The sequence below is a fragment of the Collinsella aerofaciens genome (genome assembly GCF_028206995.1).
Lineage (GTDB): Bacteria > Actinomycetota > Coriobacteriia > Coriobacteriales > Coriobacteriaceae > Collinsella > Collinsella aerofaciens_AQ.
Genome location: NZ_JAQLFL010000002.1, coordinates 173,015 through 230,024 on the forward strand (window position 1 = coordinate 173,015; position 57,010 = coordinate 230,024).

Below are 57,010 nucleotides of genomic sequence, written 5' to 3' on the forward strand. Positions count from 1 at the left end.
AGCTCTACGCCGCGGGCGAGACGGCCTGCAACGGCGTTCACGGCAAGAATCGCCTAGCTTCTAACAGCCTGCTCGAGTCTCTGGTCTGGGGCCGCCGCGCCGCGTGGTATATGCGTACCGGCGAGTCGCTGGCCGTGGAGCAGGCCGGTGAGCCCGCGCTTGACGGGCGTCACCGCGCCCTGAGCGCCGACCCCCTTGCAATCGATGATTTGGCCCGTGCCGCCGGCACGCAGGCCGTGGAGGAGTAAACCATGAATCCCATTACCATGAAGCTCGTCGTCGATGATCTGATTCTGCAGGCTCTGCGCGAGGACATCACGTTTGAGGACGTGAGCACGGCGAGCGTGTGCCCCACGGCGCGCCCCGCTACCGTTGAGCTCATCGCCAAGGCCGACGGCATTATCGCCGGCCTGGACGTATTCGCCCGCACCTTTGAGCTGCTGGATCCGCAGAGCTCCGTGTTGTTCGATGTCGCGGACGGCGACGAGGTGCACGCTGGCGACCATGTGGGCCAGGTGCGCGGCGACGCGCGCGTGCTGCTTTCGGGCGAGCGCGTGGCGCTCAACTATCTGCAGCGCATGAGCGGCATCGCCACTTACACGCATCGGATGGCGGCTGCGCTCGAGGGCACCAAGACCGTGCTTGTCGACACGCGCAAGACCACGCCGGGAATGCGCGTCTTCGAGAAGGCCGCAGTCGAGATCGGCGGCGGCAGCAACCACCGCTATAACCTGTCGACGGCTGTCATGCTCAAGGACAACCACATCGACGCCGCCGGTGGCGTGGCACGCGCGATTGAGATGGCGCGCGCCCATGCATCGTTTACCACGACGGTCGAGATTGAGTGCGAGAACCTGGACATGGTGCGCGAGGCCGTGGAGGCCGGCGCCGATATCATCATGTTCGACAACATGACCCACGACGACATGGCTGCCGCGATCGAGCTTATCGCCGGCCGCGCCAAGACCGAGTGCTCGGGCAACGTGGACGCCAGCAATGTCCGAGCGCTCGCCGACCTGGGCGTTGACTTTATTAGCTCGGGGGCGTTGACGCACTCTGCGCCGATCCTCGACCTTTCGCTTAAGCACCTGCGTCTGCTGGACGGTAAATAATGGATGCCCGCGAGCGTCGCCGCGCCATCATGGGCGTACTCGAGGGGGCCACGGAGCCCGTTTCGGGCAGCGCGCTTGCCCGCGAGGTGGGTGTGAGCCGCCAGGTCGTGGTGCAGGACATTGCCCTGCTGCGCGCCGACGGACACGATATCGTGGCGACCAACCGTGGTTATGTGCTGCAGGAGGCCCCCAGCAGCCCCGCTGTGCCCACGCGCTTGGTCAAGGTTCGCCACAGCGTGGAGCAGGCAGGCGATGAGCTCACGAGTGTCGTCGACGCCGGAGGCGCCGTGCTCAACGTGATCGTCAATCACCGCGTGTACGGTAAGATCACGGCCGACTTGGATATCCGCAATCGTCGCGATGTTGAGCGCTACCTGCACGATATCGAGAGCGGCAAGAGCTTTCCGCTGCTGACGGTAACCAGCGGCTATCACTTCCATCGCATTGCGGCAGAAGACGAGCAAACTCTCGACGAGATCGAGGCCATGCTCAAGGAGAAGGGCTATCTGGCAGACCTAATGCCCTACGAAGATGACCTGTCCTAGTAACGACGAATGCAAAAGGAGGCCTCCGCGGCGATGCGGAGGCCTCCTTTTTTGTGCACGGTGTACTTGTGAGTGTGCAAGTGGGGGAGTTGTTACTCCTCGACGATCTCGGTGATCGCGCCGGCGGGGCAAGCGTCCTGGCAAGCGCCACAGGCGACGCAGGAATCCTCGTCAGCGACGGTAGCGACGTCCTGGAGCTCCAGAACGCCAGCGGGGCAGGAGTCGACGCAAACGCCACAAGCGATGCACTCGTCGGCATCAATTACGGGATGAGCCATGGTAGTTTCCTCTCTGTTGACCGACGCTACAGGCGATGCGCGTCGGTTTGATTCGGGCAAAAACATACCACGGGAGCGACCGTTTGCAATACCCTCTGACCGGCATCTTCATACCGTTCGCCGAGTATGCTACGGCTTACTAAAAAACATGCAGGTGAGGCCGTTGAGCTGCGCAAATGTTAGCTATAGGTGACTTGAAATATAGGGCGATTGAGCGCGCCTGCGGAAAGGGCATCCCGTTATTTGGCCGAAAACCGGGTCGCAGTTTCCGGTTGGGCCCGCTAGAGGAAACTGCGACCCGGAATCCACGCTCAAACCGGGATGAACTTTCCGCAAGACGGCCCCCAGGCACCCCCGGACGCAAACCTCAGCCATCTCTACATAGATTTCAATAGATCTGCCGAGAACTCAAACAGTGTATCTACCTGCGCATTTGAGAACCTAAACTCTCAGAGATAAGAAATCTTATATGAATTGACTTAGATTTTGTATATTCCGGCCCATAAGGGGATACACTACATCCTGAAAGACAAGCCGAAGCGCCGCGCGACAGACCGTCGAGGCGGCGCGAACGCAAAAGAGAGAGGGAATTTCTAATGAGTAAGATTCTTGGTATCGACCTTGGTACTACTAACTCCGCTATGGCCGTCCTCGAGGGCGGTTCTCCGACCATTATCGTGAACGCCGAAGGCGACCGCACCACCCCGTCCGTTGTTGGCTTCCGTGCTGACGGCGACCGCGTCGTGGGTAAGGCCGCTAAGAACCAGGCTGTCACCAACCCCAAGAACACCGTGTTCTCCATCAAGCGCTTCATGGGCCGCAAGTACTCCGAGTGCACCTCCGAGATCAAGACCGTGCCGTACGAGGTCAAGGAGGGCCAGGGTGGCCGTGCCGTCGTCGACATCGAGGGCAAGGATTACACCGCCGAGCAGGTGAGCGCCATGACGCTCGCCAAGATGAAGGCCGATGCCGAGAAGTATCTGGGCGAGACCGTCACCGACGCCGTCATCACCGTCCCGGCCTACTTCAACGACGCCCAGCGTCAGGCCACCAAGGATGCCGGTAAGATCGCCGGCCTCAACGTCAAGCGTATCGTCAACGAGCCGACCGCTGCCGCTCTTGCCTATGGCCTGGACAAGCAGGGCACCGACCAGCGCATCCTGGTCTTCGACCTGGGTGGCGGCACCTTCGACGTCTCCATCCTCGACCTCGCCGACGGCGTGTTTGAGGTTCTGTCCACTTCGGGCGACAACCACCTGGGCGGCGACGACTGGGATCAGCGCGTCATCGACTGGATGGCCGACAAGTTCCAGCAGGAGAACGGCGTCGATCTGCGTCAGGACCCCATGGCCCTGCAGCGTCTGAAGGAGGCTGCAGAGAACGCCAAGAAGGAGCTCTCCGCGGCGCAGCAGTCCACCATTAACCTGCCGTTCATTACCATGAACCAGTCCGGCCCGCTGCACCTCAACTACACGCTGACCCGCGCCGAGTTCGAGAAGATCACCCGCGACCTGCTCGAGCGTTGCAAGCAGCCTGTCACCAACGCCCTGCGCGACGCCAAGCTCAAGCTCTCCGATCTGACCGAGGTCATCCTCGTCGGCGGCTCCACCCGTATGCCCGCTGTCCAGGATCTGGTCAAGACCATGACCGGCAAGCAGCCCAACATGTCCGTGAACCCCGATGAGGTCGTTGCCGACGGCGCTGCCGTCCAGGGCGGCGTGCTCACCGGTGACGTCGAGGGCATCCTGCTGCTCGACGTAACCCCGCTGTCGCTGGGCGTTGAGACCATGGGCGGCATCATGACCAAGATGATCGACCGCAACACCACGATCCCGACCTCCAAGACCGAGGTCTACTCCACCGCAGCCGACAACCAGACCAGCGTCGAGATCAACGTGCTCCAGGGCGAGCGCGAGCTTGCCCGCGACAACAAGTCGCTCGGTAAGTTCCAGCTGACCGGTATCCCGGCTGCCCGCCGCGGCGTGCCGCAGATCGAGGTCACCTTCGACATCGACGCCAACGGCATCGTCAAGGTCTCCGCTAAGGACAAGGGCACCGGCAAGGAGCAGCAGATCACTATCTCCGGCTCCACCGCTCTGTCTGACGACGAGGTCGATCGTATGGTCAAGGACGCCGAGGCTCATGCCGAGGAGGACAAGAAGCAGAAGGAAGAGGTCGAGGTCCGCAACCAGACCGATAGCCTGTGCTACTCCACCGAGCAGACCCTCAACGAGCTGGGCGACAAGGTTTCCGCCGACGTGAAGTCCAAGGCCGAGGCCGCTATCGCCGACGCCAAGAAGGCGCTCGAGGGCTCTGACGTCGAGGCCATCAAGGCCGCTGGCGAGTCCCTGCAGTCCGTGGCCTACGAGCTGGCCCAGGTTGTCTACGCCGACGCTCAGCAGCAGACCGACGGCGCCGCCGGTGCCCAGCCTGCCGACGATGACGTTGTCGACGCCGACTACGAGGTTGTGGACGACGAGGACAAGTAATCATGTCCGCCCGTAAAGCTCGCACGGAGGCGGCTGCCGCTGGCGCCGCCCCCGTTGACTCTGAGGAGAAGGACGTGAAGATTCCCGTAGAGGCCGTCGACGATACCGAGGCCAACGAGGCCGAGGCCGCCGAGGCTGCCGAGAACCAGGTAGAGGATTCCAACAAGGAGGCGACGATGACCGAGGACGAGATGGTGGAAGCCGCTATCCGCGCCGGTGAGGAAGCCGCCGACAACGACTTTAAGCTCAAGTTCGAGCAGGCCCAAAAGGAGCTTGCCGACGTGCGCAGCGAGCTCGATGCTGCGGCAGAGGCTCAGAAGGCCGCCGAGGACAAGGCAAAGGACGCCACCGAGCGCACCGCCCGTCTACAGGCCGACTGGGAGAACTTCCGTCGCCGCACCGCTAACGAGCGCATCGCCGAGCGCGAGCGCGCGACCGAGAAGCTCGTCACTGCGCTGCTGCCGGTGGTTGACGATATCGAGCGTGCAATCGACCATGCCCGTAGCCAGGAGCTTTCCGACGATTTTAAGCAGTTCGTCGATGGCGTTGACGCGGTGCATGCCAAGCTGCTCGATGTGTTTGCGCACGAGGGCGTTGAGCCCATCGACCCCAAGGGCGAGGCGTTCGATCCGCTCGAGCACCAGGCCGTGGGGCGTGTCGAGGACGCATCGCAGTACGACGAGACCGTCAACGACGTGTACCAGAAGGGCTACCGCATGGCGGATCGCATCCTGCGTTCCGCGATGGTGACGGTGACCTACGGTGGCGAGAAGCGCCCCGCACCGGAGCCCGAAGCGGCGCCCGAGGATGCCACGGCCGATACGGCCGAGGGCACCGAGGAGTAATTGAGAAGGGCCCCGGGGCAACACCCGGGGCCCTTTCTGGCCAAGTGCCACATGACAGCATGAGCCGCCGTCCGCGGGGGCGGCGGATATAACAGGAGAGGAGCTACGATGGCTGCAGGCAAAACCTTCTATGACATCCTGGGCGTATCCAAGAGCGCCTCCGACAAAGAGATCAAGAGCGCGTTTCGCAAGCTCGCGCAAAAATATCACCCCGATGCCGGCGGCGACGAGGCCAAGTTTAAGGAGATTAGCGAGGCCTACGAGACGCTTTCGGACGAGAAGAAGCGCAAAGAGTACGACCAGATGCTCATGTTCGGCGGCATGCCGGGCGCGGGCGGCGCGTATAGCGGTGGCTACGGCGCCGGTGCCGGCGCGAGCGGTTGGGGCGATATCTTCGACAGCATCTTCAGCGGCAACGGCGCCTGGGGCAGCGACTGGGGCTCGGGCTTTGCCGGGGCCGCGGGCGCTGCCGGTGCGGGCGCGGGCCGCAACCGCGCGCGCAAGGGCGGCGACCTGTCTCTGACCGTCGACGTAACGGCCGAGGACGCGTTCCGCGGCGTGACGCACAAGGTCACCTACCGCATTCCCTCGACGGGCGAGCAGCAGACCATCACGGTCTCGGTGCCCGCGGGCGCGGTCGACGGCGGCAAATTGCGTTACAAGCGCCGTGGCGAGTACGGCGTTGCCGGAGGCGAGCGCGGCGACCTGGTCGTGACCACGCATGTGGAGGAGCATCCGCTGTTTAAGCGCAAGGGTGCCGATGTGACCATGGAGGTGCCGGTCTCGGTCTACGAGGCGGCGCTCGGCTGCACGGTGGACGTGCCCACGCCCGGCGGTGCGACGGTTCGTCTGAAGGTGCCCGCTGGCACCCAGACGGGCAAGAAGTTCCGCTTTAAGGAGATGGGTGCGCCCGACGTTAAGCATCGCGGCCGCACGGGCGCGCTGCTCGTCGAGATCAAGGTGCAGGTTCCCACGAACCTGTCCGACGATGAGCGCGATGCCATGACCAGGCTGCGCGAGGCCGACACGCGCGATTATCGCGAGAAGGTCAACCGTTACAAGGCAACGTACTAGTTTGGTTGCGTGGCCCACGGGCTGGCCGCAGGCTTATGATGGAGATGTGCGAGACGGAAAGGGGTCAGGTAGCATGGCCGAGGACAATAGGAACAAACCGCTGTACATGATCAGCGTGGCGGCCGAGCTGACCGGCATGCATCCGCAGACTCTGCGCGTCTACGAGTCCAAGGGCCTGGTGAACCCCCAGCGCTCGGGCGGTAACACGCGCCTGTATTCCCGTGCCGATATCGAGCGTCTGGAACTCATCAACCAACTGACCGACGAGGGCATCAACCTTGCCGGCGTGGTGCGCATCCTCGATATGAAGGAGCGTGCCGAGGAGCGTGAGCGCGAGAACGAAAAGCTCCGTGCTCGCGTGCGCCAGCTCGAGGACGAGCTGCATGAGTACAAGATGCAGAAGAAGATCACCGCCCTGGCCCCGCGCGACGGCTCGGTCAACCCCGAGCAAGTCATGCGCAAGCTTTTGGGCGCCGGCGGAGATTTGTAGTTACGCGGGTTTACCAACCCGCGTAACCAGTTGACGCTGCAAGCCCGTCAGAGCGGCAATCTGCCTTTCAACTTCGGCGGCATGATCAAAAGATCAATGCTGCCTTGTTTCAAGGCACCTTGCTCGCTCTGGCGGGCTTTCGCTGTCTGCGCCAAAACATCGGCGTTGCCGGAGTAGGGTAGTTTGGCACTTGGGGACGTTCCTTTTGTGCCGGCACTTTGGGACACTCCTTGCGCCAAGTCTGCCGGCCCACACCGGACTCGTCCCATGCTTTACCGAGATAAAGTGAACGTGCAGATTCGTAACCCACTTGCAACCGTTCTATGGCACGATATTGAACGAATGTATGCTATGAGCCCAAATCTTTTGGGCAGAGTGGGAGACAGTATGGTCAAGCTGTACGAGGACGGCATCTACCTGCGCGGCGGCAGCGAGGTTGTGCCTGCGGCCGAGGCTGCCGAGCGCGGTATTACGCAGACGCCCGAGGACGCCAAGCGTGGCACCATCGCGTATTCGATCCTTCAGGCACACAACACGTCCGGCGACCCCGAGGCGCTCAAGATTCGTTTCGATGCCATGGCGAGCCACGACATCACCTTTGTCGGCATCATCCAGACGGCGCGCGCCTCGGGCATGGAGCAGTTCCCACTGCCCTACGTGCTCACCAACTGCCACAACTCGCTGTGCGCCGTGGGCGGCACTATCAACGAGGACGACCACGTCTTCGGTCTCTCGGCTGCCAAAAAGTACGGCGGCATCTTCGTTCCGCCCCATATCGCGGTCATCCATTCCTTTATGCGCGAGAACTTCGCCGGCTGCGGCAAGATGATTTTGGGCTCCGACTCGCACACCCGCTACGGCGCCCTGGGCACCATGGCCGTGGGCGAGGGCGGCGGCGAGCTGGCAAAGCAGCTGCTGCGTGACACCTACGACGTCGCCTATCCCGGCGTCGTCGCCATCTACCTCACGGGCGCCCCGCGTCCCGGCGTCGGCCCGCACGATGTGGCGCTCGCCATCATCCGAGCCGTCTTTGCCAAGGGCTACGTTAAGAACAAGGTCATGGAGTTTGTGGGCCCCGGCATCGCGAGCATGACGACCGACTACCGCAATGGCGTTGATGTCATGACCACCGAGACCACCTGCCTGTCGAGCATCTGGGCCACCGACGAGGACACGCACGCGTTTTTGACCATGCACGGCCGCGGCGACGACTACCGCGAGCTCAAGCCCGCCGATGTTGCCTACTACGACGGCTGCGTCGAGGTCGATCTGTCGAGCATCAAGCCCATGATTGCGCTGCCATTCCATCCTTCCAACGGCTTTGAGATCGACGAGCTCAACGAGAACCTCGAGGACATCCTGCGCGAGGTGGAGCTCGAGGCCGCCAAGATCGGCGAGGGCAAGACGCACTTTAGCCTGCTCGACAAGATCATCGACGGCAAGCTGCACGTGCAGCAGGGCGTTATCGCCGGCTGCTCGGGCGGCAACTACGACTCCGTGGTCCAGGCTGCCCGCGTGCTCAAGGGCGCCAACACCGGCTGCGGCGAGTTCTCGCTGTCGGTCTATCCCACGAGCCAGCCCGTGGCACTCGAGCTTACACGCCGCGGCTACATCTACGACCTTATGGAGGCCGGCGCGATTGTGCGCACGGCGTTCTGCGGCCCGTGCTTCGGCGCCGGCGACACGCCCGCCAACAATGGCCTTTCGATCCGCCACACCACGCGCAACTTCCCCAACCGCGAGGGTTCCAAGCCGGGTAATGGCCAGCTGAGCGCCGTGGCCCTGATGGACGCCCGTTCCATTGCGGCGACGGCTGCCAACGGCGGCGTCCTGACGCCGGCGACCGACCTGCCCGAGGAGACTTGGGACGAGGCCTGCGAGTACACCTTTGACGACGCGCCGTACAAAAAGCGCGTGTACTGGGGCTTTGGCAAGGCGGAGCCTGCCGACGAGCTGGTCGAGGGCCCCAACATCAAGCCGTGGCCCGCGATGGAGCCTCTCGGCGACGACATCCTGCTCAAGGTGTGCTCCAAGATCATGGACCCGGTCACCACGACCGACGAGCTCATTCCCTCGGGCGAGACGAGCTCCTTCCGCTCCAACCCGCTGGGCCTGGCCGAGTTTACGCTCAGCCGCCGCGACCCGGCCTACGTGGGCCGCTCCAAGGAGGTCGACGCCGTGGAGAAGCGCCGCGTTGCCGGCGAGGCCGCGGGCGACCTGGCGGCACTCGATGCTGAGCTTGCCAGCGTGTTTGAGGCACTGGCCGGCGCGGGTGTCACGGCCGATGCCAAGGCGACCGAGTACGGCTCTATGCTCTATGCCAAGAAGCCCGGCGACGGTTCCGCCCGCGAGCAGGCCGCGAGCTGCCAGCGCGTGATTGGCGGCCTGGCCAACATCGTCCACGAGTACGCCACCAAGCGCTATCGCTCCAACGTGATGAACTGGGGCATGGTGCCCTTCCAGATGGAGGCGGAGCCCAACTTTGAGGTGGGCGACTACGTCTTTGTGCCGGGTATCCGTGCCGCGCTCGATGGCGACCTGAAGAACATCGCTGCCTACGTGGTGCGTGCCGACGGTGCGGTTGAGCAGATTGAGCTCTACATTGCCGATATGACGGCAGAGGAGCGTGCCATCGTCAAGGCCGGCTGCCTGATCAACTACAACAAGTTCAAGGCCGCTGCCGAGTAACTCTGCTGTACGCCCCTGCCACACCTTTCCCTCGTGCTCACGCGCTTCGCGAGGGTCGCCCGAGGGAAAGGTGCGTCCGGGGCTATCGCGACGTTCTCGTTGGATCTTGAGGGACGCTAATAAATAGACTTGCTTGATGCCGCCTCTGTTATCGGGGCGGCTTCTTTTTGTCGAAAACCGCCACAAAGGGGACGGGCACCTTTGTGGCGGTGGGGAACGAGCTCGATGTTGTTGTGATTGTTGAGCGGTATGTTAATGAGCGTCTCTACAGGATTTCATCTGGGCTGGCGGGCTTGGTTGTTTTGGGGATGCCGAGTTTGGATGACGCGAAATCGTCAACATTGTCCTTAATTCCGTCTTTGGTGTAGACAGTGACCATATAGGTGCTGTGTCCGAATTCGCCCTTGTCGCGTGTTGCCCAGGCATCCCAGTAGGCGGCCCCGTTTCGCCCTTTGATTTTTCCGACACGGCGGAGTTCTGTTCGCTTTAATTTCCGGTTGCTATAGATGGTTCGACCGGCTTCCGCGGTGAGCCCGCACTGTCCAAGCAGCTTGTCGAGGACTTGGTTCATGTGGCGCTCATCGGTGTTTGGTGCGTAGTCGTAGGCGAGGGTGATGGAGTCGAGTGGCTGGTCGTCGATCAGATAGTTTAGCGCCTGAGGTTCAAGGCAGAAATAGGGGGAGCATCCGTCGACCTTGCCGAGCAACGGTAACTTGGACTGCCAACTTCCGGTGGGAATTGCATATTCGTAGAACACGCCACGGCAGACAAAGGAGAGCGAGGTGGCAAGCGAGCCGGCGTCGATCATCCCGCAAAGATCGAAGGGCGAGGCGATACCAAAAGAAAAGGGCGTGATGACGATAAGGAAGAGCATCACGATGGGTATGGCGAAAATGGTAATGACGTTGCGACCGGTGGAATGAGACGGCTTCATATGCGCTCCTCGAGACAAAGATCTGTTGAGGATAGGCAGAAATGGATATGTTCAGAGAACAATTCAAGTTTAATCTCATGGCGCGAGATGGTCGACCGTTAGCGTCGAAAACCACCACAAAGGTGCCTGTCCCCTTTGTGGTGGTGAGGAGCGCGTGGCTCCTTTTGGTAATAGTGCTGGCTGGCGGTATCATTAGTGCAGGTGGCGAAGGTTTGCATTGTGGGGTGTTTTGCCGTGAGCCGTTCTGCCCGTATTGGATTGATTGTCTTGGCGCTTGCGATCGCTGTGGTTGGCGCGGGCGCTGTCGGTATGGCATTTCTACCTGCTGCGGTGACGGAGCCGGTGGTCAAGCCTGTGACTCAATCTGTCGAACTTCTGACCGGCGACGACAAGCCCGAGACCATTACCGTTGATTTTGATGAGCAGCCGGCTGTGCTGGGTATTAGCAATTATCCGCGTATTCAGCTTGGGGCCATGCGCTATACCACGGATACAAGCCTGATCGATAGGGCGTCCGAGCTACTCAAGGGCAAAACATTTAAGCGTTGGTACGGATATGCGTCCTATCGGGCAAAAGCGAACGACATGGTTGGCGGATGTCACTCTTCCATCGAGCTGGACACTGCAAACGGCGCAAAGTTATGTGATGTCTCGTACGATCCGGGTTACGAGGGCAATGAGGGTCCGGGTATTTACATCATGGCCGGCGATGCAGCCTATGTCATGGAGGGCGACCAGGCCGAGCTCAACGATTCTATGGGTCAGTGTATCCAAGATGCCTATGAACAGACCTGCTTGCCCGACCCGCAGACTGCACGCGATAGTGGGTCTGCCCGTATATGGCTCTTCGAGGATGAGATGCCCTGGACCGTCGAATCGGGAAGTACGGGTTCGGCGAAGGAGTAGAGACCGCGACCACCACAAAGGTACCTGTCCTCTTTGTGATGGTTTTCGGTCTGTCTCGATCTGTAACATCTTGGCCGCTAAAAGTGGGCCTGGTGTTACAGATTTAGATTTTTGATCCGGGTGTTTTCTGTTCGTCTCAATCTATAACATCTGGAGCCATAAACAGTCGCTAGATGTTACAGATTGAGATAGTAAGGGGACGAGGCCGTAGCGGGTGAGCGCACCTGCTCCCTATCTTTCAATCACTCAGAAAATCTTATATATAGAGACTTAGATTTATGTATAAGATCGCGCAAAGCTGGCAACAATACTTCTCGAACAACGTGAAGCCGCCCCGTAGGGCGGCCACCCCAAGAGAGGTGATTCCATGAGAATCGATAAGCTAGCAATGACGTCGCGCGAGGCGCTGCAGACCGCCATGAGCACGGCTGCTGACGCGCAGGCCGGCGCGGTGGAGCCGATTCACCTGCTGTCCGCCCTGCTCGGTGCCGGCGAGCGCAATATCTCCGTGATCATCGAGCGCATCGGCGCTGAACCGGCCCAGCTCGCACGCTCCACGCAGGATGCCATCGACCACGCGCCCAAGGTTTCGGGCGAGGGCCAGCAGATGGGTCTTTCCAATGAGCTCGTCCGCGTCATCGAGAAGGCCGAGAAGAAGGCCACCAAGATAGGCGACAGCTTTGTGGTGACCGAGCATCTGCTGATGGCACTTGCCGAGGACAAGGGCGAGGCCGGCCGCGTTCTGCGCGACGCAGGCGTGACCAAGGAGCGCATCGAACAGGTCTACGAGGAGCTGCGTGGCGATGACCGCGTGACGTCTGCCGAGGATAAGACTCAGTTTGAGGCGCTGGAGCAGTACGGCCGCAACATCTGCGACCTGGCCCGCGCCGGCAAACTCGATCCGGTCATCGGCCGTACCGACGAGATCCGTCGTACCATCCAGGTCCTGTCCCGCCGCACCAAGAACAACCCCGTGCTCATCGGCGAGCCGGGCGTCGGCAAGACCGCCATCGTCGAGGGCATCGCCCAGCGTATCGTGGCCGGCGACGTGCCGAGCACCCTGCGCGACCGCGACCTCATCGAGCTCGACATGAGCGCGCTGGTCGCCGGTGCCAAGTACCGCGGCGAGTTCGAGGACCGCTTGAAGGCCGTGCTCAAGGAGGTTCAAAAATCCGAAGGCAAGGTCATCCTGTTCATCGATGAGCTTCACACCATCGTGGGCGCGGGTGCCACCGAGGGCTCCATGGACGCCGGCAACATCCTCAAGCCGGCGCTCGCCCGTGGCGACCTACATGCAATCGGCGCGACCACGCTCGACGAGTATCGCAAGTACATCGAGAAGGACGCGGCGCTCGCCCGCCGTTTCCAGACTGTGATGGTCTCCGAGCCTACCGTCGAGGACACCATCTCGATCCTGCGTGGCCTCAAGGAGAAGTACGAGATCTTCCACGGCGTGCATATCACCGATGGCGCGCTCGTGGCGGCTGCCGACCTCTCCGATCGCTATATCGCCGACCGTTTCCTGCCCGACAAGGCCATCGACCTGGTCGATGAGGCCGCAAGCCGCCTGCGCATGGAGCTCGACAGCATGCCGGTCGAGATCGACGCCACCACGCGTCAGCTCACCCAGCTGCAGATCGAGGAGCAGGCACTCATGAAGGAGACCGACGACGCCTCCAAGGAGCGTCTGGAGGCCCTGCGTCAGGAGATTGCCGAGGTCCAGGAAAAGCTCAATGTGCAAAAGGCTGGCTGGCTCAACCAAAAGAACGCCATCGACCACGTGCAGGAGCTTAAGGGCCAGCTTGACGAGGCCAAGAGCGAAGAGGAGCGTGCAACGCGCAACGGCGATTTGGGTCGTGCGTCCGAGCTGCGCTTCTCCGTGATTCCGGGCCTGCAGCAGCAGATTCAGGATTCCGAGGCTGCGCTCGAGGCACAAAAGCAGCAGGACGGCGAGGGCCTCAACGAGCAGGTGACCTCCGACGAGATCGCCGAGGTCGTGAGTGCCTGGACCGGCGTGCCCGTGTCCAAGATGATGCAGGGCGAGCTCGACAAGCTGAAGGGCCTGGAGGGCGAGCTGCATAAGCGCGTCATCGGTCAGGACGAGGCCGTCTCCGCCGTCGCCGCGGCTGTGCGTCGCAGCCGTGCGGGCCTCTCCGATCCGGACAAGCCCATCGGCAGCTTCTTCTTCCTGGGCCCCACTGGCGTGGGCAAGACCGAGCTCGCCAAGGCGCTTGCCGAGTGCCTGTTCGACGACGAGCGCGCGCTCGTGCGTATCGACATGTCCGAGTACATGGAGAAGTTCAGCGTCCAGCGTCTGATCGGTGCGCCCCCGGGATACGTGGGTTACGACGAGGGCGGCCAGCTCACCGAGGCCGTGCGCCGTCGTCCCTACTCCGTGATCTTGCTCGACGAGATGGAGAAGGCCCATCCGGATGTCTTTAACGTGCTGTTGCAGGTGCTCGACGACGGCCGTCTGACCGATGGCCAGGGTCGCCAGGTGTCCTTCAAGAACACGATTATCATCATGACGTCCAACGTGGGCTCCAAGGCCATCGCCGATCTGTCCGGTAAGGACGAGGAGGAGATGCGCCATCAGGTCGACGCTGCCATGGCTCAGACCTTCCGCCCCGAGTTCCTCAACCGTATCGACGATATCGTGGTGTTCCATCCGCTCGGTATGGCGCAGATCGAGAAGATCGTCGACATCCAGCTCGCCGACGTCCGCGCGCGTCTGGCCAAGGAGCGCATGACGCTTGCCATCACCCCGGCGGCCAAGCAGATGCTCGCCGTGGGCGGCCTGGACCCGGTCTTTGGCGCCCGTCCGCTCAAGCGTCTGGTTCAGCGCGAGGTCGTGGATGCCATCGCCGCCGCTATCATCGACGGCACGGTGCGCGAGGGCGATCAGGTGACGGTCGATGCCGACAAGGACGGCGGCTTTACCGTCGTGTGCGACAACACGCCGGCGGCCACCTACGAGGTCCCCGACGCCGAATAGATTTATGGGACATGCCTTAAAATCTGCCAGCCGTCTCTAAACGCCAAAGGCGGCGGATCCAATTGGGTCCGCCGCCCTTTTTCGTGCGACAATCGATAATGTTGAACGGATGCGATGCAAGGAGCTATGCAGATGAAAGACGAGATCAAGACAAGTGCGCCGGCGCCCAAGCCCACGTCCAAGCCGGCACCCAAGCCGCGCGATCCCTACATCCGTGCCGAGAACGAGGACGATGACGGTTACGATCCCTACAGCGACCGACGCCTCGAGCGCGAGCCAATGTTCGAAGCCGACCCGTGGCGCTGAGTGCCACCCAAAAGGCCACCAATTAAGTTGCGGTGAAATAGGGACTGTTTTTGCAGTTTGACCAGCAAAAACAGTCCCTATTTCACCGCAACTGCGTTAGGGATTTTTCTACAGGGGGAGGGTAGTCAAAAAAGCCCCGTCCCAAATTGACTGCTCGGGGAGTCGCATTCGAGCTCGGTTGTCCTCTTAGCCACTCGATATCCTTCGGAGCAATAACAGTGAAAAAACTTGCTTAAGTGTTAATCAAGCTACACACAATCTTGCTCTCTAATTAATCAAGAATCAGTATAATTTTGATTAGCTAGAGAGCAAGATTGGAGAATCATGGCATTCAACGACTTGATCGCCCAGAAAATAAAGGACTTTGAACAGCAGAGGGTTCCGCAGGTCTTTGAGCGAGACCTTGATCTGGGAAACCCACAGGAGCCAAAGCGCGACAACATCGTAAATGTGGTTGTGGGGGCCCGCCGTTGTGGAAAGACGTATCGCCTGTATCAGGAGATGCAGCGGCTTCAGGGCCGGGGCGTCGAGCTTGACCGGATGCTTTACTTTAATTTTGAGGACGAACGCTTGCGCCCGTATGAGTCATCGCTGCTGGCGGACGTGCTCGACACGTTCTATGCGCTGTATCCTGCTGCTCGAACCGAGGGCGCTTACATTTTCTTTGACGAGATCCAGGAAATTCCCGAATGGGGTGCGTTTCTGCGGCGTGTAGTCGATACGGAGAAAGCGACCGTCTATGTGACGGGATCTTCTTCCAAGATGCTGTCCTCAGAGCTTAAGAGCGAGTTCAGGGGTCGTTCTCTTATACGGGAGCTTTTTCCGTTGAGTTTTTCGGAATACGTTCGGTATAAGACGGGGAGCGTTTTCGAGCCAGATGCGACCTTTTCCCCAAGCGATGCAGCGCTGCTTCGACATCATCTGATCGGATATCTTGAACGAGGGGGATTCATCGCGACGCTTGAGCAGACGCCCGCAGACGCGATTCAGCTGCTACAGGAATATGCTTCGCGAACGGTCGCTATGGACGTCATTGAGCGTTACGACGTCAAGAACCCTCGCCTGGCATCGCTGTTCTTGACGCGGTGTATGGCATCTTCGGGACGAGAGCTGTCAGTGAACAAAGTGTACAACGAGTTCAAGAGCAGACAGATACCCGTCAGTCGTAATTCGCTCAGCGATTTACTTGAGTATTATGAGGATGCCTACCTGTTATTTTCTGTGCCGGAGTTCACGCGTTCATTGGCAAATAACATGCGGTCTGCGTCTAAGGTCTACGCTGTCGACCCTGCGATGTTTGGAGCATTCTCTCCCGCATCGGCATTGGACCAGGGCCAGAGGCTCGAGACCGCAGTGTTCAATGCGCTAAGAAGAAGGACTCCCGCGGTGAGGACCGGCTCGGTCTGCCGCCTGCTGATCAAAGAGAAGAGCAAAAGCCATGAGGTGGACTTTGTGGCTGGGGACGCACTTCTCATGCGGGCTTATAGCCTGATTCAGGTGAGTGTGGATATGGCAAGTGAGAAAACGCGCGAGCGCGAAATTGCCGCGCTTGATGCCTCGATGGCCCAGTTCGATCTTGGCGAGTCGGCAATCGTTACCATGGATGAGCAGGCCGATATTCCATGCGAGCACGGTGCGGTACACGTTGTGCCCGCATGGAAGTGGCTCCTTGCCTAATCATCTACGGATCTGTGGGGCCAGGACCTCCTGGCCCCTTCATTACGGTTGGGGAGCACCGTGATGCGCCCGGCTAGTCCTGGGCCTTGATGCTCGGCATCAGAATCTGGGCGAGGTAGTCGGTCTCGAGTTTGGTCGCGGAGTCTGCGTTGCCGTCTTTGCCGACCAGCACGTTCTTGATCTGGCTATAGGTATAGCGGTTGCCGGTCGTTAGCTCGACAAGCTCAACTGCAGTGTCCATGGGGTAGGTCGACACGGGGTCTTGCGTGCGTCCGTTGATGGTCTGGGGCACCACATACGGATAAACGGGGCCGCTGGCGTAGACGGTGTAGCCGTTGCCGAGGTTTGCCGCACCCAAAACTGCGTCGCCCTCATCGGGCGTAAAGCTCTCGCCGTCGCGCACCGTGACAAGCGTCACAAGCGGCGTGTTCGTGTCGCCGGCAAGATAGATGCACAGCGTGCTGCCGTTTTGCCAAGTCGCGACTTTGCCGTACCACTCAACGGGAATATCGAGCTGATACAGGTCCGTTGCCTTATGTCGAGCATCGGCGTCGCGGGCGGACTGTGCCTCGCTTGCGCTTACGGCGTTGGCGGCGGCATCGCGGCGCGTAATTGCCGCCTGCTGGAGTATCTTTGCCGCGGCGGCAGAACTCGCGCCGCCTTCCTCGGCATACTTGGCGGCGGCATCGATCTGGTCGTCAGTCACCGTGTCGGCCGAAGGCACCTTGAGCTTAAAGGTGGCCTGGGAACTCAAATCCTGCCCATCGCTCTTGACCGTAACTTGGGCCTTGGTGGTCGGGACGGTGTAGATGGTGCCGTCCGCCGCGATGGGGGAGGCGGCGATGGAGAACGTGTAATCGCCGGGCAGCAGCTTGATGCCGCGACCGTGCTCGTCAACGTAGAGCGTTTCGCTCACAGAAGAGTCGTCGGAGTCCTGGCCACTCACCTGCACGGGAATCTTGGAGCCAGTTGAGCAGTCGAGGCCCGCGGCATGCACGCCAATTTGCACCGACATCATGGTATGGGCGTTTGCGGCAACTACGGCGGCCTGCTCTTGCTGGTATCCGTTCCAAGCCGCATAGCCCGCGCCGCCGGCGACGAGCGCGACGGCTATGGCGCCGGCGACCATCAGGTTGCGTCGCTTGGGCGACATCTTGCGGTGACGGGCCTCGGCCTCATGTGCCGAGGGAACGGACGGCAGGGGAATATCGCCCATGGCGATGGTCTCGTCCACGGCAGGCGCGGAGCCCAGGCCGGGAAGCTTGCGGGTCAGCGAATCTTCGGCCGGTAAGCTGTCGAGCAAGATGGTTTCCTCGCTCGTGTCGGATTCGGGCTGGTCGTCGGCCTCGCATTCGGATTCCTCGCGCACCGCCTCGTCTTCGGTGGGCGCGGCGCCATCGGCTTTTGCATCCCGATCATCGGGCTGCGCCTCGATTTCCGGCTCATCCTGCACATCAACGCTCGAATCGTCAAACGCAATCTCGGCCAGCGCGATCTGGTCTAGGCTCTCCAGGGCCTCGGCACACGCTTCTGCATCCTGGGCCGCGTCCTCTTGGCCCATCGTCTCATCTTTCATATATCCCCCAAGCTCAATATCGGGACAACAATGTACCCAAAATTGGGGTCACATAGAGCTGTCGGGCGGTTGGAAATCTGATTTTATCTGTGAGAGAGGTTTTGCATATGTGCGTGAATGCGCGCAACAACAAAATGCCCCGGAAAGCGGGCGAATCGCTTTCCGGGGCTGCGCATGACGCGCGATTGCGGCGTCGGCTAAGTTTGCCTACATCCAAATGTGGACGGAATAAACGCGTTACTCGGCGTGTGCGTAATCAACCTTGGCGCGGCGAGCGGTGGCCTTCTCCCAATCGCTGGTGCCCTCAAAGACATCCTGCTTGTAGGGGTTGCGGCCGAGCTTCTTGGCGCGGTAGGCGATGTAGATGATCGCGGCGATGTTGGCGACCAGCGCGGCGATCGAGACCGCGGTAGCGGCGCCGGGGTCGAGCGTGGAGTGGGTCACAAAGATGGACTCCTCCTGGAAGTACGGGAACACCTGGGCAAACATGCACCAAATGGCCAGCGTAAAGGCGCGGTTCTGAATCCAGCCGCCCTTGTTCCAGATAAAGGCGGCGACGGTGGGCGCCAGCAGCAGCGCAAAGCCGCAGAACCAGGAGTGGGTGGGCAGGCAGTTGTAGGTGTAGCAGAAGTTCCAGATATCGTAGGCGATGATGTAGACCCAGGTCATATCGGGCCACAGCATGTCGGTCTGATCCTCGGAGGCGTAGACGCTCCACCAACCGGTCATACAGAAGATGTTGATGATACCGGCGATGCCGTTGAACACGTTGTTCCAGCCGGCCAGCTGCGTGGCACCTTCGGAGGTGACCCAGGTGGACTGGCCCAGGACAAAGAAGTGATAGGCGCTCTCAAAGTCGGACACGACAGCGATCATGATGTTGATGGCGACGATCACAAACGGCCATGCGCGGAACCAATGCGCCTTGCCGATCTTGCCCCACTGGTACTTAATGGCAATGAAGCCCCAGCAACCGGCCAGCGCCGCGTATACCTTGGCGTAGTGGAACCAGCTGTTCTGGTACACATGGGTGGGGTTGGTGAGCGCCCACTCGGCGCCTTGTGAGACGCCCACGGCGATGGCGACGCAGTAGATGGTCATGGCCAGCGGAGCCACGCCAAAGATGATGGCCGCGCCCAGCTTGGTGCGGCGGCCGACCTCGTTGAGCACGATCAGGCCAATAAAGACCATGGCCCAGCCGGCCCAGTGGATAAGGGTATCGCTACCCCAAACATCGAACAGCATGCTGCTCTCCTTTCACACGCCCGCGGCCCCTCTTCTGATCGCGGGCAGTTTGGCCAAATGTCGTCAGTCCTGGGGCTTGCGCTCCGGATACTTGGCGGTATAGCCCTCGATGTGGAGTGTCGAGGCGATGATTTCCTTGACTGTCTCGTCGGGCACATCGGGGTGCGTGCGGATATACATCAACAACCCCATGATGAGGGTGTAGAACGTCTCGTAGACATGGTCGATGCGTAGCTCATGATGGGCGACAAAATCCACCACGGTGGTGTCGCAGATATACTGCGCCACGCGTTGGACCACGTTGTGCAAAAAGCCGCCGTAGAGCGCGCCGCTGTTGGAGGTCAGAGTGTGCGGCAGTTCGTGGCCGCTGGCGACCAGGCGCTTAAAGAGCGGGGCGACGGTGTCGAGCGCGCCCTCGATATCACCGACGGTGCGGTTGGCATTCCACTGCTCGAGTTCGGAGATAAAGCCGTCGATCGCCTCGTCCATAACGGCGGTGACGGCGGCGTCCATGTCGGCGAAGTAATGGTAGAACAATGAACGCGTGCAGCCGGCTCGCTTGGTCACGGCCGATACCGATAGGTGGGACACGCCCAGCTCGGAGCTTACGGTGCGCACGGCATCGAGGATCTCGCGACGGCGTTCGTCGCCCGTCAGGCGCTTTGCCGCGCTATCGGATGCGGGGACGGCATCGACCACAGAGGTACCTGCTGTGTTGTTGCCCATGTTTTGCCGCCTTTCATCCTCTTTTGCCTGACCGTTCGCCTAACAGTCTTGAATATTGTTGACGGTTCGTCAATACTGTTTTTGACACAATGTCAACAATGGCGGGTGAACGGCATGGGGCATGCCCGGCCTGCAAAAAAAAGAGGGGCGCTGCGGCCTCGTCGGGCTGTGGCAAGAGAAGGGACAACCATGATTCTCAACGGACCGGGGATTAGCTACACCGAGCCCGACATCGGTTCGGAGTTCGTGCCGCCGCTGCCGGAGCATCCGCGCGAGGCCATCGTCAAGCTGTGCGAGCACTGCACCAACCGTCTGCTGCATCGCGACGAGCTGTTGGGCTACGAGTACTGGTCGTTTGCCGAGGCCGCGACCGACGAGCAGGCCGAAGTGCTCTGCAAGATGAAGATGCGCCGTCCCTATACGCTGCCCGAGATGGCCAAGCTCACCGGCATGCCCGAGGCCGATATCGAGAAGATGCTCGACGACATGAGCTACACGGGTCTGCTCGAGTACAACTGGGAAAACCCCGAGCGCGCCAAGCAGTGGGTGCTGCCCATGCTGGTGCCGGGCTCTGCCGAGTTCCTCAACATGCGCGTGAGCCAGCTCGAAGAGCACCCGGTCTACGCCAAGTTCTTTGAGCAGGCATCCAAAGGCCCGCTGTCCAAGGCTACGCCGATGGTGCCGCCTGGAGGCGCCGGCATCGGCATGCACGTCATTCCGGTCGAGAAGGCCATCGACGCCGCGAGCACGTCGGTGCCGATCGAGCATATTGAGCATTGGCTCGACAAATACGATGGCAAATATGCCGCTAGTACCTGCAGTTGCCGCGCGAGCCGTCGCGTGATGGGTGAGGGCTGCGCCGACGACCCGGCCGATTGGTGTATCGCCGTGGGCGATATGGCCGACTACGTGGTCGAGACCGATCGTGGCCATTACGTGACCCGAGACGAGGTTTACGACATCTTGCGCCAGGCCGAGGACAACGGCTTTGTGCACCAGATCACCAATATCGACGGCGAGAACAAGATCTTCGCTATCTGCAACTGCAACGTCAACGTGTGCTACGCCCTGCGCACCTCGCAGCTGTTCAACACGCCCAACCTGTCGCGCTCGGCCTATGTCGCCAAGGTCGAGAAGGACAAGTGCGTGGCCTGCGGTTGCTGCGTTGAGGTGTGTCCGGCCGGCGCTGCCAAGCTGGGCCAGAAGCTCTGCAGCAAAAAGGTCGGCGGACAGGTGCCCGAGTATCCGCGCCAGGAACTGCCCGATGCCACCAAGTGGGACCACACCAAGTGGTCGCCCAACTACCGCAACGACAACCGCATCGAGACGCATGAGTCCGGCACCGCTCCCTGCAAGACGGCCTGCCCCGCGCACGTTGCCGTTCAGGGCTATTTGAAGCTCGCGGCTCAGGGTCGCTATGACGAGGCTCTAGCACTCATTAAGCGCGAGAACCCGCTGCCCGCTATCTGCGGCCGTGTGTGCAACCGCCGCTGTGAGGATGCCTGTACCCGCGGCCGTGTGGACGCCGCCGTGGCCATCGACGAGGTCAAGAAGTTCATAGCCCAGCGCGATCTGGATGCCGCGACCCGCTATGTCCCACCTGTGGTGACCCCGACGCGTGCCGGCGGCTTCGACCAGAAGATCGCCATCATCGGCGCCGGTCCGGCCGGTCTGTCCTGCGCTTTCTACCTGGCCGAGAAGGGCTACAAGCCCGTCGTATTCGAGAAGAACGATCGCCCGGGCGGCATGCTCACCTACGGTATTCCCAGCTTTAAGCTGGAGAAGGACGTTATCGAGGCCGAGGTCGAGATCATTCGCCTGATGGGCGCCGAGTTCCGCTATGGCGTGGAGGTCGGTCGAGACGTGACGCTCGACGAGCTGCGCGTGCAGGGCTTCAAGGCCTTCTACGTTGCCATTGGCTGCCAGGGCGGCCGCCTTGCCGGCATTCCGGGTGAGGATGCCGAGGACGTGACCGTGGCCGTCGACTTCCTTCGCGAGGTTAACAGCGGCAAGATTGATACCCTGTCCGGCCGCACCATTGTGGTGGGCGGCGGCAACGTGGCCATCGACGTTGCCCGCAACGCCTGCCGTTTGGGTTCTGAGCACGTTGAGATGTTCTGCCTGGAGAGCGAGGCCCAGATGCCCGCCAGCGAGGAAGAACGTCGCGAGGCCGTTGAGGACGGCGCGCACATCAGCTGCGGCTGGGGCCCCAAGGAGATTCACTTGGACGAGGCCGGTCGTGTCTGCGGTATCACTTTCAAGCGCTGCACGCGTGTCTTTGACGACGAGGGCCGTTTTGCGCCTGAGTACGACGAGAACGACCTGCGCCGTGTCGATGCCGACCGTGTCGTCATGTCGATTGGCCAGTCCATTGTGTGGGGCGACCTGCTGGCTGGCTCCAAAGTGGAGCTCGGCCGCGGCCAGGGTGCCCTTGCCGATCCCCAGACCTACCAGACCGCCGAGCCAGACATCTTTGTGGGCGGCGACGTCTACACCGGCCCCAGCTTTGCCATCGACGCCATCGCCGCCGGCCACGAGGCCGCGGTGTCCATCCATCGCTTTGTGCAGCCGGGCTCCACGCTCACCATCGGCCGCAACCAGCGCCGCTACACCTCGCTCGACCGCGACGATGTCGTGATCGAAAGCTACGACAACGCGAGCCGCGAGGTTGCCCACGTGGACCGCGAGCGCGAGAAGGCTGCACCGTTTAGCGAGTATGTTGAGACCTTTACCGAGGAGCAGGTGCGCGCCGAGACCGCCCGCTGCCTGGGCTGCGGCGCCTCGATCGTCGACCCCAACAAGTGCATCGGCTGCGGCCTGTGCACCACCAAGTGCGCGTTCGACGCCATCCATCTGGATCGCGACCGCCCCGAGTGCTCCACGATGGTCAAATACGAGCAAAAGCTTCCAAGCCTGGGCAAGTACGCGCTCAAGCGCGCCATCAAGATTAAATTCGGGAAGAAGTAAGAAACGCAACAAGCAGGAGAACGGCGCAGAGAGCGGTTGGACAGCGAGCGAGTCCCAGGCGTGGCGAGGTGCCTTGAAAGAGGAGGGCATAGGGCTTTTGCCCATGCCCGACGATTGAAAGGCAGATCGCCCGTCTGGGGCTCGCGCAGCGTCAAGCCGACCGCCGTTCGGTAGAACGGCGGAAGGAATTAAAAGTGCACGAGCTCGGAATCGTCTATCACATCATTCGTGATGTTGAGAACGTGGCGCGTGCCAATGGCGTGCGTCGCGTTTCGAGCGTGACGTTGCTGCTGGGCGAGGTCTCGGGCGTCGTTCCCGAGTTGCTGCTCGACGCTTGGCGCTGGGCGGCAGATAAAAAGCCCATCGCGCAGGGCGCGGAGCTTGTTGTGGAGCCCGTCGAGGCCGTGACGCATTGCGAGGCATGTGGCCGCGACTATGCGACGGTCGAGCACGGCAAGACCTGTCCCCATTGCGGTAGCGGCGAGACATACCTGCTGCAGGGCCAGGAGGTCATGATCAAACAGATCGAGACCCCCGACGAGGACCCGGCAGACGCTGTCCCCGACGGCCCTTCCGACGTCCCCGACGCCGTCGACGCCGCCAACCCCCTCCACATCGCCTAACATCCAATGACTGCATGGGCTAGAGTTCTAAACATATTTGCTTCGGTTAGTCAAGTCATGTCTGTTTAAACAAAATGGCGGCACGCAGGCGCATTGGGATCCACCTAAAAGCGGTTTTAACGAACAGTGCGCCTGTATATGTCTTTGGAAACAATCGGCAAATCACGTTTTATCAGGCAATGAGCTGTAAACCAGCAATGTAATCAATTTGTAACAAACTTAGACGTTTAAACAAATAATCCAACCTTTTGCGAATTTAGCTATGATTCCACAATCCAAACAGGTATACTCCTTTCATGTCGTGTAGGAAATACGTAGACAAAAAGGAGGTTATGTGATGGTAAGTATTGTTCTTGCTAGCCACGGGGACTTGGCAGCTGGAATCAAGCAGACGGGCTCGATGGTCTTTGGCGATCAGCCGTCTGTTGCCGTGGTCTCGCTCGAGCCGAGCATGGGCCCCGACGACTTCCGTGCCAAGGTCGAGGAAGCAGTCGCTTCCTTCGAGGACCAGGAGCAGGTGCTCTTCCTCGTTGATCTGTGGGGCGGCACGCCGTTCAACCAGATCAGCGGACTCATCGAGGGCCACGATTCCTGGGCTATCGTCACCGGTGTCAACCTGCCTATGCTCATCGAGGCATATTCGCAGCGCTTTGACGCAAAGAACACTGCACATGCGATCGCAAAACATCTCGTGACTGAGGCTAAGGCTGGCGTGCGCGTCAAGCCCGAGTCTCTGGAGCCCGAGGAGAAGAAGCCGGCTGCGGCCGCCGCTGCTCCTGCAGGCGCCATCCCTCCGGGAACGGTCATCGGCGACGGGCACATCAAGATCGCCCACGTCCGTATCGACACCCGTCTGCTTCATGGCCAGGTGGCCACCACGTGGACCAAGCAGATCAACCCCAACCGCATCATCGTGGTTTCCGACGGCGTTGCTCACGACGAGCTCCGCAAGACCATGATCGAGCAGGCTGCCCCTCCGGGAGTCCATGCCAACGTCGTACCCATCAAGAAGATGGCCGAGGTCGTCAAGGACACGCGCTTTGGTGACACCAAGGCCATGCTGCTCTTTGAGAACCCGCAGGATCTGCTCAAGGCCATCGAGGCCGGCGTCGACATCAAGGAAGTCAACATCGGTTCCATGGCTCACTCCAAGGGCAAGGTCGTCGTCACCAACGCCGTCGCTATGGGCGATGACGACGTCAAGACTCTCGAGGCCCTCAAGGCCAAGGGCGTCAAGTTCGAGGTCCGCAAGGTTCCTTCGGATTCCTCCGAGGATCTCGACGCCATGTTGAAGAAAGCTAAGGCCGAACTGGCCGCTCAAGCATAGTAAAGGAGGGTCCGATACATGTCTGCAATCACTATTCTGCTTGTTGCGATTGTCGCGTTGCTTGCCGGTATGGAAGGCATTCTGGATGAGTTCCAGTTCCATCAGCCGCTCGTGGCATGCACGCTTATCGGTCTCGTAACCGGTCACCTTCAGGAGGGCATCCTCCTGGGCGGTTCGCTCCAGATGATGGCCCTTGGCTGGGCTAACGTCGGCGCCGCTGTCGCGCCTGACGCCGCTCTGGCCTCGGTCGCTTCTTCGATCATCATGGTGCTCGCCCTCAACGGTGGCGCCACCGATTCGGCCAAGGCCGTTACCACCGCTATCGCCGTCGCCGTCCCGCTGTCGGTCGCTGGTCTGTTCCTGACCATGATCTGCCGTACCATTGCTACCGCTATCGCTCACGCCATGGACGGTTGCGCCGAGAAGGGCGACTTCTCCGGCATCGAGCGCTGGCAGTATGCTGCCATCCTCATGCAGGGCCTTCGTATCGCCATCCCGGCAGTGCTTCTGTGCGTCATCCCGGCCGAGGCCGTTACCAACGCGCTTAACGCTATGCCCGACTGGCTGTCCGGCGGCATGGCTGTCGGCGGCGGCATGGTCGCTTCCGTCGGTTACGCCATGGTCATCAACATGATGGCCACCAAGGAGACCTGGCCGTTCTTCGTCCTCGGCTTTGTCCTTGCTGCCATCCCTCAGCTCACGCTGATCGCCCTTGGTCTCATCGGCATCTCCCTTGCCCTCATCTACCTTGGCCTTAAGGATCTGGCCAAGCAGGGTGGCGGCATGGGCGGTGGCTCCGGCGACCCGCTCGGCGACATTCTGAACGATTACGAGTAGGAGGGGAGTGATACATATGGCAGAGAACAAGATTCAGCTCACCAAGGCTGACCGCAAGAAGGTTTGCTTCCGTCATCAGTTCCTTCAGGGCTCGTGGAACTACGAGCGTATGCAGAACGGCGGCTGGTGCTTCGCAATGATCCCTGCGATCAAGAAGCTCTACACCAGCAAGGATGACCAGATTGCCGCTCTTAAGCGCCACCTGGAGTTCTATAACACCCACCCCTATGTTTCCGCCCCCGTCATTGGCGTTACCCTCGCTCTCGAGGAGGAGCGCGCCAACGGTGCCCCGATTGACGACGTCGCCATTCAGGGCGTCAAGGTCGGTATGATGGGCCCGCTCGCCGGCGTCGGCGACCCCGTCTTCTGGTTCACCCTTCGCCCGATTCTGGGCGCTCTGGGCGCTTCCCTGGCCATGTCCGGCAGCATCGTCGGTCCGCTGCTGTTCTTCTTCGCGTGGAACATCATCCGTTACGCTTTCCTGTGGTACACGCAGGAGTTTGGCTACAAGGTCGGCTCCTCCATCGCCAAGGACCTCTCCGGTGGTCTGATGGGCAAGGTCACCGAGGGCGCTTCCATCCTGGGTATGTTCATCATCGGCGCCCTGGTCGAGCGCTGGGTGTCCATTTCCTTCACCCCGATCGTCTCCACGGTCAAGCAGTCTGCTGGCGCCTTTATCGACTGGGCTAGCCTGCCCTCCGGTTCCGAGGGTATCAAGGAAGCGCTGACGATGTACAACTCCGTCGGTGCTACCGCCCTTGATCAGATGAAGGTCACCACGCTTCAGGCCAACCTCGATCAGCTCATCCCCGGCCTTGCCGCCGTGTGCCTGACCCTGCTGGTCTGCAAGCTCCTCAAGAAGAAGGTCAGCCCGATCGTCATCATCCTGGCTCTCTTCGCCGTCGGCATCATCGGTCGCTTCTGCGGCTTCATGTAAGCACGCTTCGGCTTAAGACCGAGAGTAGCTAGACAAGGGCTTTTGAGCCATTGAAACGAACCGCACCCGGTGGGTACACTGGATGCGGTCCGATTGTTTTATTTGGAGGGCGAGGCGCGCATGGCGCAATCTCAGAACAGCACGGTCGATTTGGCAACGCCGGCAACCTGCCTGATGGGGCTTACCAGCCACGGTAACGTGATGGTGGGCAATAAGGCGTTTGAGTACTATAACGAGCGCAATCCCGAGGATTATATTCAAATCCCGTGGGATGAGGTCGACTATATTGCCGCCGAGGTTTTGCGCGGCACCAAGAAGATCACGCGTTTTGCCATCTTCACCAAGGACAACGGTCACTTTACGTTTTCGACGCGCGACGACAAAGAGACGTTGCGCGCGGTCCGCAAGTACGTCGACGAGGATAAGCTTGTGCGTTCGCCCGACTTTATCGATGTGACGGCCAAGGGCGCCAAGAGCATCCCCTCCGTTATCAAAAACCTCTTCCACAGGGGTGACTAGTTGCCTGCGATAGATGGCGGAAAATGCATCCCGGAATTTATTCTCATTCCGGGATGCATTTTCCTTTTGAGCACCAGTCGGGAAATTTCCTTTTCATGTGGTTAGAGGAAACTCCATCCCATTTTTTCGCTTTATTCTTTCCGATATTGAGGATTATCTACGGCGACAATTCGCTATAAAGCCTTCTTGATGAGTGGACATGCGCTACATGGCAAAGGGGCAAATCTGCTACACTAGTACAACATGCCTCCGTAGCTCAGGGGATAGAGCACCGCTCTCCTAAAGCGGGTGTCGTGCGTTCGAATCGCACCGGGGGCACCAGAAGAAATTGCAGGTCAGACGGTATAAATCGTCTGACCTGCTTCTGTATAGATAGGGCTAAATAGACGATAGAGGGGTGAAAAAGGGGTGAAAGAAAGTTCTATGATGAAAACAGCTCGCCGACATATTTCACTCCGATATTTCACCCAAATATCCGGTTTTCAACCCTTCCCACAGCCTACGGGCTTATAAGAAGCCCTTCGGCCATGGAAAGCGTTGAAAACCTAGGGTGACGTTGTTGTGAGAAGGGCGAGTTTCCAACAGTCCCCGGCGTCTCCGGGTTTCGCTCGGGACCCTGCGACGCCGTGAACCGTTGAAAACTCGCCCTTCCGATCGCGGTACTGCCCTTACCCCTTAAAATTATCCGAAAGAGACGACGACGCAGGAGGTCCGGTATGCCTGCCAGCAAGAAAGAGGCAAAGGAGTTCGTAAAGCGGTGGAAGAAGCGCCTCGGCGCCATCCCCGTGGGCTCCAACAATGAGCAGCAGGACACGCAGAAGTTCTGGGTCGACTTGCTCATCAATGTCCTGGGTATCCCGTCCAACACCATAGACAGCTTCGTCGACTTTGAGCGCAAGGTGAGAGGCCGACGCATCGACGTGTTCGTCTCCGACCACAACTTTCTCTGCGAGCAGAAGTCGTGGGGCATCGACCTCGACAAGCCCGAGCCTAGGAACGGAGGCATGGAGACGCCGCTCCAGCAGGCCATGTGGTACGCGCGGCACCTGCCGTACTCCGAGCGCCCCCGCTGGGTGATGACGTGCAACTTCGGGACCTTTCGCCTCTACGACCTCGACAACGAGCGGCCCGAGGATACCGTGCAGGAGTTCTCCCTCGAAGAGCTCCCGGACAGCCTGTATCTTCTGTCCTTCCTGACCTCCAACGAGACGAGCCGCCTGCACAAGGAGCAGCAGCTTTCCATCGAGGCCGGGGCCTACGTCTCCAGGTTCTACGATGCCCTCGCCAAGCAGTACCACCACATTGAGGAGAAGGACGAGCGGGCGCAAGAGGAGCAGCGCTCCCTCAACGTGCTCATCACCCGAATCATCTTCCTGCTCTACGCCGAGGACGCCGACCTCCTGCAATCGCACCAGGCGTTCGGCAGGTACTGCGAGGGAGACCCCGCGAAGCTCCGCCGAAAACTGGTCGATTTGTTTGAGACGATCGACACGCCCCTAGAGCAGAGGGATGAGTACATGGACGAGGACCTCGCGGCCTTCCCCTACGTGAACGGCGGTCTGTTCGCCGACTCCTCCATCATCGTCCCGCAGATGACCTCGGAGATCCTCGAGGCCATCGCTGACGCGTCCCAGGACTTTGACTGGCGCGAGATCTCGGGCGTCATCTTCGGCGGCGTGTTCGAGGGCACGCTGAACCCCGAGACGCGCCGCGCCGGGGGCATGCACTACACGAGCGTCGAGAATATCGAGCGCTGCCTCAGGCCACTCTTCCTCGACGAGCTGTGGGATGAACTGCACGAGGCCGAGGGCGAGAAGACAGCTGCCAAGCGCAAGCAGGCCCTGGCGAGGCTACACGACAAGGTGGCCTCCATCACCATCGGTGACCCCGCGTGCGGCTCGGGCAACTTCCTTACCGAGGCGTACCGGCAGCTGCGCACCATCGAGAACCGAATCATCGAGGACGAGCTCAGCGAGGAGACCGGCAACGCGGGGCAGACATCCCTCGTCGTTGCGCAGGACAGCCCTGTCCGCGTGTCCCTGGACCAGCTGTACGGCATCGAGATAAACGACTTCGCCGTCTCGGTCGCTAAGACCGCCCTTTGGATCACCGAGGAGCAGATGCTCCGAAAGACGCAGGAGATATACGTCGGTTATGACTTCGACTTCCTGCCGCTCAGGAGCCTCAGCAACCTCCATGAGGGCAACGCCCTCAAGACCGATTGGTCCGAGGTGTTCCCCGATGACCTCACGTACCTCGTGGGCAATCCGCCTTTCCTTGGGGCCCGCAACCAGTCCAAGGAGCAGAAGGCCGAACTCCTTGAGGTCTTCGACGGCGCGAAGAACGCGGGCAACATCGACTACTGCGGGGCCTGGTACATGAAGGCCGCGAGGTTCACGCAAGGGAAGCGCACGCGCTGCGCCCTGGTCTCGACCAACTCGATATGTCAGGGCGAGCAGGTCGCCAACCTCTGGAAACCCCTGCACGACCTGGGTATCCACATCGACTTCGCGCACAACACGTTCAGGTGGGACAACGAGGCTGCGGACAAGGCACACGTGTTCTGTGTCATCGTCGGGTTCTCCCGCGAGTCGGGGACCAAGACGCTCTTCTACCACGCGACCCCGGACAGCGACGAAGAACAGATTCCCACGGCTCGAATCAATGCGTATCTGAAAGACGCCCCTGATGTATTCATCTACAGCCGCAGCAAGCCTATTTGTGATGTTCCGGAAATGGGCATCGGAAATAAACCTATTGATGGGGGATTCTACCTGTTTACCGATGAGGAGAAAGACGATTTCCTGAAGAAAGAGCCAAAGGCCGAAGGCTTCTTCCATCCATGGCTTGGATCAAAAGAGTTCATTCATGGCTATCATCGCTGGTGCCTGTGGCTTGGGGAGGCAACCTTCTCAGATTTAAAGCAGCTTCCTGAGTGCAGAAAGAGAGTAGAACAGGTTCGTGAATACAGGCTTGCAAGTAAAAGCGCTGGAACCCGAAAAATAGCAGATAAGCCAACGAGATTTCACGTTGAGAACATGCCCGAGGGAAGTTCCATCATCATCCCAGAGGTGTCTTCAAGCAGACGGAAACGTGTTCCAATGGGCTTTGTTGGTCCAGAGATATTTTGCAGCAACAAGGTTAGATTGATACCCAATGCTTCTCTCTATCACTATGGCATTCTGCAATCTCAATTCCATAATGCATGGGTTAGGATCGTAACCGGAAGATTGAAGGACGATTACCAGTATTCGGCCAATATTGATTACAACAACTTCGTCTGGCCCGAGCCCACGGAATCCCAACGCGAGGAAGTCGAGCGTTGCGCCCAAGCCGTGCTCGACGCCCGGGATGCCCAAGAAGGTGCGACGCTCGCGGACATGTACGATCCCAAGAATGAGACGTTCTTCCCCGAGCTGATGACAGCGCACAAGGCGCTCGACGCCGCCGTCGAAGCCGCCTATGGCGTCGACTTCGGCGGGGACGAGGAGAAGATAGTCGCCCATCTTTTCAACCTGTACGCCAAGAAGGTCGGTGAACTATAGTGCCCAACTCTATCTACAATCCCATATCGCTGGAGGTCGGTAACATCCTGAAGGATGTTCAGACGGGCAAGATTGGCCTGCCTGATCTGCAACGGCCTTTCGTGTGGGGCAATGAAAAGGTTCGCGATCTGCTTGATTCCATGCTTCGCGGATACCCTATCGGCTATGTGATGCTGTGGGACTCTCCGAGCGATGATGCGGGCAAGAAGTCTGCCATAGGCTCGAACCAAAAGGTGTATGCCGTCCCCAAGTCCCTTGTCATCGACGGACAGCAGAGGCTCACTGCCCTCTTGAGCTCTCTGTACGGCGTACCCGTGCGAGACAAGAACTTCAGGGAGCGAACGGTGAAGATCGCCTACGACCCCATCGCACGCTCATTCAAGAATGCCGATGCCTCGACCGAGAAGGATTCGCGCTATGTGCCCGACGTATCCGAGGCCTTCGCGGCGAACCACGACAACAAGCTGAGCGCCTATCGCAGGGCGTTCATCAAGCGCCTTAACGAGGCGAATGCCAAAAAGGGAGAACCCGAACTCGACGATGGCGGCGAGGACGCCGTCGAGAGCGGGCTCAACGCATTACTCGGGCTTGAGCGCTATCTTCTGCCGACGCTGGAGATTTCCGAATCGGCTGACGAGGAGACCGTATCGGACATCTTCGTGCGTGTGAACCCGCAAGGGCAGGCGCTTAAGCAGGATGACTTCATCATGACCCTGCTTTCGGTCTACGAACCTGCCATGAGGGAGCGCATAGAGGAGTTCTGCGCCATGAGTCATGCGCCCGCAAAGGGCACCTCGTACAACCCGCTCATGACCGTCTCGCCGACGCATATCATTCGCGCCACGGTGGGCGTGGGGTTCAAGAGGGGTCGCCTGCGTTATGCCTACCAGATTCTTCGCGGGCGAGATCTCAAGACAAAGGAAACGACGCCCGAGACGCGGGCCGAGAACTTTGCCACGTTCGGTCGCGCCCTCGATCTCGTGCTCGACTTGAACAACTGGCATGCCTTCATCAACACGCTGGCGGAGGCGGGCTATGTCTGTTCCGACCAGGTGGGGTCGGGCAATGCGCTCATGTTCTGTTATGCGTTTTACCTTATCGGGCGCTACGAGTTCGGTATGGAGCCGTTGGCTGTGCGCAGGCTCGTGCGGCGCTGGTATTTCGCCGCAGCCATAACGGGGCTCTATGTGGGGTCCTTCGAATCCGAGTTCGAGCAGCAGCTTAACGACGTCTCGCGCCTTGAGACAGCCGATGAGTTCCGGGCGTACTTCGACCGTAGGCTCGCCGCCATCATGACGGACGATTATTTCTCCATCACGCTGCCCAGCTCCCTCGACGCAAACGAGGCGACGGGCCCGACCTGGTGGGGCTTCGTCGCGGCTCAGGTCGTGCTCGGTGCCAAGGCGCTGTTCAGCATGGCCCCGCTGTCCCAGCTCCTGCTCATGGGCTCGTCGGGCTCGAAGAAGGCGCTGGACAAGCACCACCTGTTCCCGGACAACTACCTGAAGTCCAGGGGCTACCTCTCGCAGCGTAGCAACAGGGGCAACTTCACCCTCGTGGACTACCAGAACAACATCTACATCTCGGACGACGCCCCGAGCGAGTACGTCAGGAAGTACCGCGACTCGCTGGGGGAGGACGAGTACCGCCGCAACTGCGAGGAGCATGCCCTGCCCATAGGGTTCGAGGACCTCGATTACGAGGAGTTCCTCGGCAGGCGCAGGCGTCTCATGGGCGAGCTGGTGAAGAGGGCGTACGAGCAGTTGTAGGCTCGCGCCATGGACCCGCCCCTGAGGGTCGAGGCGTAGCAATCGGCCTTGCGGCCGATGGGTCCCGCTCATGGGCGGGCCCCCCGCGACGCGAGGCGTCGCTCTCGCTGCGGCTCCCTGCAACGCTCCCCATGGGTCGCGTTTCGTCCGCCTCCGCTCACGCCGGCCCCGCCCGCCGAACGGCTGCGCTCGATGGCTTCCGGAAGTCGCCATCGCTCCGCCGTGGTCGCCGGGCGGGGCCTCTCGCGCCGGGTCGCCAAGCGCCGTCGTACGACGCTCCCCAGGGTCGTGTCTCCTCGGCGTCGGCTCAGCCGGCGCTCACCCGCCCGGGCTCGCGTTGCCCCTGGCAAGTGGCTCGCTCCGTGCGGGCAAGATATGGATTCCGTTGCACGGAATCATCTTGCCGCCTGCGGCGGGGGCGAACCGCTCCGAAGTCGCTCTCGCCAAAAGGGGCCGGGACGCCTGTTGCGTCCCGGTCCAAATGCTCAGTCCCCTCGCCCGTTCTGGTTCTCGAGCGCCTTGCGCTCAAGCTCCCAGAACGCCCTCATCGCCGTCGCTATCCCGCGCAGCGTGAAGCGGACGACGAGGCCGGTCGAGTGGTCGACCGCGAAGCCGAGCCTGCCGCCGTTGACCTTCCGCACAGCCCCGAGGGCCTTCGAGAAGAATCGGTACTGGAGGCTCCCACCCTTCGACCTGGCGAGCTCGATGCCGTCCCGCCTGAGCCGCCGCTCAAGCTCGCCCATCCGGTCGGGGCAGTCGCGCATGCGCCCGACCTCCTCGATCCGGCGGGCGACCGCGACGCGGATGCGGGCGTTCTCCGAGCGCTCGGCCTGCCCCTTTCGGGCCATGTCGCGCTCTTCCGTGCCGGGTTGCCTCGCGTGGACGCGCGAGTTGGCCTTGCCGCGCTCAAGCTGCCTGAGTCCATACCTCTCGTCCAGGGTACGGACGGTCTTCACGCGTGATGCCGCCGCCTTTCGGGCGGGGCCCTCGTCGAGCCTTCGGCCGGTTTCCAGATCACTGCGGTTGATGCCGAGGTGCACGGCGTAGCGGTCAGTGGCGTCCGCGCGGCAGCGCTCGCGGTGCGGCACCATCACGACCTCCTGGTTGGGGTAGCGCTCGGCCACGTACTCCCTCGCATAGCGCATGCACAGCTCCGGCGTCATCTTCCCGCCGTTGAGGTCGCACTCGTCTGGGAGGAACCCGAGTATCTGGTGCTGCATGTAGGTACACTTGGCACCGGCCTTGCCGGGCCTGTCGTGACCCATGGCCGCCCTCGTGTCCGCCATCTCCTGAAACCAGCGGTCATCGTCGATGATGTTCTGCGTGCCGTGGGCGAGCGCCTTGTCGCGGTCCCAGGAGAGGTAATCCCTGAGTCTCGCGAGGTGCCTCTCGCTGCAGACGCTCGTCTGCTTTATCGCCGTCATGGTCGCCTCCTAATCGAGCGAGAGCCCACTGAACTTGCCGTCGCCCGCGTCCCCGGTCCCCTTCTCGAGATCGGGCCATTCGGGGCACCAGGTGGGGGCCTCCTCGCGCATCTTCTCGGTGGCGGAGGCATCGAGCCGCCGCTGGTACGTGCGACGCCTCTCCGCCTCGTGCTCGGGGGTCCCGAGGTCGAAGTGCTCCCTTGTGGGCGTGTTGGTGCAGTCGGTGACGGGGGAGCGGAAGACGCCGGCTCGACATGCGGGCATACCGTTGTCCGCGTGCTTCACGACGATGATCCCGTCCCGGTCCGGGGCCATGTCGCGCCACTCCCAGGGGTGTATCACGTCGTCTGCGCTCTCGCTGTAGGACGTCGAGGAGGACGTGCCTGACGCGGCCCTGCCGCTGCTCGTGCCCTGCGCGTGGCGCGTGGTCTTGCCGATGAGCTCGGTGAAGTACCGGCGATCCTCTTCCTCTGCGAGCTTCATGGCGATCTTCACACCGCAGTTCGCGAGGATCTTCCTGCGGCCGTCTCTCTCGCCATACTTATTGAGCTGGGATACGCCCTGTGTCGCGCCGACCCAGAACGCGCCGTAGCTGCGCGCCAGACTGAGGAGGGCGGGCAGGCACTCGACGCGGGGGAGGTTGCCCCACTCGTCGCCGAGTATCTGCACGGGGCGGGGGAGCCTGCCGCCGTTCACGTCCGCGACCGCCTGGACCGAAGCCCAGAGCTGCGAGAGGAATATCGCCGCGATGCAGTTGTAGGGTGAGCCCTCGTCGAGCACGTGGAGGAAGACGGCGCTCTTCTCCGTGAGTACCGTGTGCGGGTCGATGTCGGAGCCGGAGGTCATCCAGGCGACCGGGGCGGAGGAGAACGGGCGCAGGGCGACCTTGAGCGTCGAGAGTATGCTCCTGAGCTCGTTGCCGCCGGAGGATATGAACTGGGACGCCCTTCCCTTGGCGGGGTGTCCGCTCGGCAGAGCGCGGAAGACGGCTTTCAGGGGCTCGGACGGGTCGTCGCCCTCTGCCTCGGTACCGCGGTCCAGGACCTCGCAGACGGTCGCGAGGTGCTTTGATTCCTCGGGACACTCGTCGGACATGGAGACCAGCAGGACCAGGGCCGAGAGCAGGCCCCTGGCCGATGCCGTCCAGTGCGAACCCTTGCCCCTCTCGTCGTCCTGCACCACGAGTTCCGCGATGGCGTCCGCTGCCTGCTCAGCCTCCTGGTCGCGCTCCTCGGCATGGAGGTCGAGCACCTGCTTGAGCGGGTTGAACCTCTGTCCCCTATAGGGGTGCTGCGTGTCGAGCAGCAGGACGCGGTAGCCGCGACGGGCAAGCTCGTCGCCCGTGAGCTCTATGAGCTCGTTCTTCACGTCGGAGACGACGAGGGTCGCGGGCTCGGAGCCGTTGGAGGCGTCGCCGTAGCTGAGCAGGTCGATTGAGGGGAGGTAGAGGAAGCGTGACTTACCTGACCCAGTGGCCCCTGATACGAAAATCATCTTCTTCGGCTCGTAGAGATAGCAGGGTTTGCCGCGATATTTGGTGAAACCGTAGACGAACCCGCGCGACGATGGAATCGCCGAGCCGTCCCAGGTCATGGACCCCTTTACGACCTCGCGACCCGTCTTGACGTGGGCGTCGCCGAGCACGCCGCCGTCCTCGGCCCTCGCGTTGAGGGCGGTCGAGTAGGCGATGAGAGCGCAGATGCAAAAGGCGAGGAGGAAGGTCAGCAGGGTTCCGAGCGGGCAAGCGGTGAACGCACCCGTGAGCCACCAGCCGAGGACGGTATCCACGCCGAACGACGACGGAATCGCAGCCGCGCCTAACGGTGTCCCGGCGATGAAGCCGTCGACGGGGACGGCGAGGACGGGGCATGCGAGGATCGCCAGGAGAAGGGATGAAATGAGTGCTGTGGGCACCTTGGTTTTCATGATCATTCTCGATTCTTGGAGATGAGGTTCGATAGCTGCGAGGCCGTGCTCGATACCAGACGGACGGCCTCCGCGAGCTGTTGGGCCGTCTGCGTATCCACGCCATAGGCGTTTGCGGTGAAGACGGCCTGGTTGAGGTTTCCGCCCTGCTTCTTCATCTGATGAAGAAGCTGCCGCAGCGTCGCCTCGTCGGCGATCCTAACGGGCTTCTCACCGATGAGGAGGGCGGCTTCGCGCATGAACGTCGATGGGGCCATACCAAAAGAGGAGGAGCGCACCGTGATGGCGGCACGCTCCTCCTCGGTCATGCGGACGTTTATATGCGCGGTCTTGGCTTTGCCACGCATGGGCTAGCCCCTGTCGTGGAAGGTGGCGCGCGCACCGTCGAAGTCGAGTCGGGACTCGCCCAGCGTGCCGTAGCGGTTCTTGAGGGCGACGAGCTTGAGGGGCGTGCCGGTTGCGGGAGACTCGTAGGGCCACTCAGGCTTGTCATTGTCATCGGCGAGGTAGAGCACCGAGTCAAAGCCGTACTCGACAGCGGAGGAACCACCGAACATGGCGAGGTTGGGCCTGGCCGACTTCCCGGAATCGTAGGACTTGCGAGTGGTCGAGCTCAGTGCGATGACGGGAGAGCCATAGAGGTTCGAGATTTCGCGGAGGCCCTTCACGCATGCTGTGATGGCCAATCGCTCGTCGATGAACTGCTGGTCCGCCGTGACGCCGCAGGCGAGGAGCTGGAGGTAGTCAATGAAGACGATGGGGACCTCGCCGCGCTCGCGTGTTACCAGCCCGACGAGGTTGGAGAGCTCCACGGTGTTGAGCGGGCCGGTGATGCAGAGATTGGGGGCGATTTGGGTGCGATATTTGTCGAGTGCAGCCTCGAAAGTCGTGTGCTTAGGGTGATTCTGGGTCGCGCAGCTGGAGACCTCGGACAACGCGACTTTGCCGTCGCTGAGACGCGCCAGACTCTTCTCGATCAGCTTGTGCGCGGGAAGCTCGGCGGAAACGTAGATTACCGGGTGCCCGTCTGCCGCGAGCTTGTCGGCCTCCTGGAGCGCCAGTGTCGTCTTGCCCTTGCCCGGGGCGGTCCCGATTGCGTAGTTGAGCCCGGGGTAGACACCGCCGAGGATGCTGTTGAGTGCGTCGAGCCCGAAGGAGGCGATGGGCTTGTCTTCCTGAAGGGCGTGGACGTGCTCGTCGAGCACATCAAGCTCGAAGACGAGGGGATTGACGTTCGGGCGCTGCATTACTCGCTCGCCCCCTCTGCCAGCTTGTGGAAGTAGTCGAACAGGTCCTCTTCCATGACGAAGTACTGGTTGGCGATGCTAAAGCAGTGGTGGGTGGACTTCATGAGCTTGATGGCGCTGGATTGTCCGATGCCGGTGAGGATCTGAACGTCCAGGCGGCTCATGATACGCTTGGTGCCGACATGGCGCAGGTTGATGCCTGCGGAGATGGCGTCGGTCTTGGGGTCATCTGCAAGATGCATGATAAACTCCTTTAGTAGGGCGCTCGGCTCCTCTTCGATGTTTGGCGACAGTGAGAGGAGTCGGGTGCTTGTTTGTAAAATGGTTTTATCGACTAATTAGCCCCTTTCTTCTCGTATTCGTCGATAAGGTGCAGAAGGCTGATTCGAGCTTCTGCGGGCTCGCTGTATCCCTTGCGGGATGATCTGCCGATGTTGGCGAAATCGAGCAGAGCACGGTAAGTGCAGGAATAGCCCTTGATGTGCTCCCATGCGTTGAGAATGTATGAGACCAAAGGTGTAACGGCGAGCAACGCTGTAGGGTCTTGCAGGGTAGTTTCGAGTTCACGGCCGGTCTTAGCCTGGATACGTGCGTCGAGGTTGCACTCGGGCATCTTTGCAGCCTCTTCCATAATGAGGCAAATGCTGTCCCAGTTAGTGCGGAGATGATGAACGCGCTCGCTCGTGGTGTCGATGCAGATCCTTGCTTCATGACAGTAGTCAAAAAAGCCTTTGATGACGTCGCGGCAATCATTTTCTGGCTGGATTGCGCTCCAGTCCTCGAACATGCCCTCGAAGGCGTCGAGACAGCTCCCATCCTCAGCATAGATGAGCTGCGCGGCCCACCTGCCTAGATCCGAGCTCGTCAGCTGCTCTATGGGAAGCCTCGCTAGGAGCGCGGACGGGGTGAGACCCCTTGCCGCGGCGAGGTCAGCGCTGGAGCGCTTGAAGAGTACCTGCTCATCCTTTGAGTTGAATAGGATTGTCGAACGCAGCTTGCTGCTCGCAGTGGTAAGTGCCATTGATAACCTCCTCTCTGTTTGGCCTTATTTGTAGTATACATCTGGTGACACAACTATGAGAGTATTAATTTTCATTACCTTCAGATAATTTTTCGAAGACTTCGGCAGCGTTGCGGTCGTTGGCTCTGATTGCGTGGGTGTAGAAATTGGCCGTCGTACTCGCTGATGCGTGTCCCATCCGCGCCTGAACGGTCTTCAAATCGACGTTGTTTGCGACGAGCGCCGTCGCTGCCGTGTGTCTCAGTCCGTGGGGGACGAGACCCGAGTATCCGGTGCCGCGTGTGTGCAGCTTGCCGTTGCGCTCGAACTGGCTTGTCACGTTGGCGTACTCGCCATAGCCGTTGTCGACGCAGAAGTCCCTGAACCAGCGTGAATAGTTGTGTCCATCGGGTCGGGTGATACTGACGTGAAGGTTGCCGTTTTCGTCCTTATGCGGGCTGAGGGCGTGAACGATGGGGTCAGAGTTTCTCTGTCTTAGCCCGCGTTGCTCGAATAGGTTGCGTTGCCGCATCTTCCAGTCGTTTAGATACGCGGCTAGCGAAGAGTCTATAGACAGGATCCGCCTGCTCATTTCCGATTTGGGTGCCCTGAGCGTTTTGTCATTGGTGTACTGGTGGACGATTCTGATTTCCATCGCCTCGGGGTCGTAGTCTTCCCAACAGAGCCCCAGGGCCTCGCCTTTTCTGAGTCCTAGGTGGAATATGAGCATGGTGCAGACGGTCATCGGCCCCATGGGTTCGGATAGCAGGCATTTGGTGAATCGGGGCAGTTCGTCGGGTGGGAGGAAGTTGCGCACTCTAAGGTCTGGCTTTGGGAGTTTGACGCTGATGCATGGGTTGCGCTCGATTAGCTCATTCTCCAGTGCGTCCTGCATGACCTGTTTGAGCTTGACGTGGATGCGACGAATCTCGGCCTCTGTGAATCTTCCGGTTGAGATTGCTTCGGCATACGCCCGTTTGATCTCGTCGGGCCTCAGCGCACCGAGGGGCATGTCGCCGAACAGCTCGCGTATATGGCGCACGTCATATTCCTCTCTTTGGAAAGAAAGAGGGGAGCCGAAGGAGCTTTCTCGGAGCCGATGGAAATCCTCGGCGTATCCGGAAACAGTGGTCGGCATGTCGCCAGCCGGTTCATAGGTCTCCAGCTCCTTCCGGTAGGCATCGAGCGCATTCGCAACCTCACCGGGCCAGTTCTTCGGGTTTTTGCCCTTGCAATGGATGGTTCTCTTGGGTGTCTTTAGGTATCTGACTCGTTTCCCGTTCTTGCCGGATTCGGGGTCGCGACCGAGGGAGAAGTAGATGCGGAAGGAACCGGGTTTTCCCTTGATCGGTTCGGAAGTGCCTTTGGCTGTGGGTTTGATTCTGGTTTCCATGGGTCTCCAGGGATGGTGCGTTGGGTTAGCCTCGGGGGCGGGGCTTTGAGGGCCTCGCCCCCGAGGCTAACCCAAAAATTTCACCCCTGCAAGTCAAAATGAAGGGGTAAAGGGGTGTAAAAAGGGTGAAATAGAAAACTAATCAAGAAGAGCAAAAACGGCAGAATAGCTAAATTACCTGCGGAAACAGAGATATTGATGAAAATGAAAAACCACAGGTAGGGTAATAGCTCATGACCTCCTAAAGCGGGTGTCGACGGTTCGAATCCGCCCGGGGGCACCAGGAAAATCGCAGGTCAGGAGTTATTTTTGCTTCTGACCTGTTCTGGTTTTGGGACTAAGAACCGCTTTCGTTTGTAAATCTGGTAAGTAAATATTATGACTTCCCGAGTTTTCCACTGAAAACAGGAAATCACCATTTTGGGGATAAAAGTTTTCAACAGCTGTTAGTCGGTTCCATTTTGGTGATGTGCTTCCCTCTTTTGGGTAAATAATTTCACCATTTTGATGATTCGGTAGCTTTGAATTATTTGATAAAAAGCCTGCTCAGAAGCTTGTGTAATACCCAGTTTGGTGAAACCAATTGATAGAGAAATAGTTTATAAAGAAATAGGGACGGCGATGCCGTCCCCTTCGCTCGCAGAGCTCGCTGCGCGGTCACGTGCCGTGACCTTGCCGCCGGCTACGCCGTCGATTGATACGCTCACTGCGTTCGCTGATGATGGACTAATCCTTTTTATCAGTGACACCAGTCATAAGTGCAGCAATTGATATGTTGAATCCATTGGCAATTTTAGAGAGGTTAGAAAGACTGACATTTCTTCGCCCGACCTCTATCGAGGCGTAGTAAGACCTGTCCATGTCAATGCGGTTCGCAAATTGCTCTTGTGAGTAACCAGACTCTGATCTGAGTTCTTTGCAGCGTAGACCAAAGGATTGTTGTAGCGGCGAGATATCCATGACAAAAAGAGTCATGGATTGTTGTATTTATGCCAACGGACTATATACAACAATCCCAGTTAAGGCGCATAATTATCTCTATTGGAAAGCACTCTGATGCCCAGTCGGATAGGGCACGGAAAAGGAATGGAACAGCACAATGACTCAGGGAAAGCATTTCGCTGCCGGTGGCGATCACTTCGCCGCACTGCCAAACAAAAAGATTCACACTTCGAAGGGGATCGCGCGTCTGACCGTCACCGCGGCGACCATGGTCGCCATGACCGGATCGAGCCTCATCTCACCGTTCGCGGCATTCGCCCAGACCGGTGACGGGGACACGCAGCACCCCGCCGTGATGTCGCCGATCGCCGCCCACGCCGGCGCGGCATCCGGTACCGGCGCAAAATCCGCCGCACAGACCATCGCGGACCTGCAGAAGGCAGTCGACGAGGCGAAGGCGAAGGAGGACGCCGCCAAGGCATCCTACGATGAGGCTGCCGGTCCCTACAACGAGGCGGCTTCCGCCCGCGACCAGGCCAAGGCATCCTACGATTCGGCAGTCAGCGCCGGCGCGGCAGCCGACCGTGCGGCGATGGACGAGTACGCCCGTCAGGTCGCGGAGGGCAAGGACGCCGCCGATGCCGCCGGCAAGGACCTCGAGCAGGCGAAGGCGGGTCTCGCAGGCGCCAAGGCGGATGCATCCGAGAAGGACGAGGCGTACCAGTCCGCCATCAAGGCGGCCCAGTCTGCAAAGGACGCCCTCGATAAAGCCAAGGCCGATGCCGTAAGCGCCACCCCGGAGGCAATCAGTGCCGCCGAGCAGGCCGTGCGCGACGCCCAGGCTGCCATGGACAGGGCACAGGCCAATCTCGCCAACGCCAACGCGACGCTTGCCGATGCCCAGTCCAAGCTGGTTGCGGCCCAGTCTGCAAAGGATTCCGCCGATTTCGTCCTCGCTGCAGCCAAGCAGAACAAGGACGCGGCGGATGCGAAGGCCGCAGCCGCCAGCGCCGCCTACGAGAAGGCGAAAGCCGACCTCGCCGCAGCGGAGGCAGGCGCCAGCGGCCCGGAGTACGATGCGGCAAAACAGAAGGTCGCGGACGCAGAGGCAGCCCTCGCTGTCGCACGAGCGGTGCAGTCCCAGTGCGAGTCCGAGCTCGAGCAGGCGCAGTCCGCTGCAGCAACGGCACAGACCGAGCTGAATGATGCCCAGGCGTCCCTCTCCGTAAAGCAGCAGGCCGCGGCCGATGCCGAATCCGGCGTGACCGCCGCCCAGTCCGCACTCGATGCCGCGAACGCCGACCTCGATGCGGCCAAGCAGGCGAATGCCGACGCCGTCGCCAAGCTGGATGCAGCGAAGCAGGCTGTCAAGGACGCCGAGTCCGCCAAGGCAGCCGCCGACGTAGAGCTCGCGAACGCCAAGGCCGCAAAGGATACCGCAGACGCCTCCGTGACCGCCGCGCAGCAGAAGGTCGACGAGGCACAGGCGAAACTCGATTCCGCCGACGCGCAACTCAAGCAGGGAGCCATCGGCTTCTTCCGTGCCATGGGTGCCGATGACGCAGTCAACATCATCCTGAACGCCAAATATGCCGGAAAGACCGAAGTCGGCAACTCCAAGGACGCCACGTCCCTTGATAACATGCTCAATGCGATCAGGTGGATGAAGTCCGTCAACGACTACCGCAAGTCGGTCGGCCTGTCCGAGCTCCAGGTCACCTACAAGCTCATCGCCGGAGCCATTGCGGATGCCAACTACAGTGACACTGTGCTCGATCATGCCCGTCAATATGATTTTGCCGAAAACCTGGCATGGAATTACGGAATCGATCCGAGTGGGCAGTGGATCGAGCAGGAGAAGGGCTTTTTCGACAAGGCAACGGAGGCCCTTTATGGAGTCACCGGTCTTGTCGGCAAGGATGCCTATGATTTCTATGCAAAGAACGGTGTCGCAATCAACCATTGGATTGCAGACAACTGCCACTGGGAGAACGGCAGTAGCGGCACCGTCGGCCATTACATGAACATCATCAATCCCGAACTCGCCGTTATGGGAATGGCAACCTGCACCAAGGGCACCATGTCCGGGCTTCAGACGCAGTGCTACACCGCAGAGATCTCCGGCTGGTCCGGCTCCGGTTGGAACATGAATCCCATGTCCGTCGACGAGTACGAGCAGAAGCTGACCTCCTATATCAACGGCCTCAAGAACGCCAAGAGCGCACTCGACGCAGCCAAGGCCGATCTCGCATCCAAGCAGCAGGCAGCCGCCGGCGCCGCCACAACCGTCCAGCAGAAGCAGGTCGCGGTGGATTCCGCACAGGCAGGTGTCGATGCCGCGAAGCAGGGTGTTGCCGATGCCCAGCGTGCCGCCGATGCCGCAAAGGCTGATGTCGCCGCCAAGCAGCAGGGCGTCACGGATGCCCAGACCGAGCTTGATGCGGCGAAATCGGACCTCGATGCCGCCAACGCGGCAGTCGATACGGCAAAGTCGACCGTCCAGCAGAAGCAGGTCGCCTTTGATGCCGCCAAAGCAGCCGTAACGACCGTACAGACCAAGCTGGATTCCGCCAAGGCGGACACCGAGGCCAAGCAGCAGGACGTCATGGATGCGAACGCCGATCTCGCGAAGTTCTTCCAAGACGTCGCCGACGCCAAGAAGGCGCTCGATACAGCAAAGAGCGTCCATGACGCGGCGGCAGCCGATCAGGTCGAGAAGGCGACCGTCCTCGCCGCCGCCGAGCAAAAGGCGGACGCCACCGCACGCGCCCTCGCGGATGCCCAGCGTGCCGTCGATGCCGCAAAGACCGACGCCGGCGTTGCCGCCGACAGGCTCACCGGCTCCCAGACCGATCTTGTGGGCGCACAGTCGAACCTCGACATCCTCACCGGTCTTGCCGCGAAGCTCGCAGAGACACAGCAGCGCGAGCAGGATGCAGTAAAGGCCGTCAATGACACCAAGGCCGCGCTCGATGCCGCGAAGGCGGATGCCATCGCCGCCGAGTCCCTGGTCTCCGCCGCCGAGCAGGCAAAGGCGCAGGCAGACGCCAAGCTGTCGAAGCTGAACTCCATCGATGCCGGCGCGGCGATCGCTTCCGGCCATGATGTGAACGCGGATGACGCCCTCAACGCGCTTTTCGCCGCAGCAGTCGAGGCACGTGCCAAGGTCGCGCCCGCCAAGGCCATCCTGGACGAGAAGCAAGCCGCGGTGGACGGGCTCCAGCCCGGCTATGATGCGGCACTCGCCGCCTACGAGCAGGCGAAGTCCGACCGCATCGCAGCGGAGCAGAAGCTTTCCGATGAGATCGCACGACAGGAGGCAGAGGAGGCCGCAAAGCAGCAGGCGGCATACACCCCGAAACACCTCGCCGGCACGGATACCGCCCAGCCCGGCAGCCTCGCCCAGACCGGCGACCGCGCGGGACTCATCGGCGAGACGTTCGCCATCGGCGGTACCGTCCTCGTGGCGGCCGGCGTCTTCCTCGATCAAAAGAAGCGCCGCGAGCAGATGTAGAAGCGAGCCGGGCGTTGGATATCGGCTGGTGTCCAACGCCCGGTTTCATGGGCAGGGAGATCGGCGTGAGAACAAAGGCTATTATCGTTGCGCTTCTGGTGTGCCTTTCGGCACCTCAACTTGGATGTGCCGGCGTTGCAAAGCAAGGAAGCGGCTCTACGGAAAGGGCCGCCACAGCGGTAAAGAATAAAGACAAAAAGAAGCCGAGCGAAGAAAAGGCGGCGCAAACCTCTGGAGCCAAGTCCGAGGAGAAGAAAGAATCCGACGACAAGGACCAGAAGTCCGATGACTCCAAGAAAGAGGATAACAAGTCTTCCGACTCGTCGAAGTCTGACAGCAAGGGAAACTCCTCCGACTCGAAGCAGAATTCCGGCAATTCACAGGGTTCCGGCAGCAATAATTCCTCTTCCAACAGCGGTAGCCAGAAGAAATGGGTTGCCGAGCAGGGCCACTGGGAAACCGACTACAGCCAGGTCTGGGTACCGAACGTGGTATACACGCGTCATCCTCGTTTCTGGGTCAATCATGGTGGTACTATGGTAGGGCCCTTCGATTCATCCGATGCCGCCTACGCTTGGATTATTAACGATGGCGAAAACGGCGGTATCGGTGGATCCGTTGTAGATGATTCGTATACCACCTCTGAGGACCAGGGACATTATGAACAGAAGGCTACGGGGCAGCATTGGGTCGTCGATGTAGCCGGTCATTGGGAGTAATGGGCATCGTTCCTCTCCTCTTACATTCGGTAAATAAATATTTATTTGCGGGCGGCCGGTTTCGGCCGCCTTTTTTAGACGCCCAGTCTGGGAGCAAACGATAGGAAAGCAATCAAACGAGAGGCCGTTCCAAAAGAATCCGGCGGTGCAGGATGCTTCGGGCAAAACCGTTCGCAAATCGGTAAGGTCTTTCATCAACTTGCTCCAGCCCTCGCCCGGAGTCCGCTGCGCGGTAATGCAAAAACTCGGCATCCCTCGCATTCGCATTACCGCTCCGCTCTCGCTACAGCGAATTTCTAACACTCAGCATCCTTCGCGTTAAAAATTCGCTTCCGCTCACGGTCTCCGCTGACACTACGACACCGCGAAGCCTTTCGCTCGAAACGAGGCCTCTCATTTCGTGTCTACGCTACGCTCCGCCCAATCGCCGTTCCGGTGATTGCAAGATTGGTGTTGGGCTAGATAAATGGGGCCATACTCGCCCCCTTTATCTGCCAACACATCTTGTTTATCACCTCTCACGGCGATAAAGTTAGAAATGAAGTTCGCCTTCATTTCTAAGGGAAGCGACGGCGTCACTTCAAAAAAACGGCGCGACGTCAGTCGCTCCTAAAAAGGAAAGCAATCTCATATCGGTTTTTGAATCGGTGGCCTCACCGATTCGCTCTGCTTTCTTGGGGGGCATATGAGTTGCAAGCGTCCACACACCGTTAAGGCGACACTCACTTCTGAAGAATATGAAACGTTTTCCGCTTTGGCGGAAAAGGCAGGCATGACGAAAGCCGAACTCATTCGTTATAACTTGATCCATCGGAGTGAATCACTCGATAATCTAGTTTCCAAAAATGATGACGGTGGCCGCAGCAAAAAGCTGCAACCCGTTTCAGGTGATTCGGACGAAAAGCGCTCGAAGGTCATTTACGTTAAGGTCACCGATGGCGAGCACGAGGCGATCCGCAAACGGGCGGATATACTCGGTGCGACCGTCAGTGCGTATGCCCGCCGCGTGATGCTTGCCGGTAAAATCGAGAAGATCGATTTCGATAAAAGCCAAGTCGCGAAAATCTATCACGAGCTGTATCGCAAGGGAACGAACCTCAATCAGCTGATGTATTTTGTGAACGCCCAAGGGCTTCCCGCGTACAACGAGAAAGCTGTTTTTCGTACGCTTGAAAAGGTTTACCAGAACGCCCGCAAAGTCACTCTCTTCATAAGAGAGCTCGAGCGGCGCTATTTCACCGACGGCGGTGATCTCAATGACCGTTATTAAGCAGAAAGGTATTTCATCCGAACGCTACGCGAAGAACGTGCGCAAGTACATCAACGGAAAGCGTGCTTTGGCCCGCGGCGGCTGGAACCTCGCGAACGGAAAGTACTGGTTTTCCGAGATGACTATGACGCGGAAGATGTTTCATCACGACAGGTCCGCGCGTGCCGGCGCGAAGAACATAACGATGCTTCATCAGATTCTCGCGTTTCTGCCCGAGGAGTGCAGCTGCAACGGAGGCAAGATGACCCCAGATGCGTGTATGGCCTACGCGGAGCAATGGCTTGCGAAGCACTATCCGCATCAACAAGTGATTGTCGCGTTGCATGAGGAAAGTGATAAGGCGGGAAAACGCTACGCAGTGCACATGGCGATTAACCGTACCGATTTGTTAACCGGCAAACGTTGCGAGACGGGTGGGCGACGCGGAAAGTACGAACGCGCTGCGTGGGTCCGTGAAATGGACGAGGCTTGGAATCTTACTCAACTTGAAAAGGGAAAGAAAAATTCGAAGATTCGTGATCGCCAGCCGCGCGACACAGAAAAGGAGATTATCGGTCGCGGTGAGTACAGTTATAAAAACAATCTGCGCGAGCTAATCCATCTTGCAATCAATGAAGGTCACCCAAAGAATATGGAGCAGTTCAAAAAACTACTTGCCTCATGGGGCGTAGGCATTTTCATCAAGAACAATCGAGTCTATGCGACAGATCTCGATATCAAGGAGGCCGGCAATCCGAAGTGCACTTTCAATCTGACTCGACTCGACGGACGTTTCGCGGTCAAACAACTTGAAGCGGCGTTCGAAAAGAACATGTTGGAAGCCGAGCGAGCGTTGCCGTATGAGAAGCGCTGTGAGATTTACATTCAACGTCTTAAGAAGGCGTACTCGGCGTGGGTCGAACAAGCGAAAGCGAGCAAGGGCGTCGCCTACAATTCATTCCCCAAATTCATCGCACCGAAGTGCGATGAGGACCTGCTCGAAGATCCGGCGGTTCGCGATGAGCTTCTTGCGCGTCGCGGTTACGCAAGGGAGATTCGCAACCGCTATGCCGGCGCCGTTCCCGATGCCGGCGATGATCGCGTTCGCGCCGCAGGTCGAGCCCATGGTGGCAACGTTGACATCTCGCCGCAGGTCGATCGCGCGGTCGACCGAGGCGATTACGCTCGCGGAGACACGCCTCGCTAGTTTTGGAAAGCCTATCGTCGGTGCCCTAGCGCACTGCCATCCAGTGCCGATTCTGCCATACTCGCAATTCGGCGAGGATGAGGAGTATGAATTGATCGGGGCTTATAGGACAAAATGTGTGTCCTATAAGCCCCAAGGATGACGATTCCAATACGGACGACACCAAAACCGGCATCGACGGCTCCATGGACGATTCGGATTCCAAATAGGCCCCGTTAGTTGAGCTACTTCTTTGCCGGTGTCGTATACGAAACCGCTATACCCGCGGCAATTGCCATGAGGCAGCTTGCGACGAGTCCGTACTCATACTTCAAAACGTTTGTTGCGGTCAGGGCGATAATCAACACAGTCGCAATTTGCAGAATTATCATTATTACGAAGAGATTGATTCCTTGTTTGGCCGAAGTCGCTGAATGAGTCTGACTTCGTTGATTCAGGTTGTAGCTGACAACAAAAGCGACCAGTTCGCTTGATACGGGGCCGACTACATAGAAAAAGAGTGCGTCAATGAAGCCTATAGTGTTGTAAGTGTTGTAAGTTGTTTCGCCGGAAAAAACAGCGTATAAAGCATATCCAAATCTTGGCTGATTCACGTATGAGTAGGAGAAGACCAAGAGCGTCAATATTGCTACTACCAGAAGTGCATTCAGGACAAATCGTTTGCTTTTCATCGATCGCTCCTTCCGGGTGACTCTTATTTGTAATTCTACAGCAGCCATTTGTTTTTCAAAGAATTTGACTGTCCTAAATAACATGCACTTTCGCTGGAGGGTCGCTGTTTGGCGGCCCTCTTTTTTGCACAGGCGCGGTGGGATGGTAATATCGGGCGGGAGTCAGCCGCTCTGATAGAATCATCCTTGCTGTCGGCAGCCCTCGTGCCGGGCAGAGCCCTCCATTTGATGGGAGGTGATGCCCATGACCGATTTCACCGAGCTCGTGAAGCTCCTGACCGCTATGGTCTCGCTCCTCACGGCCCTTGTCGGCCTTTCCAAGGCACTCAAGCAGGGCTCGAAGCCCAAAAAGAAAGGCCACCGTCGCTAAGACGATGACCCAACTTCATTAAGCAACGGCTCTGCCCAGCTCTCTACAACTTGGGCTGCCGTCGGCACCATTTTACCCTCCTGACGAGGAATTCGTCCATATTTCAAAAATCAAATCCTGTTCGCGCGTGAGCGTAAACTTTTAGTTGGGCAAATCCGGCAGATTGGAGCTTGAAACATGAGGGATATGCACCTCATGTCGCTCATAAAACGTCTCCTGACCTCGAAGGAGAACGTTTTTTAGCGATAAAAGGAGACATAAATATGATCTGGTTTACCAGCGATACCCACTTCGGGCATGAGAACGTGCTGAAGTTCACCGACCGCCCGTGGGAGACGATTTGGCAGATGAACGACGCCATCGTCGACAACATCAACGGCAGGGTCGCCATGGACGACGAGCTCTACATCCTGGGGGATTTCTCATTCAAGATGACCGCCCAGGACGCCTACGGGCTGCGCAAGCGGATCGCCTGCAGGCGCATCCACCTAGTCCCGGGAAACCACGACAAGGACTGGACCCAGCCGGCGGTCGCGGGCGCCTTCACCGTGGAACCGCCGATCTGCGTGCTCAAGATCGACGGGCAGAAGATCGTCCTGAGTCATTACCCCATGGCCGACTGGCAGGGCATGAACCATGGATCGTGGCACCTCCACGGGCACATCCACAGCAGCGGCGGCGCGTACAACGAGTTCAACCGCAAGCAGGGCCTTCTGCGCTACGACGTCGGTTGCGATGCCAACGGGCACTCCCCGGTGAGCCTCGACGGGCTGAGGGAATGGTTCGCCGGAGTCGGCGAGCCGTGCGGCCGGGTGAAATGGCCCTGGTGGGTCAACGAGACCGGCGACAGGCAGGTCGAGCGCGAGCTGGCGGCGTACAGGAGGGAAGAGGCGATCCGATGACGGTCTATGTGACGGGCGACATCCACGGTGGGCTCGACATGCAAAAGCTCCGCGACTGGGAGCTTGGGGATAGCCTTGGCAGCGACGACTATCTGATCATCGCCGGCGACTTTGGCTTTCCGTGGGACTTCTCTGCCGAGGAATGCGCCGATATCGCTTGGCTGGAGTCGCGCCCCTACACGGTGCTGTTCGTCGACGGCAACCACGAGCGCTTCGATCACTGGGCGGAGCGCCCCGTGGAGATGTGGCATGGCGGGCTGACGCAGCGCCTGTCGGACACCTCGCCCATTCGGCGCCTGACGCGCGGCGAGGTCTTCGAGCTCGATGGATCGACGGTCTTCACCATGGGCGGTGCCACGAGCGTGGACAGGGAATACCGCGTGCCGTATTCCAGCTGGTGGCCTCAGGAGCTCCCGGACGAGCGCGATTTCGATACCGCGCGGACAAAGCTCGACGAGGTCGGCTGGAAGGTCGACTGCGTCATCACCCATACCTGCCCGACGCGCATGCTCTCGCCGACGCTCTACCCGGACCCGGGCTGGGAACGCCCCGATGTGGACCGGCTGACCGAATTCCTTGACGAGCTCGAGGACCGCCTGGACTACAAGCGCTGGTATTACGGCCATTTTCACCGAGACGGCAATCCGGACGAACGGCACACGGTGCTGTATGACCGGATCGTGAGGCTCGGGGACAAACTCCTGCCGTGGGGTGCGTACTGATGACGGTCTATGCGACAGGTGACGTGCACGGCAGGGCCGAGTACGGGTCCAGCCGGTTTGCCTTCACGAATTGGCCGCTGGGCCGGACCCTGACGCGCGATGACGTGGTGATCGTGGCCGGCGACTTCGGCTTTGTCTGGGATGGATCCAACGCCGAGAAATACTGGCTCGACTGGTTCGAGTCGAAGCCGTGGACCACGTGTTTCGTAGACGGCAACCATGAGAATCACCACGCCCTGGCTGGGCTGCCGGTGCGGGAGTGGAACGGCGGCCTCGTTCATGAGGCGCGACCGCACGTGCTGCACCTGATGCGCGGAGAGGTGTTCGATATCGACGGGCTCACAGTCCTTGCCATGGGCGGCGCCGCGAGCAACGACAGGCAGTATCGCAAGGAGGGGAGGAGCTGGTGGCCCGAGGAGATACCGAGCGTGGAAGAGATGGGGCACTGCCGCGCCTCGCTCGATCGCGTGGGCTGGAAGGTCGACTACGTTGTAACTCACGAGGCTCCTGCCGACCTGGCAGAGCAACTATGCCGGGAGCGCGAACGCGAGTATCTGGACGACCGGCTGCAACGATTCCTTGGCGAGCTCGACGGACGGCTCGGCTACCGAACCTGGTTCTTCGGGCATTACCACGGCGACGAATGGCGCGACGCCAAGCATCGCCTGATCTACCGAGACATCGTGCCGATCGAAGATGCTGCGCCCGGTTCTAGGAACCTTCTGGAAGCGCTCTAGAAGATTCCTAGAAATCAGCCGCCTGATAGGAGAAGCGCGGGGCTACTCGCCCTTCATCTGGGTCATGACCTCGACCTTGGCCTCGGCCACGGCCGCCCGCTGCTCGGAGGCGGCGAGACGGTCCTTGAGGGCGGCGATCTCGGCCATCAGGTCGCGCTGGGCCAGGAGTGTGTCGGCTTGGGCTTTCAGTGCAGTGTCACGCTCGCCGCGCAGCCGCTCGATCTCATCGACCATGGCCTCAGCCTCGGCATGGAGTTGGACAACCTGCCTGCCGAGGCCCTTAGCACGGGAGAGGTACCTGATGCTTGCGGCGTGGAGCTCGTTGTTCTCGAGTTCGAGGTTCGCGGTATCGAGTTCGAACTTCTCCTCTATAAAGGCAATCCGCTCATTGCAGTCGGCCTCAATCTTTTCATTCCGATCCGTCGCCTCGGCGAGCTTGCGGCTGAATTCATCCACCTGGGCCATGAGCAGTGCGTTCTCGGTCCTGAGGTCGGCGGTCTCGCGCAGCAGCTTCTCCCGCCACCTCGCCTCGATTCGCTCGGCGGCCTCATCGAGGACGGACTTCATGCCGTAACCGTAGATCTCCCTGATTTTTCTCTCGTCTGTCATCGTGCGACATTCCAATCAACAATTGGCATGGCTCCGCCACGCCGTACGGCTGGGAACAAATACGCGGCCGCTGTTGATTTGTAGTCGTCCTGCGATCGGTGAGTTCTAAAAAGGCGTCTCAAGTCATGCGTTCACGCAGGTTTTCGATTGGAGAAATACCGCACGTTTTCATGATATCACGTGCCTTAAAGACCATGAATGGACGGCCATATCGATTCGTTGAAAATGGCACCAACGACGTGTTGGTGGCGGGGGAGTGATGGCGTTAAAGATGTCGAGAATGATTATAGGATTGTTTTAGATGCGGGCATGAAAAAGGGTCGAATCGAAGTGTCTGGCCGGACGCCAATTGTCCGGGAACTGTTTCGATTCGACCGTGTTTCATTTTACATCCGCGGCATGCTCTTATAGATGCCCGGCGATTACCGACCTTCACGACCTCGATAGTCGGGCTATGGACTTAAGATTTCTTGGGCTCCCAGCCGTTTTCGATTGCGGCGGGGTAGACTGCGGCGTAATTAAGCATCCAGCTGCCATCGCCCGCTTTTTGAATAAACCCCTTATCCGTCAAAGAGGTATAGGCCCGGGAGATCGTATTCTTACTTAGGTGGTAGCGCTCCTCAATCCATTTGCTTTTTGCGTAAAAGCCCATGGCTCGTTTGTTTTTGGAAGGATTTCCAAGCTTCCATACTAGGCCGAGGATGAGGCGCTCGGCAGCGACAGTGGTGGCACAACACGCCCAGTCGGGCACCGAAATAAAATTCGCGTTATCCATTTTCCTTCTAATCTCTCGTTGCTCATTAACATCATCGCGATATTTGTCAGAAATTGACGGTAGCTCGCTCATGTTTACCGCCTAGTCAAGGTGGGCGGTACGACCTTCAAGCTGTTTGAAAAGTTCGTAGAATGAGCTTTCAAACATGTAATTAGAGCGATGGACCTGGATGAGCTTGCCGGACTCGCGCATGAATTTGCGTGCAGTGTTCTCGCTCCAGCCAGTGATTTCGCGGATATCGTTAACGCGGAGCAACCGATCGCACTGAGCGGCACCAGTAGGGAAAGTCGGTGTGGACGCCTGGGTGCTAATCTTTGGAGTAGCCATGATGAGCTATCCTTTCAATGAGGGCCCTCCCTGTGCTTGTAAGACGTACCAGGTTCATAAGCACTTGGGGGGCCGGTTTCGATGACTACATGCGTAGTCATCTGACAGCTTTAGCATGTATTAAAACTCATTAGATGTCAATCAAATAAAGCATCTACCTGCGGAAACGGTATTATAGTACCGTAATATTATGAAAAAAACGATGAATGAAAAACATGCTATTTCTCGCTTCTCTGTATATAGGCGTTGATGAAGTCTTCGTAGCCTTTAACTGCTTTTATTTCTGATTGTTGAACGAGGCTTGTATACGTTTTGAGCGTGATATTGGGGTCCGCGTGGCCAAGAATACCTTGCACGCTTCTAACGTCCGATCCGTTCGCCAGCATAAAAGTGCTTACACAATGCCTGAGCTGATGCGGGCAGATGCCCTTATATAGTTTTCCGCCAGTCGAATTGTTCGGCTCATAGATTCCAAGATTGCAGCTAACTGCGAAATCGCGAAACCAATGGTTGAAGATGTAGTTTTTCATGTGACAGACAGTAGGGACCCCTTGCTCGACAGCAATATCGCTAATGATGGGAGTGCTGCCAGTCTGGGACAGCCCCAGAGAGGCCAGGAGCTCTTTTTGTATGGCTGACCATGATTGAAGACGTTCGGCCAAGGTTTCTCCAACGGGGATTTTGCGTTGGCTTTCTTGTGACTTGGGTGCCCTCAGTTCATGATCGTTGGTGTACTGCCTGTCAATTTTCAAGGTTTTATTGGCAGGGTCCCAATCGCGCCATTCGAGGCCCAGCATCTCGCCTTTTCGCATACCCGTATACACTAGTACTAGCGTACCAACAGCTTCGGCGGTGAGCTCAATGTGTTGAAGATGTGTGCATAGGGTAGCTACTTGGTCGATTGTAAGTGATTCTCTTTTGTTGCGTGGTCTGCGAACATGAACGGTAGCGCAGGGGTTTCGGTCAATTATTCTCTTTGCGACTGCATTCGACAGAATCTGACGCAGTTTCGCATTGATTCGTACAAGCTCTGATGGTTTGTATTTTCCCGTACGACGAGCTTCGGCATATGTTTCTTCGATTAGATCGGGAGTTAGCCCCTCAATTGTCTGAAACGCACCGAATAGGTCTTCGATATGCCTGCAATCGTACGCTTCTCTTTCATAGCTCGTTGGCGCAAGCTCGGTGTCCCTATTTTCATGAAAGGCCCAGCAGTAGGACGCAAGCAAAGTGGGCTTTTTAGTTTTAGTGATCGTGCCAGAGGAGTTGATTTCAGCCAGCTTGGCCTGCATTGCAGCCTTAGCTTCTGTTTTAGTCTTGCAACGAACCGTATAAGTTGGGGATCGTTTGTAACGCCCTGTCTTAGGGTCCTTGACCCCAAGGGAAAAATAATAGCGATAGGTGTTAGGTGATCTCTTGTCTTTCCAACACGTGCCTCTTCCGCTAATGAGTGGCTGTTCTGACATCTTTGCACTCCGTTTCTTTGAATAGTTTTCAACAATTCAATGAGTGCAGTTTAGCTAAAGCTGTTAGTAATATGTTTGTAAAAGCGTAGGCGCAGCTACCGGATGCAGAAGACACAAACTGCTATGTTTATCTGCGGTTATATGATGGTCAATGATGCTTGATGAATGGTAGGGGGTAGCATTAAATCATATCTCCTAAAGCGGGTGTCGACGGTTCGAATCCGCCCGGGGGCACCAGGGAATATGACGGCGTCGCGGGAGCGGCGCCGTTTCTGGTTTGCGGGGGCCGCCGTGCTGCTCGCCCGTGGGGGATGGGCATCTGTTTCCTAGAGTGTGCTGCGGTAAATCTTTCTCGCGTCGTCCAGCGTGAGCTTCTTGAAGCTGCCGAAGAGCTCTCCGCGGTTGATCTTGAGGTCCGGAATCATCTTTTCGATATCGTCCTCGGTGACTCCGAACTCCGATAGCGTGCGCGGCATTCCCAGCGAGACGTTGAAATCCTGCAGCTCGTCGATGGTCGCTTCGACCGCGTACTCGATTGCCTGCTCGGGGGTTACCTCCACATCGAGCTCGTCCGCGTCCGAATCGACGGGTTCGACGCCAAAGGCCTGGGCGCTGAACTCCAGGAAGCGCTCGGGGTGCTCTCGCCATGCGTAGCGCAACCAGGCGGGGAAGATGACGGCGAGGCCGGCGTCGTGCGTGATCTTGGTGTCCAGTGCGGACAGCTCGTGCTCAAGGACGTGGCAGGTCCAATCGCCGTCGCGCAGGCCGAGGACACCCAGGCCGCAGCCGGCGAGGCCGTTATGGGCGAGCGTACCCACCCACATGATCTCGGCGCGGGCGTCGTAGTCATCTGGGTTCTCCATCACCTTGGACGCCGCCTCCATCGCAGCGCGCACTGGCCCGCAGGCGCTGTTGTCGGTTACGCCCACGGCGGGCTCGCCGGAGAAGAGTCGCTCCATGTATGGGCGATCATGTCGGTCACTCCCGCGGCGGTCTGGTAGGCGGGCAGGGTGAAGGTCAGTTCCGGGTCGAGGAAGGCGATGGCTGGGCGGTTGAGGTCCGTGTTAATGCCGCATTTGAGGTGCTCCTCGTCGTTGCTGATAACGCAGGAGTTAGAGGCCTCGGACCCGATGCGGGGATGGTCGCCACGCAGGCGACGTCGATGCGGTCGGCGGGAACGGCGCGCTTGCGGAAGAAGTCCCATACGTCGCCGTCGTATACCGCCCCCAGCGCGATGGCCTTCGCGCAGTCCATGGCTGAGCCGCCGCCCACGGGCAGGATGATGTCGACGTCGTTTTCCCGTGCGAGCTCGACGCCTTCTCGCACCAAGCCTATTTCGGGGTTTGGACGCACCCCTCTAAGCTCGATGTGCTCCACGCCCGCGGCGTCGAGCGATGCCTTCACGTGGCCGAGCGTTCCGCAGCGGACTACGGAACCCTTGCCGTAGACAATGAGCGCTCGGCGGTGGCCGGAGACGGACAGGGTCTCCCCAACCTTGTCGGTCACTTTTCGTCCAAAGACAAAGCGGGTGGGGGAGTAGAGGGAGAAATCGTTCATGGAGCTCCAATCTGGCGTTTCGCCCTACATGCGCGGAGGAGTTTTTCGGGCGCATCGCCTGCATTCGCGTCGCAATCTCGGCGGCGCGGTGCGGTCCGTGGATTCCATCGTATCGCCCGCGGCATCCCTTACCGACGATTGGGGCGAGTCTGCATTTCGCGGCGCGACGTCCACCTGGCGGACGATATCCGTTCGCGACACGTGGCCGTCCCGGTCGCAATAGCGTATGCGCACCGGGTCGCCGAGATGGGCCTGTGACCCCTTCTCCTGATGCGAGCGCGCGAGACGGACGAGCAGCGGCGCGAGCACCTGCTCGACCGTCTCCTCCCGATACCACGCCGCCACGGGCAACCCGTTCACGTCAAACCCGTACGTTCGCCATGCCATTCGCCTCGCCGCCTTCGCCGAACGAAACCGCGTATCCAGACCGCCGGTCCCCAACCCAGCACTTCGACGAGCCTTCGCGCGCACTTCTGCGGTCGGGATGCGCCCGTGAGGCGCTCGGCTGGCAGCGCCATTGCCGCTCGCTGTGTCGAGCGCGAGTGTCGAGAAGTCGCCACATGCCACTCAGATGTAGCATGGAGTGCCGAAGCGCACGCGCCCGTGACGAAACACTGGCGCCAACCCGTTCCGCGCACCACCCCGCCCGTAAGGTGTGTGGCGAAAGGAGGACCAGCCGCATGAACATCCCCGAGACACAGAGCCTACCTCGATCGCATTCCGCACGAGCTTCTCTGACATTTCCGCCCATTACCACGTGGAGGTCCCCGTCACGGAGATCGCCTACGCATACGACTACATCAATTCCCGGCATGCCCCTCGCAGGCAGGCCACGCTGAACGACGGGTCCGCGGCCCGGCAGGAAGAATGACGCGCCTCGGCACAGGCCATGCCGAAACGCGTCACGCAAGCAAAGGAAGGAAGCCAACATCACATGAGCATCATCGCAGCACGCATCGACAACCGCCTGCTACACGGCATAGTGGCAACCCAGTGGGTACCCGAGTTCCGTCCGCAGCGTCTCATGGTCATCGATGACATCGTCGCCAACGACCCGACCAAGAAGGCTGCCATGCGGATGGCAAAGCCCTCGGGAGTCGCCCTCTCCATTATCAACAAGGAGACGGCTCTCGCGAACTATCGGGCGGGCAAGTACGACGACCACACGGTCTTCATCGTGGCGCGAGACCCCCAGACCATCCTCGACGTCATACAGACGGGCCAGGTTGTTCCCACACTCGTGGTCGGAGGCACAGTCTTTCCCGAAGAGGGGTCAGACGCCGTCCAGGTGAGCAGTCGCGCCTACGTCACCAAAGACGAGCTGCCCGCATATCGAGCGATTGCTGGCACCGGCTGCGATATCACCGTTCGCTATGTGCCGGCCGACAAGCCCGTAGAGCTCTCCAGCATCATCACGCTTTAGCAAGGGAGTGAACTTATGACACCATCCATCATCCAGATAGCCGTCGTTACACTCATCGCCTTCATCTACGGAGCCGAGAAGAACGCGGGACAAATTCTCACGAACATGTCCGTCACGCCAGCATGGTTCGTCGGACTTGCGCTCGGCGACCCCGTAACCGGCCTCGCCGTCGGCGCCATCGTCCAACTCATGAGCCTGGGCGTGGCGGCCATGGGAGGAGCCTCCGTCCCCGACTATCCCACTGCCGCCATCATTGGCGCCGTCGTTGCCATCACCTCGGGTCAGGAGGCGAGCGTCGGCGTTGCCGCCGGAATCGCAGTCGGCATGCTCGGCCTTCAGCTCGACGTCATCGCCAAGACGGCAAACGGCTTCCTCGGGCGTGCCTCGCAGCGCTTTGCCGAAGAGGGCAAGTACTCGCAG

At 59.7% G+C, this 57,010-nt stretch carries 52 protein-coding genes and 1 tRNA gene (2 of these 53 cut by a window edge); 32 read left to right on the forward strand and 21 right to left on the reverse strand.

The annotated features are described in order from the left end of the window. The 3 genes in view from PMX60_RS02645 to PMX60_RS02655 are tightly spaced (at most 3 nt apart) and all read left to right on the forward strand, a layout consistent with a single transcriptional unit that may run on beyond the window. Nucleotides 1-248, forward strand: partial view of an FAD-binding protein gene (locus PMX60_RS02645; protein ID WP_271746781.1) — the final stretch only. The gene continues 1,129 nt to the left of window position 1, outside the view; 248 of the gene's 1,377 nt are visible here — the last part of the coding sequence; its start codon lies off the left edge, out of view; it ends in the stop codon at nt 246-248. A 3-nt stretch (nt 249-251) separates the two neighbouring features. Beyond that, the gene (gene nadC / locus PMX60_RS02650; protein WP_271746782.1) at nt 252-1,112 is read left to right on the forward strand and encodes a carboxylating nicotinate-nucleotide diphosphorylase; all 861 of its coding nucleotides are present in this window, start codon (nt 252-254) and stop codon (nt 1,110-1,112) included. Beyond that, on the forward strand, nt 1,112-1,657 hold the full coding sequence (locus tag PMX60_RS02655) for a transcription repressor NadR (RefSeq protein WP_271746783.1): 546 nt from the start codon (nt 1,112-1,114) through the stop codon (nt 1,655-1,657). Before nadC ends, PMX60_RS02655 begins: the two co-directional genes overlap by 1 nt. Nucleotides 1,658-1,749: 92 nt before the next feature. Here PMX60_RS02655 and PMX60_RS02660 read toward each other — a convergent pair whose 3' ends face one another. Then, nucleotides 1,750-2,001: an indolepyruvate ferredoxin oxidoreductase subunit alpha gene (locus PMX60_RS02660; RefSeq protein WP_158564522.1), complete on the reverse strand. Its 252-nt coding sequence runs from the start codon at nt 1,999-2,001 to the stop codon at nt 1,750-1,752. Between the two features lie 530 nt (nt 2,002-2,531). Between PMX60_RS02660 and dnaK the strand changes: the two genes are divergently transcribed. The 5 genes from dnaK to PMX60_RS02685 all read left to right on the forward strand — a co-directional run bounded on the left by dnaK (nt 2,532) and on the right by PMX60_RS02685 (nt 9,521). Further along, nucleotides 2,532-4,424, forward strand: a complete 1,893-nt coding sequence (gene dnaK, locus PMX60_RS02665; RefSeq protein WP_117564548.1) for a molecular chaperone DnaK — start codon at nt 2,532-2,534, stop codon at nt 4,422-4,424. A gap of 2 nt (nt 4,425-4,426) precedes the next feature. Further along, nucleotides 4,427-5,269, forward strand: a complete 843-nt coding sequence (locus tag PMX60_RS02670; RefSeq protein WP_271746784.1) for a nucleotide exchange factor GrpE — start codon at nt 4,427-4,429, stop codon at nt 5,267-5,269. Nucleotides 5,270-5,377: 108 nt separating this feature from the next. After that, nucleotides 5,378-6,343 carry a DnaJ C-terminal domain-containing protein gene (locus PMX60_RS02675; protein ID WP_271746786.1) on the forward strand — a complete coding sequence of 322 codons (966 nt, stop codon included), beginning with the start codon at nt 5,378-5,380 and terminating at the stop codon, nt 6,341-6,343. Between the two features lie 73 nt (nt 6,344-6,416). Continuing rightward, nucleotides 6,417-6,833 (forward strand): heat shock protein transcriptional repressor HspR, encoded by a 417-nt coding sequence (locus tag PMX60_RS02680; RefSeq protein ID WP_006235210.1) that lies wholly within the window; start codon nt 6,417-6,419, stop codon nt 6,831-6,833. A gap of 387 nt (nt 6,834-7,220) precedes the next feature. Continuing rightward, the gene (locus tag PMX60_RS02685; protein WP_271746788.1) at nt 7,221-9,521 is read left to right on the forward strand and encodes a hydratase; all 2,301 of its coding nucleotides are present in this window, start codon (nt 7,221-7,223) and stop codon (nt 9,519-9,521) included. A 265-nt stretch (nt 9,522-9,786) separates the two neighbouring features. Here PMX60_RS02685 and PMX60_RS02690 read toward each other — a convergent pair whose 3' ends face one another. After that, nucleotides 9,787-10,455 carry a hypothetical protein gene (locus PMX60_RS02690; protein WP_271746789.1) on the reverse strand — a complete coding sequence of 223 codons (669 nt, stop codon included), beginning with the start codon at nt 10,453-10,455 and terminating at the stop codon, nt 9,787-9,789. Nucleotides 10,456-10,689: 234 nt separating this feature from the next. Here PMX60_RS02690 and PMX60_RS02695 point away from each other — a divergent pair, with 234 nt between their 5' ends. From PMX60_RS02695 to PMX60_RS02710, 4 genes are all read left to right on the forward strand, one after another. Then, nucleotides 10,690-11,361: a hypothetical protein gene (locus tag PMX60_RS02695; protein WP_271746790.1), complete on the forward strand. Its 672-nt coding sequence runs from the start codon at nt 10,690-10,692 to the stop codon at nt 11,359-11,361. A 367-nt stretch (nt 11,362-11,728) separates the two neighbouring features. Beyond that, entirely contained in the window at nt 11,729-14,356 is a 2,628-nt protein-coding gene (clpB, locus tag PMX60_RS02700; protein WP_271746791.1) for an ATP-dependent chaperone ClpB, read from the forward strand. Between the two features lie 132 nt (nt 14,357-14,488). Then, nucleotides 14,489-14,662, forward strand: coding sequence for a hypothetical protein (locus tag PMX60_RS02705; RefSeq protein ID WP_271746792.1), 174 nt, complete (start codon nt 14,489-14,491; stop codon nt 14,660-14,662). A gap of 324 nt (nt 14,663-14,986) precedes the next feature. Then, nucleotides 14,987-16,339, forward strand: a complete 1,353-nt coding sequence (locus PMX60_RS02710; RefSeq protein WP_271746793.1) for an ATP-binding protein — start codon at nt 14,987-14,989, stop codon at nt 16,337-16,339. Nucleotides 16,340-16,412: 73 nt separating this feature from the next. Here PMX60_RS02710 and PMX60_RS02715 read toward each other — a convergent pair whose 3' ends face one another. The 3 genes from PMX60_RS02715 to PMX60_RS02725 all read right to left on the reverse strand — a co-directional run bounded on the left by PMX60_RS02715 (nt 16,413) and on the right by PMX60_RS02725 (nt 19,886). Further along, nucleotides 16,413-17,915, reverse strand: coding sequence for a hypothetical protein (locus PMX60_RS02715; RefSeq protein WP_271746794.1), 1,503 nt, complete (start codon nt 17,913-17,915; stop codon nt 16,413-16,415). A 237-nt stretch (nt 17,916-18,152) separates the two neighbouring features. Next, nucleotides 18,153-19,160: a DUF5692 family protein gene (locus PMX60_RS02720; protein ID WP_271746795.1), complete on the reverse strand. Its 1,008-nt coding sequence runs from the start codon at nt 19,158-19,160 to the stop codon at nt 18,153-18,155. 63 nt (nt 19,161-19,223) lie between these two features. Then, nucleotides 19,224-19,886: a TetR/AcrR family transcriptional regulator gene (locus tag PMX60_RS02725; protein ID WP_271746796.1), complete on the reverse strand. Its 663-nt coding sequence runs from the start codon at nt 19,884-19,886 to the stop codon at nt 19,224-19,226. Between the two features lie 189 nt (nt 19,887-20,075). On the opposite strand from PMX60_RS02725, the gene PMX60_RS02730 reads away from it, so the two are divergent. The 9 genes from PMX60_RS02730 (at nt 20,076) to PMX60_RS02770 (ending at nt 32,410) form a co-directional block, all read left to right on the forward strand. Beyond that, nucleotides 20,076-22,853, forward strand: a complete 2,778-nt coding sequence (locus PMX60_RS02730) for an FAD-dependent oxidoreductase (RefSeq protein ID WP_271746797.1) — start codon at nt 20,076-20,078, stop codon at nt 22,851-22,853. Nucleotides 22,854-23,047: 194 nt separating this feature from the next. Continuing rightward, nucleotides 23,048-23,476 carry a hydrogenase maturation nickel metallochaperone HypA/HybF gene (locus PMX60_RS02735; protein ID WP_271746798.1) on the forward strand — a complete coding sequence of 143 codons (429 nt, stop codon included), beginning with the start codon at nt 23,048-23,050 and terminating at the stop codon, nt 23,474-23,476. Between the two features lie 337 nt (nt 23,477-23,813). Then, nucleotides 23,814-24,803: a PTS sugar transporter subunit IIB gene (locus PMX60_RS02740; protein WP_148332486.1), complete on the forward strand. Its 990-nt coding sequence runs from the start codon at nt 23,814-23,816 to the stop codon at nt 24,801-24,803. An 18-nt stretch (nt 24,804-24,821) separates the two neighbouring features. Further along, the gene (locus PMX60_RS02745) at nt 24,822-25,640 is read left to right on the forward strand and encodes a PTS mannose/fructose/sorbose transporter subunit IIC (RefSeq protein WP_006235195.1); all 819 of its coding nucleotides are present in this window, start codon (nt 24,822-24,824) and stop codon (nt 25,638-25,640) included. A gap of 16 nt (nt 25,641-25,656) precedes the next feature. Next, nucleotides 25,657-26,577, forward strand: coding sequence for a PTS system mannose/fructose/sorbose family transporter subunit IID (locus PMX60_RS02750; protein ID WP_055310058.1), 921 nt, complete (start codon nt 25,657-25,659; stop codon nt 26,575-26,577). A 120-nt stretch (nt 26,578-26,697) separates the two neighbouring features. Further along, a complete protein-coding gene (locus tag PMX60_RS02755; RefSeq protein WP_196026265.1) occupies nt 26,698-27,096 on the forward strand; it encodes a DUF956 family protein in 399 nt (132 codons plus the stop codon). 245 nt (nt 27,097-27,341) lie between these two features. After that, nucleotides 27,342-27,417 (forward strand) — tRNA-Arg (locus tag PMX60_RS02760). A gap of 395 nt (nt 27,418-27,812) precedes the next feature. Continuing rightward, complete coding sequence (locus PMX60_RS02765; RefSeq protein WP_271746800.1) at nt 27,813-30,641, forward strand: DNA methyltransferase; 2,829 nt, start codon at nt 27,813-27,815, stop codon at nt 30,639-30,641. Then, the gene (locus tag PMX60_RS02770; RefSeq protein ID WP_271746801.1) at nt 30,641-32,410 is read left to right on the forward strand and encodes a GmrSD restriction endonuclease domain-containing protein; all 1,770 of its coding nucleotides are present in this window, start codon (nt 30,641-30,643) and stop codon (nt 32,408-32,410) included. The genes PMX60_RS02765 and PMX60_RS02770 overlap by 1 nt, the downstream gene beginning before the upstream one ends. Nucleotides 32,411-32,895: 485 nt before the next feature. Here PMX60_RS02770 and PMX60_RS02775 read toward each other — a convergent pair whose 3' ends face one another. The 8 genes from PMX60_RS02775 to PMX60_RS02810 all read right to left on the reverse strand — a co-directional run bounded on the left by PMX60_RS02775 (nt 32,896) and on the right by PMX60_RS02810 (nt 40,375). Next, a complete protein-coding gene (locus PMX60_RS02775) occupies nt 32,896-33,834 on the reverse strand; it encodes a relaxase/mobilization nuclease domain-containing protein (protein WP_271746802.1) in 939 nt (312 codons plus the stop codon). A 9-nt stretch (nt 33,835-33,843) separates the two neighbouring features. After that, nucleotides 33,844-35,766: a type IV secretory system conjugative DNA transfer family protein gene (locus PMX60_RS02780; protein ID WP_271746804.1), complete on the reverse strand. Its 1,923-nt coding sequence runs from the start codon at nt 35,764-35,766 to the stop codon at nt 33,844-33,846. Next, nucleotides 35,763-36,107: a plasmid mobilization protein gene (locus PMX60_RS02785; RefSeq protein ID WP_271746806.1), complete on the reverse strand. Its 345-nt coding sequence runs from the start codon at nt 36,105-36,107 to the stop codon at nt 35,763-35,765. Before PMX60_RS02785 ends, PMX60_RS02780 begins: the two co-directional genes overlap by 4 nt. Nucleotides 36,108-36,110: 3 nt before the next feature. Then, nucleotides 36,111-37,007 carry a DnaB-like helicase C-terminal domain-containing protein gene (locus PMX60_RS02790; RefSeq protein WP_006235187.1) on the reverse strand — a complete coding sequence of 299 codons (897 nt, stop codon included), beginning with the start codon at nt 37,005-37,007 and terminating at the stop codon, nt 36,111-36,113. Continuing rightward, nucleotides 37,007-37,249, reverse strand: a complete 243-nt coding sequence (locus PMX60_RS02795) for a hypothetical protein (RefSeq protein WP_006235186.1) — start codon at nt 37,247-37,249, stop codon at nt 37,007-37,009. The genes PMX60_RS02790 and PMX60_RS02795 overlap by 1 nt, the downstream gene beginning before the upstream one ends. 92 nt (nt 37,250-37,341) lie before the next feature. Beyond that, complete coding sequence (locus PMX60_RS02800; RefSeq protein WP_271746807.1) at nt 37,342-38,028, reverse strand: hypothetical protein; 687 nt, start codon at nt 38,026-38,028, stop codon at nt 37,342-37,344. Between the two features lie 64 nt (nt 38,029-38,092). Then, nucleotides 38,093-39,400 (reverse strand): tyrosine-type recombinase/integrase, encoded by a 1,308-nt coding sequence (locus PMX60_RS02805; protein WP_271746808.1) that lies wholly within the window; start codon nt 39,398-39,400, stop codon nt 38,093-38,095. Between the two features lie 726 nt (nt 39,401-40,126). Further along, nucleotides 40,127-40,375, reverse strand: a complete 249-nt coding sequence (locus PMX60_RS02810) for a helix-turn-helix domain-containing protein (protein WP_196026267.1) — start codon at nt 40,373-40,375, stop codon at nt 40,127-40,129. A gap of 124 nt (nt 40,376-40,499) precedes the next feature. Here PMX60_RS02810 and PMX60_RS02815 point away from each other — a divergent pair, with 124 nt between their 5' ends. The 4 genes from PMX60_RS02815 (at nt 40,500) to PMX60_RS02830 (ending at nt 47,031) form a co-directional block, all read left to right on the forward strand. Next, a complete protein-coding gene (locus tag PMX60_RS02815) occupies nt 40,500-43,856 on the forward strand; it encodes a hypothetical protein (RefSeq protein ID WP_271746809.1) in 3,357 nt (1,118 codons plus the stop codon). Nucleotides 43,857-43,903: 47 nt separating this feature from the next. After that, complete coding sequence (locus PMX60_RS02820; protein WP_271746810.1) at nt 43,904-44,575, forward strand: hypothetical protein; 672 nt, start codon at nt 43,904-43,906, stop codon at nt 44,573-44,575. A gap of 685 nt (nt 44,576-45,260) precedes the next feature. Further along, nucleotides 45,261-45,845, forward strand: a complete 585-nt coding sequence (locus PMX60_RS02825) for a plasmid mobilization protein (RefSeq protein ID WP_271746811.1) — start codon at nt 45,261-45,263, stop codon at nt 45,843-45,845. Then, entirely contained in the window at nt 45,832-47,031 is a 1,200-nt protein-coding gene (locus tag PMX60_RS02830; RefSeq protein WP_271746812.1) for a relaxase/mobilization nuclease domain-containing protein, read from the forward strand. The genes PMX60_RS02825 and PMX60_RS02830 overlap by 14 nt, the downstream gene beginning before the upstream one ends. 224 nt (nt 47,032-47,255) lie before the next feature. On the opposite strand, the gene PMX60_RS02835 is transcribed toward PMX60_RS02830, so the two are convergent. Next, nucleotides 47,256-47,702, reverse strand: coding sequence for a hypothetical protein (locus PMX60_RS02835; RefSeq protein WP_271746813.1), 447 nt, complete (start codon nt 47,700-47,702; stop codon nt 47,256-47,258). Between the two features lie 244 nt (nt 47,703-47,946). On the opposite strand from PMX60_RS02835, the gene PMX60_RS02840 reads away from it, so the two are divergent. The 4 genes from PMX60_RS02840 (at nt 47,947) to PMX60_RS02855 (ending at nt 50,433) form a co-directional block, all read left to right on the forward strand. After that, complete coding sequence (locus tag PMX60_RS02840; protein ID WP_255413117.1) at nt 47,947-48,072, forward strand: hypothetical protein; 126 nt, start codon at nt 47,947-47,949, stop codon at nt 48,070-48,072. Between the two features lie 263 nt (nt 48,073-48,335). Beyond that, nucleotides 48,336-48,974, forward strand: a complete 639-nt coding sequence (locus PMX60_RS02845; protein ID WP_271746814.1) for a hypothetical protein — start codon at nt 48,336-48,338, stop codon at nt 48,972-48,974. Then, nucleotides 48,971-49,696: a metallophosphoesterase gene (locus PMX60_RS02850; protein ID WP_271746815.1), complete on the forward strand. Its 726-nt coding sequence runs from the start codon at nt 48,971-48,973 to the stop codon at nt 49,694-49,696. The genes PMX60_RS02845 and PMX60_RS02850 overlap by 4 nt, the downstream gene beginning before the upstream one ends. Next, nucleotides 49,696-50,433 (forward strand): metallophosphoesterase family protein, encoded by a 738-nt coding sequence (locus PMX60_RS02855; RefSeq protein WP_271746816.1) that lies wholly within the window; start codon nt 49,696-49,698, stop codon nt 50,431-50,433. The genes PMX60_RS02850 and PMX60_RS02855 overlap by 1 nt, the downstream gene beginning before the upstream one ends. 42 nt (nt 50,434-50,475) lie before the next feature. On the opposite strand, the gene PMX60_RS02860 is transcribed toward PMX60_RS02855, so the two are convergent. Next, the gene (locus tag PMX60_RS02860) at nt 50,476-51,042 is read right to left on the reverse strand and encodes a hypothetical protein (RefSeq protein ID WP_271746817.1); all 567 of its coding nucleotides are present in this window, start codon (nt 51,040-51,042) and stop codon (nt 50,476-50,478) included. Nucleotides 51,043-51,240: 198 nt separating this feature from the next. Between PMX60_RS02860 and PMX60_RS02865 the strand changes: the two genes are divergently transcribed. After that, nucleotides 51,241-51,453, forward strand: coding sequence for a hypothetical protein (locus PMX60_RS02865; protein ID WP_271746818.1), 213 nt, complete (start codon nt 51,241-51,243; stop codon nt 51,451-51,453). A 49-nt stretch (nt 51,454-51,502) separates the two neighbouring features. Here PMX60_RS02865 and PMX60_RS02870 read toward each other — a convergent pair whose 3' ends face one another. From PMX60_RS02870 to PMX60_RS02890, 6 genes are all read right to left on the reverse strand, one after another. After that, entirely contained in the window at nt 51,503-51,889 is a 387-nt protein-coding gene (locus PMX60_RS02870; RefSeq protein WP_271728886.1) for a hypothetical protein, read from the reverse strand. Nucleotides 51,890-51,898: 9 nt separating this feature from the next. Then, nucleotides 51,899-52,144, reverse strand: coding sequence for a hypothetical protein (locus PMX60_RS02875; protein ID WP_196026276.1), 246 nt, complete (start codon nt 52,142-52,144; stop codon nt 51,899-51,901). A gap of 218 nt (nt 52,145-52,362) precedes the next feature. Then, nucleotides 52,363-53,610 carry a site-specific integrase gene (locus PMX60_RS02880; RefSeq protein WP_271746118.1) on the reverse strand — a complete coding sequence of 416 codons (1,248 nt, stop codon included), beginning with the start codon at nt 53,608-53,610 and terminating at the stop codon, nt 52,363-52,365. 326 nt (nt 53,611-53,936) lie between these two features. Then, on the reverse strand, nt 53,937-54,569 hold the full coding sequence (locus tag PMX60_RS10265) for an iron-containing alcohol dehydrogenase (protein WP_334203756.1): 633 nt from the start codon (nt 54,567-54,569) through the stop codon (nt 53,937-53,939). A 58-nt stretch (nt 54,570-54,627) separates the two neighbouring features. Next, a complete protein-coding gene (locus PMX60_RS10270) occupies nt 54,628-55,167 on the reverse strand; it encodes an iron-containing alcohol dehydrogenase (RefSeq protein WP_324252583.1) in 540 nt (179 codons plus the stop codon). Between the two features lie 24 nt (nt 55,168-55,191). Continuing rightward, the gene (locus PMX60_RS02890; RefSeq protein ID WP_195233839.1) at nt 55,192-55,554 is read right to left on the reverse strand and encodes a hypothetical protein; all 363 of its coding nucleotides are present in this window, start codon (nt 55,552-55,554) and stop codon (nt 55,192-55,194) included. Between the two features lie 547 nt (nt 55,555-56,101). Between PMX60_RS02890 and PMX60_RS02895 the strand changes: the two genes are divergently transcribed. Both PMX60_RS02895 and PMX60_RS02900 read left to right on the forward strand, forming a co-directional pair. Continuing rightward, complete coding sequence (locus PMX60_RS02895) at nt 56,102-56,590, forward strand: PTS sugar transporter subunit IIB (protein WP_195233841.1); 489 nt, start codon at nt 56,102-56,104, stop codon at nt 56,588-56,590. 15 nt (nt 56,591-56,605) lie between these two features. After that, nucleotides 56,606-57,010, forward strand: the 5' portion of a protein-coding gene (locus PMX60_RS02900) for a PTS mannose/fructose/sorbose/N-acetylgalactosamine transporter subunit IIC (protein ID WP_195233843.1). The gene runs 369 nt beyond the window's last position; 405 of the gene's 774 nt are visible here — the first part of the coding sequence; the start codon lies at nt 56,606-56,608; the stop codon falls past the right edge of the window.

Coding starts and splice junctions, on each gene's coding strand:
- PMX60_RS02765 (WP_271746800.1), top strand. CDS start 27,813: ATGCCTGCCAGCAAGAAAGAGGCAAAGGAGTTCGTAAAGCGGTGGAAG.
- PMX60_RS02805 (WP_271746808.1), bottom strand. CDS start 39,400: ATGGAAACCAGAATCAAACCCACAGCCAAAGGCACTTCCGAACCGATC.
- PMX60_RS02715 (WP_271746794.1), bottom strand. CDS start 17,915: ATGAAAGATGAGACGATGGGCCAAGAGGACGCGGCCCAGGATGCAGAA.
- PMX60_RS02825 (WP_271746811.1), top strand. CDS start 45,261: ATGAGTTGCAAGCGTCCACACACCGTTAAGGCGACACTCACTTCTGAA.
- PMX60_RS02720 (WP_271746795.1), bottom strand. CDS start 19,160: ATGCTGTTCGATGTTTGGGGTAGCGATACCCTTATCCACTGGGCCGGC.
- PMX60_RS10270 (WP_324252583.1), bottom strand. CDS start 55,167: ATGAACGATTTCTCCCTCTACTCCCCCACCCGCTTTGTCTTTGGACGA.
- PMX60_RS02655 (WP_271746783.1), top strand. CDS start 1,112: ATGGATGCCCGCGAGCGTCGCCGCGCCATCATGGGCGTACTCGAGGGG.
- clpB (WP_271746791.1), top strand. CDS start 11,729: ATGAGAATCGATAAGCTAGCAATGACGTCGCGCGAGGCGCTGCAGACC.
- PMX60_RS02780 (WP_271746804.1), bottom strand. CDS start 35,766: ATGATCATGAAAACCAAGGTGCCCACAGCACTCATTTCATCCCTTCTC.
- PMX60_RS02685 (WP_271746788.1), top strand. CDS start 7,221: ATGGTCAAGCTGTACGAGGACGGCATCTACCTGCGCGGCGGCAGCGAG.
- PMX60_RS02785 (WP_271746806.1), bottom strand. CDS start 36,107: ATGCGTGGCAAAGCCAAGACCGCGCATATAAACGTCCGCATGACCGAG.
- PMX60_RS02870 (WP_271728886.1), bottom strand. CDS start 51,889: ATGAGCGAGCTACCGTCAATTTCTGACAAATATCGCGATGATGTTAAT.
- PMX60_RS02680 (WP_006235210.1), top strand. CDS start 6,417: ATGGCCGAGGACAATAGGAACAAACCGCTGTACATGATCAGCGTGGCG.
- PMX60_RS02670 (WP_271746784.1), top strand. CDS start 4,427: ATGTCCGCCCGTAAAGCTCGCACGGAGGCGGCTGCCGCTGGCGCCGCC.
- PMX60_RS02675 (WP_271746786.1), top strand. CDS start 5,378: ATGGCTGCAGGCAAAACCTTCTATGACATCCTGGGCGTATCCAAGAGC.
- PMX60_RS02830 (WP_271746812.1), top strand. CDS start 45,832: ATGACCGTTATTAAGCAGAAAGGTATTTCATCCGAACGCTACGCGAAG.
- PMX60_RS02705 (WP_271746792.1), top strand. CDS start 14,489: ATGAAAGACGAGATCAAGACAAGTGCGCCGGCGCCCAAGCCCACGTCC.
- PMX60_RS02795 (WP_006235186.1), bottom strand. CDS start 37,249: ATGCATCTTGCAGATGACCCCAAGACCGACGCCATCTCCGCAGGCATC.
- PMX60_RS02790 (WP_006235187.1), bottom strand. CDS start 37,007: ATGCAGCGCCCGAACGTCAATCCCCTCGTCTTCGAGCTTGATGTGCTC.
- nadC (WP_271746782.1), top strand. CDS start 252: ATGAATCCCATTACCATGAAGCTCGTCGTCGATGATCTGATTCTGCAG.
- PMX60_RS02745 (WP_006235195.1), top strand. CDS start 24,822: ATGTCTGCAATCACTATTCTGCTTGTTGCGATTGTCGCGTTGCTTGCC.
- PMX60_RS02800 (WP_271746807.1), bottom strand. CDS start 38,028: ATGGCACTTACCACTGCGAGCAGCAAGCTGCGTTCGACAATCCTATTC.
- PMX60_RS02855 (WP_271746816.1), top strand. CDS start 49,696: ATGACGGTCTATGCGACAGGTGACGTGCACGGCAGGGCCGAGTACGGG.
- PMX60_RS02815 (WP_271746809.1), top strand. CDS start 40,500: ATGACTCAGGGAAAGCATTTCGCTGCCGGTGGCGATCACTTCGCCGCA.
- PMX60_RS02890 (WP_195233839.1), bottom strand. CDS start 55,554: ATGGCATGGCGAACGTACGGGTTTGACGTGAACGGGTTGCCCGTGGCG.
- dnaK (WP_117564548.1), top strand. CDS start 2,532: ATGAGTAAGATTCTTGGTATCGACCTTGGTACTACTAACTCCGCTATG.
- PMX60_RS02710 (WP_271746793.1), top strand. CDS start 14,987: ATGGCATTCAACGACTTGATCGCCCAGAAAATAAAGGACTTTGAACAG.
- PMX60_RS02725 (WP_271746796.1), bottom strand. CDS start 19,886: ATGGGCAACAACACAGCAGGTACCTCTGTGGTCGATGCCGTCCCCGCA.
- PMX60_RS02850 (WP_271746815.1), top strand. CDS start 48,971: ATGACGGTCTATGTGACGGGCGACATCCACGGTGGGCTCGACATGCAA.
- PMX60_RS02750 (WP_055310058.1), top strand. CDS start 25,657: ATGGCAGAGAACAAGATTCAGCTCACCAAGGCTGACCGCAAGAAGGTT.
- PMX60_RS02840 (WP_255413117.1), top strand. CDS start 47,947: ATGACCGATTTCACCGAGCTCGTGAAGCTCCTGACCGCTATGGTCTCG.
- PMX60_RS02810 (WP_196026267.1), bottom strand. CDS start 40,375: ATGACTCTTTTTGTCATGGATATCTCGCCGCTACAACAATCCTTTGGT.
- PMX60_RS02730 (WP_271746797.1), top strand. CDS start 20,076: ATGATTCTCAACGGACCGGGGATTAGCTACACCGAGCCCGACATCGGT.
- PMX60_RS10265 (WP_334203756.1), bottom strand. CDS start 54,569: ATGGAGCGACTCTTCTCCGGCGAGCCCGCCGTGGGCGTAACCGACAAC.
- PMX60_RS02875 (WP_196026276.1), bottom strand. CDS start 52,144: ATGGCTACTCCAAAGATTAGCACCCAGGCGTCCACACCGACTTTCCCT.
- PMX60_RS02895 (WP_195233841.1), top strand. CDS start 56,102: ATGAGCATCATCGCAGCACGCATCGACAACCGCCTGCTACACGGCATA.
- PMX60_RS02775 (WP_271746802.1), bottom strand. CDS start 33,834: ATGACGGCGATAAAGCAGACGAGCGTCTGCAGCGAGAGGCACCTCGCG.
- PMX60_RS02835 (WP_271746813.1), bottom strand. CDS start 47,702: ATGAAAAGCAAACGATTTGTCCTGAATGCACTTCTGGTAGTAGCAATA.
- PMX60_RS02755 (WP_196026265.1), top strand. CDS start 26,698: ATGGCGCAATCTCAGAACAGCACGGTCGATTTGGCAACGCCGGCAACC.
- PMX60_RS02820 (WP_271746810.1), top strand. CDS start 43,904: ATGGGCAGGGAGATCGGCGTGAGAACAAAGGCTATTATCGTTGCGCTT.
- PMX60_RS02865 (WP_271746818.1), top strand. CDS start 51,241: ATGGACGGCCATATCGATTCGTTGAAAATGGCACCAACGACGTGTTGG.
- PMX60_RS02860 (WP_271746817.1), bottom strand. CDS start 51,042: ATGACAGACGAGAGAAAAATCAGGGAGATCTACGGTTACGGCATGAAG.
- PMX60_RS02660 (WP_158564522.1), bottom strand. CDS start 2,001: ATGTTTTTGCCCGAATCAAACCGACGCGCATCGCCTGTAGCGTCGGTC.
- PMX60_RS02690 (WP_271746789.1), bottom strand. CDS start 10,455: ATGAAGCCGTCTCATTCCACCGGTCGCAACGTCATTACCATTTTCGCC.
- PMX60_RS02845 (WP_271746814.1), top strand. CDS start 48,336: ATGATCTGGTTTACCAGCGATACCCACTTCGGGCATGAGAACGTGCTG.
- PMX60_RS02740 (WP_148332486.1), top strand. CDS start 23,814: ATGGTAAGTATTGTTCTTGCTAGCCACGGGGACTTGGCAGCTGGAATC.
- PMX60_RS02880 (WP_271746118.1), bottom strand. CDS start 53,610: ATGTCAGAACAGCCACTCATTAGCGGAAGAGGCACGTGTTGGAAAGAC.